This is a genomic window from Notoacmeibacter ruber (genome assembly GCF_003668555.1).
Classification (GTDB): domain Bacteria; phylum Pseudomonadota; class Alphaproteobacteria; order Rhizobiales; family Rhizobiaceae; genus Notoacmeibacter; species Notoacmeibacter ruber.
Window position 1 is genome coordinate 1,641,378 of the sequence record NZ_RCWN01000001.1, and the last position, 57,671, is coordinate 1,699,048.

Below are 57,671 nucleotides of genomic sequence, written 5' to 3' on the forward strand. Positions count from 1 at the left end.
TCCGGACGAGATTCAAGCTGCGCACATGAGCGCCGAACGTGCCGCGCCGATGGTGGTTCTTGCCATGCACATCATTGGCGATGGCACCGCCCAGCGTTACAAAACGAGTGCCCGGCGTGACCGGCAGAAACCAGCCATGCGGTCTGCAATGCATGATGATGGTTTGCAGGTCGACGCCTGCCTCGGCCTCCAGCAAGCCCGTTTGCAGATCGAATGAGAGTATACGGTCCGCTTCGGCCATATCGATGAGATGGCCTGAATCATTGTGACAGCTATCGCCATATGAAAGGCCTTTGCCGAAGGGCAGCAGGAAGCCCTCACCCGCACTCGATTCCAGACGGCGCAGGCCCTCATCGGGCGAGAGGGCCCGGCGAGAGACCGATCGTATGCGTCCGAAGCTCTGATAGGAAGCGTGCGCCATGGATTTCAGAAAAACAGCGCGCCGAGAACCAGCAGAACGCCGATTCCGACCACCCCCTGGCTGCGCCAGTCTCTCATGATGAAGACGATTGGATCGTCATGCACTTCCGACCGATAGGCCAGAATCCAGATGCGCATGCAGATGAACAGGATGGCCGGCGCCAGGGGCCAAAGGAGCCAGGGCGAGGAGTACTGGTCCGCCACCGCGTCGGACTGAATATAGAGCGCCAGCACCATTGCTGCCCCGAAACCGGACGCAACCCCGCTCATGCTGATGATCGGCTTGTCCTCCGCGCGATAGCCGCGCCCCTCGATCCTGCGCCCGGGCATCACTCCCCGCTCGTGCAATTCCACGAATCGTTTGACGAGAGCGAGTGACAGAAAGAAGAAGATTGAGAAAGCCAGCAGCCAGAACGAGACATCGACCTCGGTTGCCGCAGCGCCTCCGAGAATTCGAAGCGTGTAGAGTGAGGCGAGCGTAAAGACGTCGACCAGCAACATCCGCTTCAAGGCAAACGAATAGGCGGTGGTGACAAAGAGATAGGCCGCCAGAACGCCCGTAAACGCAAGCGGCAGCAAGAGGGATATGCCGAACGCCGCGACAAGCAGGCCAGCCGAACACGCCATTCCGAACGGAACGGAAAGTCTGCCGGACGCGAAGGGCCGGTTCTTCTTGGTGGGATGCGCCCGATCCAGCGCCATATCGAAGAAATCATTGATGATGTAGATCGCCGAGGCAGCGAAAGAGAAGGCGAAAAAGGCCCCGACGGCCTGCGCCACTGTCGACCAGCTGCCATATTCGTGCGCAAGCAGCAGAGGCACGACAACCAGAATGTTCTTCAGCCACTGGTGCAGGCGCACCATCTTTAGAATATCGCGCCAGCTTATGGGAGCATCGGCAAGGCTCGCGGCATTGTTTCTCGCGGCCCAGCGACGGGCCGCCTTGTCGGGTTGAACAACTGTGCTTTCGCGCGCGGCCTCGAAGACCGGAAGGTCGGCCCTGCTATTGCCGACATAGTCGAAACCCGCCTCCCCGTAGAGCGCGACAAGCGCCTCCGCCTTGTTGTGGCTGGTCATATTGCCACTGTCCTCGGTGGCGACCACATCATCGAACAATCCGAGGTGATCTTTGATCGAGTCTGCAACCGGACGCGGCGTGCCCGTCGCCAGAATCGTCTTGCGCCCCTCACAGCGCGCCTCTCGTAGCAACCGAAGGACGTCGTCGCGATAGGGCAATGAGGACGCGTCCCAATCGGCACGGTCTGCAATTTCATGCTTGAGCCGCGGGGCACCACCTTTGACGAGCCAGACCGGCACCAGAAACAGAACAAGAGGGTTGGAACGAAGGATCTTGAAGAACCCTTCCCAGAGGAGATCAGTCGAAACGAGAGTGCCGTCCAGATCGACGGCGAGTGGGATGGTCTTGATGTCGGCGCGGGCGTCCATGGCAGCAATCATGTTCTTCGTTTCGCTCATGAGAACTTGATGCCACCCACAAGTGACCATCCAATAAAGATTTAGAGTTCGGTGCCCGGACTTTCTCTTGAGACCTAATAAAGGGATAATGGCCTGCAGAGACCACGCTGCCCGGAGCCGACGAGCCCGGCCTTTTGCGCGGAGCATTCCCCCTGCGAAAAAGGGGTAGACATATGAATAAGCGACGCCTATATCGCCGCCACGGCTTGGGTGATTAGCTCAGTTGGTAGAGCAGCTGACTCTTAATCAGCGGGTCGTAGGTTCGATCCCTACATCACCCACCATTTTCCAATCGGCCGCTGATCCCTTGCGCGTCATGATGTAGATTTCATGCCGCATGCCCGCCACTTCCGTGCCGACCTTCTTGACAAATCATCGTCCCGCACGTGTTCGAGATGCTCGACGGCGATGCGCGGCACATCAATGAAATAATGGCGTGCGCACTGCGTCAGCGGCATGTTCTTAGCGTTAGAACAAAAAGGACCGGGCAGATTTCCGATCTGCCCGGTCCGTATGTTTGAACCATCCGACGTCAGCGGCTGGTCACGATCTCCGGTCCCATCAGCGCTGTCGGCACCGCCGTGGAAAGCCACGGGATGTAGGTGACGAGCAGCAGGAAGACGAAGAGAACGGCCACGAAGGGCGCGGCCGCCCGAACCACCTGCACCAGGCTCATTCCCGTAATGCCGCTGGTCACGAACAGGTTGAGACCGATGGGCGGCGTGATCATGCCGATCTCCATATTCACCACCATGATGACCCCGAGATGGATCGGATCAACGCCGAGCTCCATCGCGATCGGGAAGACGACCGGCGCGACGATCAGAAGTAGCCCGGACGGTTCCATGAACTGTCCGCCGATCAGAAGCAGCACATTGACCGCGATCAGGAAGGTGAACCAGTTGAAACCGTAATCCAGCATCATCGTGGCGATGGCATCCGGGATGCGCTCGGACGTCAGAACATGGGCGAACAGGAGCGCATTGACGATGATGAACATCAGCATCACCGTGGTCTTGCCGGCATCGACCAGAACCTTGCGGGTATCCTCGTGATACATCGCGCCGAAGAAGTGCCGTCCGATCTTTCCGAGATTGCGCCCCCAGATGGGGAAACCGGACCCGAGTGTGCCGGGTACCGCCGCGATCCCGCCTTCGCCCCTCCATAAGGGATAGGCGATAAGAATGACCGCAGACAGCACAAGTCCGATCGTTGCACGCTCGCCGAAACTTCCTTCGCCGGCTTCGGCGAAGGCGAAGAAGGAAAGCATCATCCAGACGAAGAAGAACGCAAGCGCATACACCAGGGCTTTGAAGCCGACCGTAGCGCGGTCGCCGTCGGTCTGTTCGATCCAGTCGATTTCCTTGAGCGGGCCCATGTCGCGATAGACGAAAAGCGCGACAAACGCGGCATAGACCGCGGCGACCGCAGCCGCCTCGGTGGGTGTGAACACACCACCATAGATACCACCAAGAATGATGATGATGAGAAAGAGGCCCCAGCCTGCTTCCTTGCCGCCGGCTATGACTTCGTGGAAGCCCTTCCACTCCTCGGCCGGCAGGTTCTTGCGCCGCGCCTGAATATAGATGGCGATCATCAGCATCAGCCCGGCAACGATACCCGGCACCACGCCGGCCAGGAACATGCGGCCGACGGAGACATTTGTCGCAGCGGCGTAGACGACCATGACGATCGATGGCGGGATCAGAATACCCAGCGTGCCCGCATTGGCGATGATGCCGGAGGCGAATTCCTTCGAGTAGCCAACCTGACGCATTCCGGCGATGGCGATCGTGCCGATGGCGACGACTGTTGCAGGAGAAGAACCCGACAGCGCTGCGAACATCATGCAGGCGAGGACGGAGGCCATCGCCAGGCCGCCGCGAAAATGGCCGATGCTCGCAATGGCGAAGTGAATGATGCGGCGGGCCACGCCTCCCGTCGACATGAAGGCGGAGGCCAGAATGAAGAACGGAATGGCGAGCAGCGTGTAGTTCTGCGAAGCGGTGAAAAGCTGCAGCGCGACCGAACTCATCGAATCCGATGAGAATAAGGCGATGGTCAGAACGGACGAAAGACCGAGCGAAATCGCGACCGGAACGCCGAGGAAGAGCAGGCCAAGCACCAATATAAAGAGAAAAGTGGTCTCCATGCCCTTATTCCTTCACCGCGTTCAGGTTTTGAGAGACGAGATCTTCGGCCTCATGACTGGCGACGATCAGTTCGCGGTGTCCGGTGGCGATCTGCACGACAGCCTGCAGCGAGCGGAAGGACAGAAGCGCCAGTCCGACCGGCAGCATCAGGTATGCCACCCAACGCTGAACCCGCTCCTGCAGCCCGAATGCGTCGGCGATCACTTCCGGATAACGTAGGTCATCAAGGCCCGTGCCCCGGTCGAACATGAAGGTCCAGTAGCCAATGGCGCCGCTCTGACGCCAATTGCCACCGACATCGGCGCCGAAGACGGCGAGAAATCCGCTATGAAGAAGAATGAGCCCATAGGCCAGCGTGCAGAGGGCTCCGAAAATCGCGACAGCCTTGAAAACAGGTTTCGGGAAGAGACGGATCAGCGCATCGACACCCAGATGCAAACCGGTGCGGACCCCGTAGCCCATCCCGAAAAGGATCAACCAGGCAAAAAGAATACGGGTAGCCTCAAGTGCACCGCCCCAGCCCGAGTTGAAGCCGTAGCGTGCGACGACCTGAAAGAACGAGATGAGAGTGATCAATGCCAGAAGTATGGCGATCACATTCTCTTCCAACTGCGCCACGCCGGCGGGCCAGCGGCGCTCGGCAAGAAACAGTACTGCAACCAGAATGACCAGCGCGAGGCTGGGCCATAGAAGTTCCATAGCAAAATCCCCCCTACCACCCCGCCAGGGCGGCTACAGAATGAAAGCGGCCGCCTTGGCAGGCGGCCGCTTTTTACTTTTTAGTTGGCCGAAGTATTCGCGGCGTTTTCAATCACGTCCGCGCCGATATCGCCTTCGAACTGCTGCCAGACCGGCTTCATGGTTGAAACCCAGGCTTCGCGCTGTTCGGGTGTCAGTTCGCGAATTGTGCCACCGGCATCCATGATGGACTGACGGCATTCGCCTTCCTTCTCCGCGACCTGATTGTTGGCTTCCGCCAGCGTTTCGTCGACGATCTTGAGGAACTGGCTGCGCGTTTCCTCATCAAGGCCTTCCAGGAATTCCTGGCTGGTGATCACACCATAAGCCAGCACCTGGTGGTTGGTCTCGGTGATGCCATCCTGAACCTCGAAGAATTTCTGGGTGTAGATGTTGCACCAGGAATTCTCCTGGCCGTCGACGACACCCGTCTGCAGCGCACCGTAGACTTCCTTGAAGGCCAGCTTCTGTGCCGAGGCATTGAGAGCCTCGATCATTGCGACCGCAACGTCCGAGGTCTGGACACGGAACTTCAGGCCAGCTGCATCTTCAGGCGTTTCCAGCGGCTTGTTGGCCGAGAACTGCTTCAGACCGGACATGATATAGCCGAGGCCGGTATAGCCTTCGCTTTCAAGTGCGGAGAGCAGATCCTTCGCTTCATCCGAACCGATATAGGCGTTGGCCGTATCGAGCGAGGAGAAGAGGAAAGGCAGATCGTAGAGACGAAGTTTCTTGGTGTAGGCTTCAAATTTGGAGAGCGACGGAGCGGCAAGCTGAACGTCGCCGAGCAGAAGGGCTTCCATCACCTTGTCGTCATCATAGAGCGTGGAGTTCGGATAGACCTCCATGCAAGCCGTGCCTTCCATCTGCTCGTTGATGCGATCAGCGAGAAGTTGGGCTGCGTCACCTTTCGGGTGACCGCTTGCCGCGACCACATGGCTGAATCGAATGACGGTCTCCTCGCCGTCACAGCCGGCCGGATCGGCCATGGCCTGACCAGCAACAACACACATAGCGAGCGCCGAGGCGGCGCCGAGCATCTTGGACATATAGAACCTCCCATGGTTCGCCTACCGATGATCCAGCGGACGAACTTTCAACCAATTATGTCAGGGATCGAACCCGACATTCTCTCTTAGCAAGCTGTATGCCACTTCAAGTTCGGATAAAAAACGCTACCGAAACAAGCGGTTGGACATGTGCCTTCATTTCCCTCCAGAAATGATGGGCAGTTGCACGCACACCCTAACGCACGCTGTGTGTCATTGGCTACACATATTGCGAGAACCGCAGAAGCGACTGAGTGACGCTCTAAAGGGGCCTAAGAGGCCTCAGCCTCCCCTTCCAGCTCGATGCCGAGACGGCGGATCTTGTCGTAAAGGCCCTTACGGGAAAGACCGAGCGCTTCATAAGTCGGCTTCATGCGCCCGCCATTTCTGGTGAGCTCGGCCTCGATGAGTCGTTTCTCGTAAGTCGCCAATTGTTCGGACAAGGCTTGCCCCTCGGAACCAGCGGCCTGCTCTGGCGCCGGTTCGGCGCGGCGGCCGGGCCAGAGGCCCAGGACCCAACGGTCGGCCACGTTTCGCAACTCGCGAACATTGCCGGGCCAGTCCGTATTCATCAGTTCCGCCTCGAGCGCGGGCGTCATTGGAGGCAGGTCGCGGCGATAGCGCGCCCGGGCTTCCCGCGCGAGATGGTGGAAGAGAAGCGGAATATCGTCGCGCCGCTCATTCAGGGTCGGGATCGTGAGGCTGATGACATTGAGCCGATAGTAAAGGTCGGCGCGGAAACGACCAGCCTGGCTCTCTTTCGCAAGATCGGCCTTGCTGGCAGCGATGAATCTGACATCAAGGGGTTTCAGCGTGTTCGAGCCGAGGCGCTCCACAACGCGCTGCTCGATCACGCGCAGCAGTTTCACCTGAAGATCAAGCGGCATACTCTCGATTTCGTCAAGAAAGACGGTGCCGCCATCGGCATGTTCGATCTTGCCGATGCGCGTATCCTTGGCACCGGTAAAGGCCCCCCTCTCATGACCGAACAATTCGCTTTCGATAATCTCCGCGGGCAAGGCGCCGCAATTGATCGCCACGAAATTGCCGGAGCGGCGGCTGCCGAAATCGTGAAGGGCTCGGGCAACCACCTCCTTGCCGGTACCGGTATCTCCGCGCACCAGAATGTCCGCATCGGTATCGGCAAGCGCGGCGATCTCGTCCCGCAGATGGCGCATGGCCGGCGTTCGGCCCACCAAACGCTCCTCCATTGGCGATACGCTCTCCAGATATTCGCGCAGCGACCGGTTTTCCAGAACCAGACGCCGCATGTGCAAGCCGCGCCGTACGACACCTGCCAACCGCTGCGTGGGAAAGGGTTTCTCGATAAAGTCATATGCCCCTTCGCGCATCGCCTCTACCGCAAGTGGAACGTCGCCATGGCCGGTAATGAGAATGACCGGCAGGGCCGCATCGATCGCCAGCACCTTTTTCAGCACCTGAAGGCCATCAAGCCCCGGCATGCGGATATCGGAGATAACAACACCTTCAAATCGGCGCGTTGCGCGTTCAAGTGCCTCATTGGGATCGGCGAAATCGAGCACATCGTAGCCTTCGAGTTCGAGACCCTGCGCCAGCGAGATCCGAAGATCCCCATCGTCATCGATCAGTATGATTTCTGTCATCCAAAAGTCCTCGAAGCCTAGGCGGTTTCGCTGTTCTTCTCCATCCGGTCGGCGGAATCCCGGGGCGCCAACGGCAACCGAATCTCAAAACAGGCGCCCCCAAGACCGGATGTACCAGTCGAGACGGTGCCGCCAAAGCCGGTGACGATACTGTCGACCACGGATAGTCCGACTCCAAGCCCTTCGCCCACTCCCTTCGTAGAGACGAAAGGTTCAAAGACGCTGTCGAGCTGCGAGACCGGCAAGCCAGGTCCGTTATCCTCCACACGGATAACGCACATGGCGCTCTCTTCCTCAGCGGAGATCGCAATGCGGCCCGCACCCGGCTTCGGCGTTAGACCCGGCTCGACACCCCGCCCCTGAAGAGCATCCGCAGAGTTATTGATGAGATTGACAAAGACTTGAGTGAGGCGGAGTCGGCCCCCCATCACTTTCAATGATGGCGCGATGCCGGTCCGGTCGAGCGTGATCCCATCCTTCCGCAGACGCGGCCCCGTCAGCATCAAGGCCTCATCCAGCGCAGCAGCAAGAACGGTCGGCGAAACATCCGACCCCGGCTTTCGCGCAAATCCGAGAAGCGATCTGGACAGCTCCGCCATTCGCTCGGTCAGCCGAATGATGTGGGAGAGCGCCCTGTCGGCCTTCTCCCCCTGCCCTCGCTCCAGAAAGGTTCGTGCATTGTCAGCCTGACTCCGGACAGCAGCGATGGGCTGATTGTATTCGTGGCTGAGTGTCGCGCTCATTTGCCCGAGAACAGCCAGCTTGGCGGTATGGATCAGCTCGGACTGGGTCTGTCGAAGTTGCCTTTCGGCCATCTGCCGAACCTCGACCTCACTGGCGAGTGACTGGTTGACCCGCAGCAGCTCTCCGGTTCGGTCTCTCACGCGCCTTTCCAATCGCAAGGCCTGCGCTCTTTCGTTCCGGAGCCTCAGGGCGGAAATCTCGGACCGTTTCAACAGAGTGAGCCCGGCCAGCCCCGCGAGAACAGCAGCAAGGACACCGATCGTCGTCGCCATATCGACGGCGCGAGACAGCGCTCCGGCGCCGACCATGGCGTGGAGACGCCATTCCAGAAGTGGCAGATAAAGGCTTGAAAGATAATGCGATCGGCTCGGCCCCAGCTCGCCATCCACCGAAAGCCGAACCAGACCGCCTTCGGCATCGGATGAGAGGATCAGCCCGCCCTCGCCCTCTTGTGAATGAAAGGGCTTTCCCTTCCAACTCGGCCGATTGCCGAACAGAACGCTGTCGTTCCATGTGACCAGAATGGGCTCGCGCGAAAGAGCCCAGACATTCTCCAGGCGCTCCAGCCCGACGAGAACGGCAATTGCGCCGAGAAGCCTGCCGTCCTGCCGAACGGCTGAAGCAAAGGCATAAAGCGGCTGTCCACCAGGCTCTCGCAGGGTCTGGCGTCCAAGGCGATTTTGCTTGGCCGCGCGAAGCAGATCCATGTCGCTGAAATCGTAACCATCGAAATCGCCATAGGCGGAGGCGAAGACCGAACCGTCCGGCCGCAGAAAAAGCACGTCCCGCGCACCCGCATAGCCAGCCGTGCGCTTCGCCTCGGCGATGCCGGTGCCGGCGCTATCTAAAACGAAGATATTCTGGACGCTTATGCGACCTGCCAGCAGGGGCGGTAGAAGTCGGAATTTCTCCAGATAATCCGTCAACGCCGAGCTTTGAAGGACGAGGGTTTCGTCGGCCTGGCGCCTGAGGTCGGCCATCGTCCGGTCTTCAGCCAGTTGCCGAAGCGCAAAGACGAGCAGGCAGCCGGATAGCGCAACGGTGATCAGAAGACACCAGGTCAGAAGACGAAACTTGCGCCGAACAGCGTAGCCTGAACGAACAGCCATGAAGATCTTTCAATCGTAGAGCCGGCAGGACACACCCCGTCTAGCAGCGTTGCGAGAGGGACGGCAAATGAAAGGCCGACGAAATAGAGAGGAAGTCCGTCAGGTGGCTGATCATTGCCCCCGATCCGCCACCCCAACCATTCATACAAATGGCTCCAGACCATTCGATCCGGAGCCATTCTTCTTTTCAATACAAGATATCAGACGGCGGCTGTACCTGCCGGTGTGGCGGCCTTCGTGTCGGGATCGCCACCATTGGCGAGAACGACGGCGCGCTTGGCCATCGCCACGATCAATGCAGCGCGATATTCGGGAGAAGCGTGAATGTCACCCATCAGATCCGACGATTCGACAGTCTTTCCCTGCAAGGCTTCCACGGAGAAATCGCCATTGAGCGCCTCTTCCAGACCGCTGGCACGAAACACGCCATCCTCGCCTGCGCCCGTGACCGCGACGCGAACGCCATCCGCCGTTTTCGCAACGAAAACGCCGGCCATGGCATAGCGTGATGCGGGATTGGGAAACTTGCCGTAGCCGCTCTTTTCCGGTGCCCTGAAAGCGACGGCCGTGACGATCTCGTCATCGTCCAGCGCCGTATCGAACAGGCCCGTGAAGAAATCCTCGGCGGCAAGCTCGCGCTTGTTCGTACGGATCACCGCATTCACGGCCATCATGGCGGAGGGATAGCAGGCTGCCGGGTCATTATTGGCGACGGAACCGCCAATCGTGCCCATATGGCGCACCATCGGGTCTCCGATATGGCTGGCCTGATACGCAAGGCCCGGCACTTTCGTTTGGAGCAGCTCGCTGGTGGCGATATCGTTGTGACAGGTCGCCCCGCCTATGACGATCATGTCGCCCTCTTCCGAAATGCCCTTCATGCTCTCCACATGGCGAAGGTCGATCAGGTCGGATGGTGCGGCGAGCCGCTGCTTCATGGTTGGCAACAAGGTCATGCCGCCGGACAGGTAACGCGGATCGTCAGCGCTCTGGGCCACATTGACGGCGTCGTCCACGCTCGTCGCGCGATGATAGGTGGTCTGATGCATGATGATGAACTCCGATGTTCTTAAGGCGTCGAGAGGCGGCATACCGAGTGGCACCCGCCCGTCGCGCTCTTATTCTGCTGCCTGCGCCATGGCCGCACCCTGGATGGCCTGCCACACCTTCATGGGTGTCGCCGGCATGGTCACGGTCTCCGTTCCGATGGCATCGGTGATCGCATTGATGACCGCAGGCGGCGAGCCGATCGCGCCGGCCTCGCCACACCCCTTGATGCCGAGCGGATTGCCGGGACACGGTGTAGTCTGGTGGCTGACCTCGAACATCGGCACATTGTCCGCACGCGGCATGCAATAATCCATATAGCTCGCCGTGATCAGCTGGCCGCTGTCGGCGTCGTAATGCACGCCCTCGAGAAGGGCCTGTCCGATACCTTGCGTCAGGCCGCCATGAACCTGACCTTCTACGATCATCGGGTTGATGATGTTGCCGAAATCGTCGGCCGCGACAAAACGCAACAGTTCGGTTTTGCCCGTCTCCGGATCGATCTCCACTTCGCAGATGTAACATCCGGCAGGGAAGGTGAAGTTGGTCGGATCGTAAAAGGCTGTTTCCTTAAGGCCCGGCTCCAGTCCTTCCGGCAAATTATGGGCGGTGTAGGCACCCAGCGCCATCTGGAACCACGGAAGCGTTTTGTCGGTGCCGGCGACCTTCAGTTCACCGTTCTCGATCTCGATATCGCCCTCATCGGCTTCGAGAAGATGGGCCGCGATCTTCTTGGCCTTCTCCTCGACCTTGTCGAGCGCCTTGACGATCGCGCTCATGCCGACAGCCCCGGAACGTGAACCATACGTGCCCATGCCCATCTGCACCACATCCGTATCGCCATGGACGATCTTCACCTGATCGAGCGGCAGCCCCAGACGCTCGTGCACGAGCTGGGCGAAGGTCGTTTCATGGCCCTGCCCATGGCTGTGGCTGCCGGTCAGGACTTCGATGGTTCCAGCGGCGTTGACGCGCACCTCTGCCGATTCCCATAGGCCGACACCAGCACCCAGCGACCCGACCGCCGCAGAGGGTGCGATACCGCACGCTTCGATATAGCAGCTCATACCGATCCCGCGCAGCTTGCCGCGACTGCGGCTTTCCTGACGGCGCGTCTCAAAGTTTTTGTAGTCGATTGCCTCCATCGCGGCGTCGAGCGATGCTTCAAAATCGCCCGTATCGTAATTCATGATGACGGGCGTTTGATGCGGAAACTCGCGAATGAAGTTCTTGCGCCGCAATTCGGCCGGTTCGACTCCAAGCTGACGGGCCGCCTGCGTCATGGTGCGTTCGACGAGATAGGTCGCTTCCGGGCGACCGGCCCCGCGATAGGCATCCACCGGCACGGTGTTGGTGTAGACCGTCTTCACATTGGCATGAATGTTCGGAATGTCGTACTGGCCCGACAGGAGCGTCGCATAGAGATAGGTCGGCGTCGCGCTGGAGAAGAGCGACATATAGGCGCCGAGATTGGCCACCGTCTCAACCTTGAAACCGACGATCCGGTGATCGGCATCGAAGCCGATCTTCGCCTTGCTGTGATGGTCGCGGCCATGCGCATCCGTCATGAAGGCTTCGGTACGGGTCGCGACCCACTTCACCGGCACGCCGGTGCGCTTTGAAGCCCAGAGGCAGACGATCTCTTCCGGGTAGATGTAGATCTTGGCGCCGAAACCGCCGCCGACATCGGGCGCGATCACGCGAAGCTTGTGCTCGGGCGCAACATTGTAGAACGCGCTCATCACAAGCCGGGCGACGTGCGGATTCTGGCTGGTCGTCCAGACCGTGTAATGGTCTTCCGCCTTGTTGTAATGTCCGAGCGCAGCCCGCGGCTCCATTGGATTCGGCGACAGGCGATTGTTTCGGATATCCACTTCGACGACATGCGCGGCGCCGGCAAGAGCGTCGTCCGTCGCCTGCTCTTCACCGATCTCCCAGTCGAAAATGAGGTTCCCCGGCGCTTCGGGGTGAAGCTGCGGCGCGCCCTCGCCCAGCGCATCAACCGCGTCGGTCACGGCAGGAAGCGGCTCGTAATCGACCATGACCATTTCGGCCGCATCGAGCGCGATATCGCGTGTCTCTGCAACCACGATTGCCACGGCATCGCCGACGTAACGGGCGCGGTCCGTCGCCAGCGGGCTCCACGCACCCATATTCATCGGCGATCCGTCCTTGCTGGAAACGGACCAGCCGCAGATCAGATTGCCGATGCCATCCGCTTTGAGTTCCGGTCCGGTGAGGACGTCGATGACGCCGTCCATTTCCAGCGCAGCGCTCTTGTCGACGCCGTTCACCTTCGCATGGGCGTGGGGCGAGCGGACGAAGGCCGCATGCATCATGCCCGGCACTTTCATGTCGTCCGTATAGCGGCCTAGGCCGGTAATGAAGCGTTTGTCTTCCTTGCGTGCCACGCGGGCACCAATGCCATGTCCTTCAGACATTCCTGTCTCCTCCTCGCAAGCCGGTTTCCCGCTCGCTATCCTCCTGATGATACGTCGGCGGAAACCGCCCTATTCCGCGGCCTCACTTAATTTTGCATCACCCTTCGCCATCTCGTCGGATGCGGCGAGGATCGCCTTCACGATGTTGTGATAGCCGGTGCAGCGGCAGATATTGCCCTCCAGATTCTGCCGGACCGTAGCTTCGTCCAGATTGCCGGGGCCGTAGCGGCGCACCATGTCGATTCCGGCCATGATCATGCCCGGCGTGCAGAAACCGCACTGCAGGCCATGATATTCCTTAAAGGCCTTCTGCATGGGGTGCAGCTCGTCATAGCCGGCATTGGCCGCTTCGATGGTCACGACCTCTGACCCGTCCGCCTGCGCCGCCAGAACGGTACAGCTTTTGACGGCCTTGCCATCCAGATGGACGACACACGCGCCGCATTGCGTTGTGTCGCAACCAACATGGGTGCCGGTCAGATCGAGCTCATCACGCAAGAAATGGACGAGCAGAGTGCGGTCCTCGACGGTACGCTTCACCTTGCGTCCGTTAACGACGAGCGTCACTTCAGCCATTGCATTGTTCCTCCCCGAACTTATTCGCCGATAAAGCGGCGGTTAGAGGATTAAATGACGAGGTGACGCGTTCGGTCAATGAATAAAGAGACGCGTTGGACTTTCCGCTGAGCCGATAAACGGCGGATTTGACACCGTTTATTCTTGATAGAAAGAGTCCTGTTTAGCGAAGGGACCTGTCTATTTTACGAGTCGCTCACTCGGCAGGACAGCCCGCGCCTGCATCAACCCAGGCCTCTGTCAGCGCGCCAAATATTTCCTGGCTTCCCGGAGCGGGCTCTCGACCTTGGCCCGGCTCCCACCCCCAGCCGACGAGACCGTCCTCGGCATTATGCTCCACGAGTTGCTTCAGGGTTCGACCGCCGTTGCGCTCCCGATCCTTGAGCTGCTCGCAAATGGCAGATAGCGGCAGTCCGATCCATCCCATCTCAGGCGGCGCAAGATGCCAGGGATCATGGCCGGGTATCGACCCCTCCCCGCTCACATAGACAACGTTTTCTGGACTATGGCAGGTATTGCAGCGCATACCGGCCACGCCGAAATCGGACTCCCCGCGAGAGACTTGCGGCTGATGCACGCGCATCTCATCGCCCTGGCGCGGCATATCGTCGACGGGATGGCAGTTCAGGCAACGCGGATGAGTGAGCACCTTCCCCATCTCTTCGAAGAGCGCCACCGACCGCGCCTTATCGTCAGCGATCGATGCAAAGGCCTCCGGGCCTCGCAGAGCCTCCTGTGCCAGCGCCTGAGAACACAGAAGCAGGCCGGCCATCGATATTGAGACGATCCCATATCCGCTGCGCAATGATCTCTTCCTCGCCCTCATGTGAAATCAATGATCCAGCTACACGAAGAGCTTGCCTTCCGCGATCTTCACCGCATGACCGCCAAGCCGTGCTTTCACCAGCTCACGTCCTTCGATTTCCAACTCAAGCCTCAAGGCGGAGGGACGCCCCATCTCGACGCCCTGCTCGATTAGTACGACATGCGATCCGTCGTGCGGCGTGTCGAACTGCATGATGACACCCGAGAATGCGGCCGCTGCGGAGCCGGTCGCGGGATCCTCGGGAATCCCCAAAGCAGGGGCAAACAATCGAACATGAAAGGCGGCGTCATGTCGGATAGTGTCACGCGTATAGACATAGACCTCGCCGAAACCGGTTCGTTTCGAAAAGGCATGCCAGCTTTCCGCGTCGACATTGGCTCTGCCGATGGCGTCGAGCCCGTGCACAGGCACGCAGAGGAAGGGAACCCCTGCTGAATAAACGGTCGGGACATGGTTTTCGAAACCGACCTCATGAGCAGACAGCCCAAGCGCCGCGGCAATCTCTTCCTTTTCCAGATCGAGATCCGCGGCTACAGGCATCTTCGGCAAGTCGAACTCGGCGAAGAGCGTACCGCGATCATCGTTCACCACACACCGCACGAGCCCGATCTGTTCTTCCAGCGTGACGATGCGTCCATCTCCGGCGAGGCCACCTCGCCTCTCCACCTGAGCGATCGCCGCGCCGACGGTAGGATGACCGGCGAAGGGCAATTCACCCTTGGGCGTAAATATCCGTGCTTGCGCGCTATGAGCTTCATTTTGCGGAGCGGAAAGAAAGATCGTCTCCGACAGGTTGAACTCCCTTGCCAGGCTGGCCATGGTTTCCAGGCTCAGTTCATCCGCATCGAACACCACGGCCAGCGGGTTACCTTCCAGCGGCGTAGCTGTGAAAACATCATAAATGGCGTAATCGCGGCTCACGATCGCACTCCCTTTTTCGTATCGCTTGCTGAAGACTGTCCGAAATGGAAGTCCAGAAACGGTCTCATATGGTCCGGCGCCGATGGCGGCAGATCGTTGACGGATCGTAGAACGATCGGTGATGCCAGCTCGGGATGCGCTTCTGCCGCGATGTGCCGCCGCACCGCCCGCTCCGCCTCGCCGGCATCTTGCGGAAGGTGAAAACGACGGAACAGACAGGATGCGCCATCCGCGCCACTCCAGAGCCAAAGGGCATCTTCGCGGTCGCAGGCTCTGATGTCCAACCCTGTCTCCTCCTCCACCTCACGATACATGTTCGCCTCCAGATCGATCTTGCCGTCAAAGACGTCGTCCGCATCGAAGGAGCCAGCAGCAAAATAGACCTGCCCGGCATTGAGCGTCGTCTCGCCCATCGCAACGGCAAGAAGGGCGCCATCGGCCAGGACGGGTACGGCATGAGCGAAGATATGCTCTAGGCCAGGTCCGCGATTGGCCCGCCAGTGGAGAAAGGTTGCGTAGCGGCCCAAATGAAAGGTGCCTCTCAAAACCCCGTCCGCAGACAGTTTCAGACTCTCCATCAGACAGAATTTCCCATCGAAGAGCGCCGGCTTTTCGGCTGTCATTGTCTGCCAGAGTGCTTCGATCTCGGCTTCGTGCTGGCGCTCATAGGGATGCGCGCCTTCCACCGCGACCAGATCGATCCCCTCAAGCGGCACGATGCGCTCGCGAGGCAGATCGAATTTCGCGCGATGGGAAGCCTCGTCAAAAGCGCTCATATGTCCAGCTCCAGAACGATCGGACAGTGATCGGAGGCTTTCGGGCGATCCCATCCGGTGCGAGGAAAGCGCTCCACAACCTGGCCAGGCGGAAAGATGGTCCGCCATGGCTGACCGCGCCTTTCGATCTCGGGCACGGCAGCGGGATTGGCCTCTGCGAGTTTCGGCGAAAGAAGAATGTAGTCGAGCTGGCAGAGGTGACGTCTCTCCGGCCCGCGGCTGTGAAAAAGTGTCCACCGCTGCATCGGGTCGAGCCGTTGCGCGGGATCAATGGCAAATCCGTCATCGAGCAGCACATCGAGGCTCGAACGGGATTCCGAAATCGGCTCGAACCGGTAATCCTCCTCGAACTCGCCATGAATGACGATCCGTTCGCGGTAATCGTTGAGATCCCCGCAAATCGCCCAGCGCATATCCCGCGCGCGACCATCGAATTTTTCTTCGAGAATACGCCGGGCGGCTGCCAGCTCCGCCCGACGGACAGGCATTGTCCAGTCACGGCCTGAGATATCCCGATCGCGTGAGGGTCCCATGCTTTTCAAATGGAGAACGACGACCGTGAAAGGTCGGCCGCCGACAGCCACGTCGACCACCATGCAGTCTCGCCGGAAGAGCCGCTGGGCGCCATCCACCCCCATCGCCTGAAGCTCTTTCGAATGCAGGTCGAGATCGGCAAAGGTGCGGACTGCATGGCTCTGAATATCCCGTATCTCGATCGGCTTGCCGTCACGGGTTTCGTTCCGGGCCAGGATGCCAAGGTCGATGCCCCGCCCGTCATTGCCGCGCGTGACATGGCGCTGCCGATAGCCTCGCCCGACCATCCGATGGAGATAATTGCGCTCGAACGCCTCCAGAGCATCGATATTGTCGACTTCTTGAAGGCAAATGATATCGGCCCGCACGGCGGTCATGGCGAGCGCCGAGAGCTGGCGGGTATCGTCGGTCGTCGCTACGGTTCTGGCAGCTTCCAGACGCTCATATTGCCGCCGGTCTTCGATCTGGTAGAGCGCCAATGCGCGATCCTGACGCGACGCATTGCGAAAGCCATGAAAATCGAACCTGTTCATCAGGTTCTCGATATTGAAGGTGGCGAGCCGCAATCCCATTCGGATCAATCTGGTCGATGCGTAGAGCGCGACAAGTCAGAACGCTACGGAAACACTGGCCGTCTGCCCAGAAGTAGGCAGACGATGAGCTGAACCAGCGCGTAGCGATCACATCGCGCCAGCAATCAGCCTTCCCAGTCTCGCCATGCCTTCTTCGATCATCTCGTCATCGGCGCACGAAAAGGACAGCCGGATCGTATTGGCTCCCGAGCCATCGGCAAAAAATGCCTGACCCGGGACGAATGCGACCTTTTCGGTCTCCAGCGACTTCGCAAGAAGATCAGCGCCGTCCAGATGTTTCGGCAAGGTGACCCAGACAAACATTCCGCCCTCGGGTTCCGTCCAGCTCACGCCCTCCGGCATATGTTTCTTCAGCTCAGCCAGAAGCTTGTCGCGACGGGCGGAATAGACCGAGCCGATCTTATCGACCTGCTCATCGAAAACCGTCCGCGCGATATGATCGATGACGATCTGATTGATCGTCGATGTGTGCAGATCGCCCGCCTGCTTGATGATGACGAGCCGGTCGAGGATCTGGCGCGCGCCGCAGACCCATCCAATGCGAAGGCCGGGCGCCAGCGTCTTGGAGAAGCTGCCGCAATAGATCGTCCGGCACGCTTCGATATCTCCACCGCGCTGCTCCTGCTCGATCGCGAGGATGGGCGGTATCGATTTCCCGTCGAAGCGAAGCGCCTGATAGGCTCCGTCTTCGATGATGGGCATGTCGAACTCATCCGCCATCTCAATGAGCTTCTCGCGCATTTCGCGGCTGTAGGTCTGACCGGTCGGATTGCTGAAATCCGCGGACAGATAAGCAAATTTCACCGCTCCGCCGGCTTCCTCCGCTTCCCTGACGATTTCGGCCGTGCTGCGGTTGCCCATGGGATCGAGCCGATCGAAACGCGGTTCATAGGCATTGAAGGCCTGCAAGGCCCCAAGATAGGTTGGCCAGGTGACGAGCGCGGTATCGTTCGGCGAGAGATACAGCTTGGCGATGAAATCCAGTGCCTGCTGGCTGCCTGAGGTGATCATGATGTTTTCGACGTCACATTGAACGCCGATGGTCGCCATGTAGTCGACGATCCATTCCCGCAGCGGCACGTAGCCATCCGACAGAGAATATTGCAGCGAAATTCCGCGCGTCTGTTCGTCGAGCGCCTTGGCGTAGCCTTCCTTTGCGGCTTCGGCCGGAAACAGCTTTTCATCGGGTATACCGCCCGCAAAGGAGATGATGTCGGGTCGCGCCAGAAGCTTCAGAAGTTCACGGATCTCGGACGCGCGCATGCGTTTCGCGCGACTGGCAAGGCGAGGCTGCAACATGATTTCACCTGTCGATCGGAATTTGGTGGCGCATGTTTCCGTCCCCCGCCGCTTTATGTCAACAGGACTGACCTATTTTTCGGATCACAGAAAAAAGGCCGCGTCCGAGGGCGCGGCCTTTCCGTTTTTCACTTTATTTCAGGCGCAGATCAGTTGCGATCCTTGTCCACCAGTGCGCCACTCTTGATCCAGGGCATCATGCCGCGCAGCTTTTCGCCGACCTGCTCGATCTGATGGGCGTCATTGACGCGGCGGGTGCCCTTGAAGCGAGCGGCGCCGGAGTGCCACTCCTGCATCCAGTCCGACGTGAACTTTCCGGTCTGGATGTCCTTGAGCACACGGCCCATTTCGGCCTTCGTCTCTTCGGTGATGATGCGCGGACCGGTGACATACTCGCCCCACTCGGCGGTGTTCGAGATCGAGTAGTTCATGTTCGCAATGCCGCCCTCATAGATCAGGTCGACGATCAGCTTCACCTCGTGCAGGCACTCGAAATAGGCCATCTCCGGGGCGTAGCCCGCTTCCACCAGCGTTTCGAAGCCGGCACGGATCAGTTCGACCAAGCCGCCGCACAGCACTGCCTGTTCGCCGAAGAGATCGGTCTCGCATTCTTCCTTGAAGGTCGTCTCGATAATGCCGGAACGACCGCCGCCGACACCTGCGGCATAGGACAGTGCAACATCGAGGGCATTTCCCGAAGCATCCTGATCGACCGCCACGAGGCAGGGCACGCCGCCGCCGCGCTCATACTCGCTACGGACCGTGTGGCCCGGGCCCTTCGGCGCGATCATGATGACGTCGATCGTTTTGCTGGGTTCGATCAGGCCGAAATGAACGTTGAGGCCGTGGGCGAAGGCGATAGCCGATCCATCGCGGATATTGGCGGCGATCTCGTCCTTCCAGATGTCGGCCTGCAATTCATCGGGCGTTGCCATCATGAGCAGGTCGCCCCAGGCCGCCGCTTCCGAAACGCTCATGCACTGAAGACCGTCCGCTTCGACCTTGGCGCGGGTCGAAGATCCCTCGCGCAGGGCGATTCGGATATCGTTCACGCCGCTATCCTTGAGGTTCATGGCATGGGCACGGCCCTGGCTACCGTAGCCGACAACGACGACCTTCTTGTTCTTGATGAGATTCAGATCGGCATCGGCATCGTAATAAACGCGCATTTGGTCTCTTCCCTATGATTTGATTGCGAGTTCGAGTTGACCGGAAGGTGGCGTCTGCACCGCTTTTCCGGGATGGATCTTTCCTCCCCCTTCATTGGCGAAGAGAGCGAGAAATTGTTCTGCCGCTCGCGCAGCTCTTGCCTTGTTCGCGGCACTGTCGGGCGCGGGGCCCTCGCCGAGCAAAAGGCGAATTTGCAGATCTCGGCCGACAAGGCCGAGAAATGTCCTGAAGGCGTCTTCGGTATCGACGATATTGAGCAAGCCGGATTTCTGCCCGGCCTGAAGCAGAGCCTTGAGCCGATCCGCCACCGCTTCGCGCCCATTGGCAAGAAGGATCTTTCCCAGGCGGCTCTTGCCGGAACCGGCATGACTCACCGCGACGCGATTAAGCGCAAGCGAGGTCGGAGACGAAATCACCGACAGCCAGTTGGCAGCAAAATCCTCCAACGCCGCTTGCAAGCGCACCATGTCAAGCGGCAGGCCGTCATACTCGCCGGCCGTCACCTGCGAGGCCTGCCACCTCACCGTCGCCGTCAGCAAGCCATCGCGATCGCCGAACCATTTGTAGAGGGTCTCTTTCGAGCAGCTTGCTTCACGCGCCACACGAGCCACGGAAAAACTGTCGCCCTCCCTGACGATGAGCTGAAGCACAGCATCCAACACCTCGCGCTGGCGGGGCGTAAAGTCTGTCTCGGGGTGGTTCGGCTCGGTCATCACGGCCATGTACCGTACCGTACGGTACGGCGTCAATAGCTCGGATGCAGCTACTCAGCGAGCCGAGAAGACGCTGACCTCGTCGGCATCCGTAAAGGTCAGTAGCGACCGCAGCGCTGCATCTGCTGATTGTAGGCGGATGCCATGTTGGTTGCCTTTTGCGCGGTCCGGGCAAGGCTGGCATCCCCGCGATAATTGCCCCGCCGATAGCCCGCGTGACCGAGATAGTAATTCAGGTAGAGATTGTATGTATCGTTGAGCGCCACGCCATTTTTTTCGTGAGAGAGCCGGTGATGCCAACCGACGAAATCGACGGCGTCATCGAAATTGCTGCGGCGCGCGCCCCGATTGCCCGTCTCCCGCTTGTAGCGATCCCACGTTCCGTCGAGCGCCTGGGCGTACCCCGTGGCACTCGAGGGTCGCTTCCAGGGGATAAAACCGAGAAGCTTCTTACGCGGCGGCTTCGCCTTGCCGTCGAAGCCCGACTCGACGCGGATCGTTGCCAACAGTACCGCCCGCGGCACGCCCCATCTGCGCTCGGCCTTCTCGGCAGATTTGGACCAATCGGTGAAGAAACTGTCCGTCTGGTCGAAGACGGCGCAGATATTGTTGATACGGCTCGGCGGCGTGGCGCAGCCTGCCAGAAGAAGAAAGGGGACAAGAAACAGAACAGGACGCATGACAAACCTCGTGCAGGTGCACGATTAAACCCGTAAAATGATAAGAATTCCTGCGCCCCGCCATTAACCATGACGCGTCAGGCGCGTTCTTCATCGCATCAATGAGCGGTGCGAATTCCGCGTTCGGATCAGATTGACGATGTCACGTCGTCAAGGCTCGGGGCCAGCGCGGGAACAGTTTCGATCTTAAGGCGCGGCTTGCGATCCGGTCTTCTCCCGCCGTCCGATTTTTCGCTCTTCTTTGCCACGCGCTTCGCACCTTGTCGGATGAGCGGTCGTCGGCTTTTGCTTTCTCTTCCCATGGGAGACAAACGCAATCCCGAGCGACTTTGGTTTCGCCACTTCCCCATTTCGCCGCATCATGGTTAATGAGCGGTTACGCTTGGACTCCCCTGCCCTCCAGAGCCGCGAGGAACCGCCTGACCGTCTCGCTCATGCCATGCTCCAACGCGTCGGCCGTCAAACCGTGACCGATGGAGACTTCATCCAGTTCTGGCAGGACAGCAACTAGAAGGAAGAGATTTTCGACGGTGAGATCATGGCCCGCATTGACGCCTAGGGCTCTTTCCTTTGCCGCTTTGGCCGTTTCGGCAAGCAAGCGGGCCTGTCGCTCCGCTTCGGCGCTGTCGTCGAAGGTGCCGCCATAGGGCCCGGTGTAGAGTTCGATGCGGTCGGCGCCGGTCTCGGCTGCGGCATCCAGCTGACCGCGTCCGGCGTCCGGGTTACAAAACAGGCTGACGCGAAAACCATTCTCTTTCAGTCGTTTGACCGAAGTTTTCAGAATCTTTTTGTGAGCAAGAAAATCCCAGCCGTGATCAGACGTCGGCTGCGCCGGATCGTCCGGAACGAGCGTCACCTGATCCGGACGGTTTTTCTCGCAGAGTTTAAAAAATTCGTCCGAAGGGTAGCCTTCCATATTGAATTCGCCCTGCGGAAATTCCTCATCGAGCAGACGCCGAAGGGGCGGTAAATCGTCAAAACGGATATGACGCTGATCGGGCCGCGGATGAACGGTGAGGCCGTGCGCGCCGGCAGCCATGGCGATCCGACCCAGCCCGGTCACGCTCGGCCAGGGCAGATCGCGCCTGTTTCGGAGCATCGCAATCGCATTCAGGTTCACGGAAAGTGCGGTCGGCATCGGTCTCTTTCGCTTCTTCTTTCCAGCACAGCATAGAGCCCCCGCTTGCCCCGACAATCGGCCACCATGTCATCAGGGCAATATGAGCGCTCGAAGATCGCTTCCCTCGTTCTCGCATGTCGCAAGCCTGAAATGCGGCCAGTAGCCTCGTGCGAAGCGATCAGGCAGTGACCAGAAGCACCATGCCCGCCAGTATGACACCAGACCAGGCCAGCCGCCGCCCCATCTCGGCCTCTCCCAGGAGCCAGCCTCCCGCCACGACCGCAAGCACGACACTTATCTCTCGTCCCGGCGCCACATAGACAACCGGAGTGAAGGTAAGCGCATAAAGAACAAGGATGTAGGCAAGCGGGCTGAAGATCGCGATCATCACGACAGCCATGCGATGCCGCTGCCAGATCGCCCGGACCTCGGCTCTGCGGCGATAGGCAAGCGGCGACAGAGCGCCCACACGCAGAACGCTCGTCGCAAAATCCAGGAGAAGAGGCGGCGTCATCAGCACCGAAACGGCATAAGCATCCCACACGGTGTAGCTGCCGATCAGGCCACCGACTCCCACTCCGAAAAGAAGCGATGTCACGGGTCGCGCAACGCCCCTTCCTCCCCCGCCACTGAGACACAAAACGCCGGCGATGATCAGGGCGCCGCCGATCGCAAGCTGTGGGGTCACAGCCTCGCCAAGAAACAGGACGGCGAACGCCGTGGAAAGAAACGGGCCTGTCGACCGCGCAACAGGATAGACTACCGAGAGATCGCCCTTCCGATAACCGGCTTGAAGGAAAAGGAAATACGCCAGGTGAAGAATCGCGCTACCGATGATGAAGCCGGCATCCGCAACATGCAGAACCGGGCGCTCCATGAAGACGAAGACCAGGACGACCGGCGTATAGAGGATGAGGCTGATCAGCGAGAAGAGCCAGATGAGCTCCGCCCCGGCCGAAATTCGTTTGACGAGAAAATTCCAGGTGGCATGGCAAAAAGCAGCGGAGAGTACGAGAAATAGTCCGAAAGCAGTCACGACAGAGTCCCTGATCTGGAATGAAGACGCGGATATCCGCGCCCTCTCCATCCCCTCTGGCGTTTTCGTCCTCGGGTGTCTGCCGTTCTCGGCTCATAACGACGCTTGGTCCGGCTTGCATCATTCGGCAACGGAACCCTAGCCGCACATGGATAGGCGGATTGACGTTAGCAGCGCGAATACAAACATGAAAGGGCAGTAGCGGGCGCGAGCTGCCCTGCCCTCATGCATCGGAGCACCTTCCATGGCTATCAGAATTGAAACACTTGCTCCGGGCGCATGTAGCCTCGCGGTTCAGGGCCGGATTGAGAAAACCGATGTCGAGATGGCCATGGCGGCGATCGAGACGGCAAAAAGCGAAAGCGAGAAGGTCAACCTGCTCGTCGACCTGACCGGCTTTGCAGGATTTGATATCGCCGCACTGATCCAGGATGTGCGTCGCGGCATCGGCGAATGGAAAGACATCTCCCGCTATGATCGCGTGGCCGTCATCACCGACCGGGCGTGGATGGACTGGATGACCAAGGTGGAAGGCAGCGCACTACCCAACGTCTCGATCCGGACATTCGGAACCGATGAGGTCGAAAATGCCAGGCGTTATGTCCTCGGCGAAGAGGTCGCGAAGAAATCGCCGCCCCCCGCCCTTCACCTTCTGGCTGCCGACCGGCCCGATGTGCTGGCATTTGCGGTCAGAGGTCGCCTCACCCAAACCGACATAAAAGCCTTCAATCAGTTGCTGGAAGAAAAAATGGCCGGTTTCCGCGAGGTGGACGTTCTCGTCCGGCTTGAAGGCAAGCTGCCGAGTTTCGATCCGGCGATCTTTTTCAGTGGCAATAGCTGGGCGACCAATTTCAGCGCCTGGAAACGACTGCGCCGCTATGGCCTCGTGGGAGCACCTCAGATGCTTGGCGGCGCGACGGATTTTCTCGGCGCGATGATGCCTTTCGATGTGAAGACCTTCCCTGCGGATCGCGAAGACGATGCCTGGCAGTGGATCGGCGCTCGGCCCACGGAAAACTATGGATCACACGACGCAACGGCTCCTTCGGAGACGCCTCGGCCTTGACCGGCAATTGACAGGAAGCGCTTTTGGGTGAAGTTGAGCGCAACTAGCAAAGGGCTACCAGCATGTTTTCGCGACTCCTCACATTGCTCCTGATTTTCGTTCTCGGCACGTTGTTCGGATGGCTCATCCTCCCGGGCCTTATTTCGGAAGATGACGCCGTGGTGACGCAGCAGGAGATGCGTGACGGGCAACGGACGGTCGAAAACCGACTGGAAGAACTGCAAACGAGCGTTCAGTCGCTCGCCGAGCGAATCGGCGATGGGGCGCGTGAGCTTGGCGGAGATGCGGCCGAAGCCATTCAGAACCTGCAGGGCGATGCCGAGGAAGCCGGCAGTGAGGCCCGGCAGACCTCTCAGGATGCGGCCGACGCGACCCGACGGGAACTGCAGGAATTCCGCAATGAGATCGACGAGCGCATCGAGGCCTTGGAACGCACGCTCAGCGACGATCCGGACGTCCCCGCCGACGAGCCGGATGTGCAGGAGACCGGGCCGCAAACCGCGACGCCTGCAGAAGCCGAAACACCGGCCTCACCTGCCGAGCCTGAAAACAACTAGGCTCTTCCTGCGCCAACCTCCGCAGCGCTGCGAGAAATTGCAGCCTGCGGCATGTGCCTCGTTGCAGACGTTACTTCACGATGGTGAGACGTTCGGCGGCGCGGGTGACGGCCGTATAAAGCCAGCGCTCGCGATTATCGCGAAATGCGAAGCTCTCATCGAAGAGGACGACATTGTTCCACTGGCTGCCCTGCGCTTTGTGGACAGTCAGCGCGTAGCCATAGTCGAAATCGTCGTAGCGGCGCTTCACCTGCCATGCCACTTCGGTTTCGGGATCTTCGAACGCCGCCTTCAGCAGCTTGATCTTGGCGAGACCGCGCTCGGCATCCTCTTCCTCGGGACTGACCAGCAGATTGATACCCGGCTTCACCGTTTCACGACTTGAAGAAACGACGGTCCATAGCGACCCGTTGAGGAGGCCCTTGGCTGGATCATTCCGAAGACAGACAAGCTTGTCGCCCGATTGCGGAGTGACGCTGTCGAAATCCTTCAATTGGCGAAGCCGCGCATTGTAGCGCCGCCGTGTGCGGTTGGTGCCGACCAAAACCTGATCGGCGGCCAGCACCATCTCCTGATCGACATCGTTCTTGGAGATCACCTGTGCGGCGCCATAATCGCCATGCATCAGCGCCTTGCCTTCACGCACGTCCATCGCAAGGCGGATGATCGGATTGTCCGCCGCCTGCCGGTGAATTTCCGTCAGCAGGAAGTCCGGCTCGGCGTCGGTGAAGAAGCCACCACCCGAAATCGGCGGCAACTGCCCTGGATCGCCGAGCACCAGAATGGGGGTGCCGAAGCTCATGAGATCGCGACCGAGCTGTTCGTCCACCATCGAGCATTCATCGATGACGATCAGCTTGGCTTTGGCGACCGGGCTTTGACGATTGAGAGAGAAGGAGGGCGAAATTGTCGTCTTGCCGGTCTCCTCGTCCTCGACGGTCTCTTCCCCGCGTGGCCGATAGATCAGCGAGTGGATGGTGCGGGCATTTTTTGCACCACGTTGCCGCAGGACCTGCGCCGCCTTTCCCGTGAAGGCGGCGAACTGCACATCGCCGTCAATTCCTTCGGCGAAATGGCGCGCCAGCGTCGTCTTTCCGGTCCCGGCATATCCGAACAGTCGAAAGACCGGGCCTCTGCCGGCTTTCAGCCATTCGGCGACGGCTTTCAGAGCGGCATCCTGTTGCGGCGAAAAATCCATGACCAATGCCGTGCCAGATCAGGTGATTCCCGGCAAGCCGCTCAACCGTGCCTGACCGCCTTGTCCCGGGGTAGCGGCACATTCGTCCCCTCGACAAGCCCGGCCAGCGTCTCACCGGCGAGCGTATCGAGAAAGGAGGATCGCGCCTCGGCGAGCAAGGATTTCAATCGGCACTGGGGCAGAAAGCAGCAGCCGGGCTTATGAAAGCACTCCACAATCGCGAAGTCCGGCTCGACGGCACGCACCACCTCGGAAATCACAATGTCTGTTGCAGGCCGTGCCAGACCGATGCCGCCACCGCGCCCCCTGACGGCAACCGCGAAGCCATGCCGGATCAGACTTTGCGCTGTCTTCATCAAATGATTTCCGGACACATCAAAGCGCTCCGCCATCGCACTGACGGACAGATGCTCCGGATGAGAGGCGGCCAACACCATGAGGATACGCAACGCATAATCGGTTTGAACGGTGAGGCGCATGAACTCGCTCTTCGGCTCCCGCTACAAAGTGGTATTTCAGATATTGCTTTTCTGAATATCATGATACAGGTATTTAATATACCACTTTTAAGGCCGCGCATCATGCATCATATCGTCAAGCTGTTTCTGCTACCGGGAGATCTGGTACGGCGAAGACTCGGCATCTCGATCGAAGAGGATGGCGGCATCATCCGCTCCTTCGTGAATATGTGCGTCTGGGGTGTCCTGCTGACCGTTCTCGTGCTCAATCTGCAGGACTGGTTCTAGGAGAATGATGTGAGCAATTCATCCGACGACACGCTCGACCTGACGGTGCGCTCGGCCAGCCGGCCCCCGGTGCCGCTTGTGGATGGGATCAAGGCCGCCGATATCTCGGTGACGGTCGATCGGTTCTACGACGCCGTGCGGCAGGACGAGCGTCTCGGGCCGCTCTTTGATGGAATCATCGGGGATCGGTGGCCCGTACATCTGGATAAGATGAAAGCGTTCTGGCGATCCGTCCTGCTACGAACCGGCGAATACCATGGACGCCCCGTGCCGGCTCATAATGGCATTGTCGATCTGCAATCCAGCGATTTCGAACGATGGATCGCGCTGTTCGATGCGACAACCGAAGAGCTCTTCGATCCGCAGGGTGCCACCGCCATACAGGCCGTTGCCAGGCGCGTCGGTTCGAGCCTCTGGCTTGCCCGCTTCGGCTCACCGTTCAATTCTCCGCCCGACGCTCTGAGAAGCGCTCGGCCGAACTCCACCTGAACGGACGCCTCTCTTTATTCGCCCTCACCCCGGCTGCGAAGCTCGGGCAGTTCGGCATAAGACGAAACCTTGCTTCGCAAGCTCTCCGTATCGAGAACCTCGAGGTTGTCCTGGGATTTGAGCCAACCACCAATAGCGTGCGGGAGGCTCATTTCCTCTTCAGCTTCGGCGAAGGCCTCGTCGAGTTCCTGAAGCACCTCGACACCGGCACCCGCCTCTGGATCGCTGGCAAGCGCCTCAGACAGTTCAGCGTCCTGCGCCAGCAGAGCCTGAAGCGCCTCGACGACACGCAGATGATTTTCCGCCTCGACCGCCTCGAGCCCGGCAATCACCGCGTACCAGATTTCCTCGCGATCAGTCGCATGATGCGCGAACCGCGCCAGACCGCCTTCTGTTGTGTTGCGCCACAGGAAATCGACGCTCCAGCCCATAAAGGCCTGTTTGGAAAGTTCTTCCGGCATCGCCAGGGCATCGAACAGGAGAAAGTCGCAGATCTGCGCGTTCAGCTCGTGCGCAGCGGTGTCGTCGTCCTGCTCCATGACTTCATCGCTCAGCATTAGAGGAATGGCGATGTGCGATCCTTCCTCATCCATCTCCGCGGCAGGAGCGTCGTTGTCGTCCGGATGGCCGGGTTCCATATCGCCGGAGATAGCTTCCATCTGGTCGCGGGCAGTCGTCTCGTCAGGCGTGGCGGATTGAGAGGCATCGTCGTCTTCACTGGCCAGACCGTCATCATCGTTATTGTCGAACCCAAGCGTGACCATCTCCTCCAGCCGGCGAAGTCGCTCGTGATGTTCTTCCGGTGTCATGGAGGCGATCTGATCCCCCATGTGACCGGGATCCTTATAGGCGGCCTTTGGCTTCTCCTCGGTGACGGAACCGGCATCCTCGTAAGAAGGCTCAGCAGCATTTTCATCCGCGATGTCGGATACATCCGGCGCCATAGAAGGCGCCTCGATCATCCGATGAGGCTCCGCATCAGCCGCCGGCTCCTCATCCGTTTCGCCCGCGACAATGTCGTCGGCATCGACACCAGACCGGGTCTCGTGAGGACTTTCGATCAAGCCTCCCTCTGACACATCATCAGTCTCCGCGATGGACGCCGCCTCGGAGATACTCGCCGTTTCCTCTTCAACCTTACCTTGCTCCGCCTCGGATGAAAGAGCACTCCCCTCTGCGGTAGGCATGGGCTGATCGACGGCCTCAGTCATCGGCAGAGTTTCCTCCGCCACCGCCGCTTCGGCTGATGCTTCTGGTCGTTGGTCCCCTTCGTCCGAGCTTTCCTCGGATACAGCATTTGTCTCCTTCAACGGCGAAAGAGGATGGGCGCTCAGAAAATCCTGAATATCGGCATTGGCGTTTCTCAGGGTCGCGAGATGCGCCTGGATATCGCGGCCTATGTCGCGGAAGTTAGGTCCAGAATCGGCCCGTCTCGGCCTCGCCCGTTTTACTGGTGCTGCGATGGCCTGCACCTCGGCATCGGCCTTTTCGACCCGCGCGAGATCGTCGCTTTCGTCGGTATCCTGCACTTCGCCTTCGTCGAGAGCAGCGGCCGCAGCAGAGGCAGCTCGGCGCTTCAGAGCCGTATCCTTTTCGTCGGCCAGCGCCGGTTCGGACGTGCTGTCCTTGAAGATACCCTTCAGACGAGATCCCACCTCGTCACGCGAAAGCTGCGCTTTTTCAGGCTCTTCTGTCTTTTTTTTCTTCTTAAGCAAACCACTCAGCATGACAGCCCCTGACGCAGAAACTCAACTGCGCCAGAGTCTGGGAGGCTATGGTCAACATCCCGCTAACGGGACCGATCCGATTTCGGCTGAACGGTATCGTGGTAAAAAATCGGTAAAGGCAGCCTTATTCCAGCATGCCTTCCGCACCGCGAGAGAGAGCGACGACGCCGGTGCGGCACACTTCCACAAGACCGAGCGGCGCCATGATCGCGATGAACTGTTCGATCTTCGAGACCCGACCCGTGATCTCGAAGATGAAATGATCCGTATTGGCGTCGATAACCGTGCCGCGAAACGCTTCGCACAGACGAAGCGCTTCAACACGTTTTTCGCCGGTGCCGGCAACCTTGACCAGCGCCAGCTCGCGCTCGATCGGCTTGTCATGGCCTTTTTCCTTGGCTGTCATGCTCAAATCGACGACGCGATGCACCGGTACGATGCGCTCAAGTTGATGCCGGATCTGCTCCACCACATGCGGCGGGCCGCTCGTGACCACCGTGATGCGTGAGAGATGCTTTTCATGCTCGGTCTCGGAGACCGTCAGGCTTTCAATATTGTATCCGCGGCCCGAGAAAAGACCGATGACCCGGGCAAGAACACCCGGCTCGTTGTCGACGAGGACCGAGAGGGTTCGGCGCTCGGCGGTCTCGGTCTCCTTAGTGATGAAATAGGCCGAGGCGGGCGGCTGTAGCTTCACATTCATGGTTTTCTCCCTCTCAGACGAGCTGCGCGCCTTCGCGATCGATCGCGGTGGCCACTGCCTCATCGCTCGCCTCATCCGGCAAGAGCATTTCGTTATGAGCCTTGCCCGACGGAATCATCGGGAAGCAATTGGCCAGATTGGCCACTTCACAATCGAAGATAACCGGACCGGGAGTATCGATCATTTGCTGGATGGCCTCGTCCAGATCATCCGGCTTCGCACAATGGATCCCGGTTGCGCCGAAGGCTTCTGCCATCTTGACGAAATCCGGCAGGGCCTCCGAATAGGAATGCGACAGCCGGTTGCCATGCAGCAATTGCTGCCATTGGCGCACCATGCCCATATAGTGATTGTTCATGATAAAGATCTTGACCGGCAGATTGTACTGAACGGCCGTGGAGATTTCCTGCATCGTCATCTGAACGGAAGCGTCTCCTGCAATATCGATCACCAGCGCATCCGGATGGGCAGCCGCAACGCCCACCGCGGCAGGCAAGCCATAGCCCATCGTCCCGAGGCCACCAGACGTCATCCAGCGGTTCGGTTCCTCAAAGCCATAGAATTGGGCTGCCCACATCTGGTGTTGGCCCACTTCCGTCGTGATGTAGGTCTTGCGGTCCTTGGTCAGCTCATACAGCCGCTGGATCGCGTATTGCGGCATGATGATCTCGTCATTGGGTGAATAGGCCAGGCAGTTGCGCGCCTTCCAGCTCTCGATCTGCTCGTGCCAGGGCTTGAGCTTCTGCCGGTCCGGCTGCGCACCGGCCCGCAAGATCCGGACCATATCTTCCAGAACGTGCCCGCAATCGCCGATGATCGGCACATCGACCGGAACGATCTTGTTGATCGAAGACGGATCGATATCAATGTGGATCTTCCGGCTATGGGGAGCGAACGCATCCAGACGGCCGGTGATACGGTCGTCGAAACGAGCACCGACGCAGAGCATGACGTCACAATCATGCATCGCCATATTGGCTTCGTAGGTGCCATGCATGCCGAGCATCCCCAGCCAGCGCTCGCCGGAGGCCGGGTAAGCGCCGAGCCCCATCAGGGTCGACGTGATCGGAATGCCGGTCAGCTCGACCAGTTCACGCAGCATGTGCGACGCTTCCGGACCGGAATTGATGACCCCGCCGCCCGAATAGATGACGGGTTTCTTCGCGCTCCGCAGCAGTTCGACCGCTTCGCGAACCCTGTCCGCACGGCTACGCAGCGCCGGCTGATAGCTGCTGCGACGTTTTGCGGAGCTCGGCGGAACATAAGTGCCGGTGGCAAACTGGACGTCCTTTGGAATATCGACCAGAACCGGACCGGGACGGCCTGTGCTCGCTACACGGAAGGCCTCATGCATGATCTCCGACAGTTCATCGACATTGCGGACCAGCCAGTTGTGCTTGGTGCACGGGCGCGTCACGCCAACCGTATCGCACTCCTGAAAGGCATCCGAGCCGATGACCGAGGTGGGCACCTGGCCGGAGATGCAGACCAGCGGAATGGAATCCATCAGAGCGTCCTGCAACGGCGTCACGGCATTGGTCGCCCCCGGCCCTGATGTGACGAGCATCACACCGCATTTGCCTGTCGAGCGCGCATAGCCTTCGGCCATGTGGCCGGCGCCCTGCTCGTGCCGCACGAGAATATGCCGGACGGTCTCCTGCTGGAAAATCTCGTCGTAAATGGGAAGAACGGCACCGCCCGGATAGCCGAAGATGTCCTCGACGCCATTATCAATGAGCGCCTGCACGACCATCTCCGCTCCGGTCATCTGTCGTGAGCCAGTTTCTCGTCTTCCATTCCCATCGGCCATTGTTCGTTCTTCCTGTCTGTCCGCCAGAGCCGGCGATTTGTCTCATTTTCCGTGATCAAGGCAATAAAAAAGGCCCTTTCGGGCCCTGTTTTCCGCGCATGGGTGGCAAATGCCGGGCGGCTACGCCACCCTGCCCATGCGCGATCCTACGAGTACGAGACGAATACAAATCATGCGCCGCATGAAGCATGCCGGGACCGGCTCGTCAAGATCGGGCAATAATCCCGCAGATTTCTCTTGCGAAATTGCCGTTAACAGCTTCTTGGCAAGCTGAACCCTAAACTGCGAACCATGCAGGACCTATGCCTATCTATTGGATGAGAAATGGGAAATCCGCCGAAACCATCGCCGGCCAGCAACTCCGACCGCCTGAGCGTGGCCGGCCGCCGCGACGACGGTTTTCTCGACAACACGGGGGAATTCGTCAAACGCAATCGCGCTGAAGGCCATGTCATTCAGTGCGACGGCGAGAACGCGATCATTCTGGCCCAGGGCGGCGCCGACGCTGCCGGTTCGGACGACTACTGGGCGGTCGGCCAGATGATATCTGTTCGCGTCAACGAAAACCGCATTGTCGGCTTCGTCTACAAGGTCGATACGATCGAGACCTCATGGAAACCCAAAGCGGTCAACCCGCTTCGGATCATGATCGAGATTGTCGGCGAAGTAAGGCCTAGCAGCAACGGCACAGCGACATTCTCACGCGGCGTCACCACTTATCCCTATATGGGCGCGATCGCCCACCGTATCCGCGCCGTCGATCTGGAAGCCATGTACGCGACGGAAAGCGACGGGGTAACGATCGGCACACTGTCGCAGGACGATCGCGTCGCCGCGAAGATCGACGTTCATAAACTGCTCTCGCGACATTTTGCCGTAGTGGGCTCCACGGGTGTCGGGAAATCGACGGCCATTGCTCTGCTCCTTCGCAAGATCATGGAAAGCAGAGACAATTTGCGGGCGCTGGTCCTGGACCCCCATAACGAGTTTGCCGCCGCTTTCGGCGATAAGGCGTTGACGATCGATGCCAACCAGCTGGACCTTCCCTATTGGATGTTCCGCTTCGAGGAATTCATGGAGGTGGTCTATCGCGGCCACCCGGCCCCGACTGATGAAAAGGATGCGCTTCAGGATCTGATCCCACTGGCGAAGCAAAGGTATCAGAGCGGCGGTCGCCCCGAGGCCAGCCTCCTCATGCGGAATCAGCCTGAAATTTCCAATTTCACGGCCGATACGCCTGTTCCTTACCGGATGCAGGATTTGCTGGCATTGGTCGACGAGCGCCTTGGCCAATTGGAAGGCAAGGAGGATCGCCCTCATCTCCGCGCCATCCGCAACCGGCTGAGAACGCTTCTCTACGACAAGCGGTTTCATTTCATGTTCGGTCGCAACGCCGTCAGCGATTGCATGCAGGCTACCATCGCCAAAGTCTTCCGGCTGCCGATCAACGACAAGCCGATCTGCGTCTTCGAGATGAGCAATCTGCCGAGCGAGGTGGTCAATGCCGTCGTCTCGGTACTCTGCCGGATTGCCTTTGATCTGGCAGTTTCCTCAGAAGGCACGATTGAGACCCTGGTTCTTTGCGAAGAAGCGCATCGCTACATCCCTGCCGATCAATCGGCTGGCTTTCTGCCCACCCGCCTGGCGATCTCGCGGATCGCCAAGGAAGGCCGCAAATACGGCGTCCACCTTGGCATCGTGACCCAGCGGCCAGGCGAACTGGACCAGACGATTCTCTCGCAGTGCTCGACCATTTTCGCCATGCGGCTGGCCAACGAATTCGACCAGGAGATCATCCGGCGCGCCTCCGTCGGGGCGGCGAGATCCACGCTTTCCTTTCTTTCGTCGATCGCGAACCGCGAGTGCATCGCTTTCGGGGAAGCCTTTCATACCCCCATGCGAATGCAATTCGAGACGCTATCGGAAGATTACCTGCCCGGCGCTCGCATCTACGAACAGCAGAACGCGATGACAGCGGGCAAGAAAACGCCCAATCTCACGCGCGTCATTGCGCGCATGCGCCAGGAAAACAGCACCAACGATGAAGACAATTCCGCCAGTTGGTCTCCTAATGAGACCGGGGGCAGCGCGGGTAGCGGTACCAACGCAGCGCCAGATGAGGCGCAAGAGCAGGAAGCCTTGATGGAAAAACTGCGCGCCCGGGTGCTCAGCGACGAGGATCAGGATAGCGAGGGCGACCGGCCGCTTCAGACGGCTACAAGTGCTTCCCCCTCACCGAAGCGCCAGGAGACTCGTGAGACCGAAGGGCAGCGCGGCAACGCCGAAAGCAGCACGAAACGCCCTTCGGCCAGCCGCTTCGCGGTACCGGACCAGTCGGCGCGCCTGCGTCCATCGAACAGCGATCTTTTGAAGCAATTTCGGCCGAAGCGCTGATCGTTTGAGCTTCAGCGCCTGTTCCTGCCCTGCCCTTAGGCGCAGATACGGTTACGCCCCTGACGCTTGGCCTCATAGAGCATCCGGTCAGCGCGGCGATAGAGTTCTTCGGCGGTTTCACCGCCCGACCAAACGGCTAGCCCGATAGACGCCGTGACCCGCAGATGGATGTTATCGGTCCTGATATCGACGCCGGCCACCGCACGGCGCAGCCGATCCGCGAAGGCCGGCAGTGTATTGTGATCCATATTCGGAGCGACGACGGCGAACTCCTCCCCGCCGAGACGCGCAACAACATCGTGATAGCGCGTGAAATCCTTGAGGACTTCCGCAACACCCCGCAAAACCTGGTCACCGACATCGTGTCCATGGGTGTCATTGACGCTCTTGAAATGATCGAGATCCAGGATCATCAGCCCTAATGGCCGTTCGATCCGCGCGAACTCTTCCATATATTCACGCAGCGCATCATCGAAATAGCGCCGGTTCTGCATACCAGTCAGGCCGTCGGTCAGCGCGACGTGCTCAAGCGTCTCACTGCGCTCTGAGAGATTCTCCGTCATCATGCGCAACTTGTGCTCTTCGCGCGCATGCGAGCGAAGAAGCGGATAGATGTAGAGTGTTCCGAAAAGAAGAGCGGCGCCCTGAACGGCCAGCGCGCCGTGAGTCATCGCGCGAAGTCCGCTGTTCGATGAAAGTTCGTCCGATCCATACAGAGCCGTGACGAGCAACGCCCCCGCGATCAGAAGGGCGAACGTAAACGCAAAATAAGCCAATTCGGATTTATGGAAGCGCATACGTTCGGCGGCCCTCATTTCCAGGCAAACCTAAGCGGCCCGCCCCTAAACTTTAGTTAAGCAGAGCTCATTTACCCAAGGTAATGCAATCTGCGATTGCGTCCTTTAAACAAGCTCTTCGAGTGTGTCAAAGCGCTGCCAATTATCACCCAGCTGCGTCCGAAACCAGGTCTGTTGCCGCTTGGCATATTGCCGTGTTGCGTGGATCGACTGTTCCACGGCCTCTTCTTGAGAAAGCTCGTTTTTCAGCAGTGCGGCAATCGGTCTCACGCCGATCGCTTTCATCGCCGGCAGCGAAGCATCCAGGTCAAGAGAAAGCAGATGTCGGACCTCTTCAATTGCACCCTCGCTTATCATGATCCGGAAACGATCGGCGATCCGCTGACGAAGCCACTCCCGTTCCGGTAGCATAACAATCCGCCGGGTCCTGGCGGGTTCCAGAAGCGACGGCCCTTTTTTCTTTTGATGCTCGCTGAGCGGCACTCCGGTCGCCTCGAAAATTTCGAGGGCACGCACAATACGCTGACCATCGCGAGCGCCGATCGCAGCAGCCGCCAGGGGGTCGATCTCATCCAGTTGCGAATGGAGAGTTTCGGGCCCCTCCTCTTTCAGCCGCACGCGCCAGCTTTCTCGGATCGCATCCGGCACAGCCGGCATTTCCGAAAGCCCGCCTTCGAGCGCTCTGAAATAAAGACCCGTTCCGCCCACGAAGATGACCGGACGGTTAGCCAGAGGGCCCGATAGCAGGTCCTGTACGTCACGCAGCCATTGTCCGGTCGAATAAGTCTGGGAGGGAGGCACATGACCGAACAGATGATGGGGCGCCGCCGCAAGCTCGTCGTCATTCGGGCGTGCAGTGAGGCGGTAGAGAACATCATAGACCTGCATCGAATCGGCGTTGACGATGGCGGCACCCGATTCCCTCGCGAGAGCGACTGCCAGCGCCGTCTTGCCGCTCGCGGTAGGCCCCGCTATCAGGGTCGTGTCGCCATGCACACCACCGTCACTTCTCATCGAGTCCATTTTATCCATGCCGCTTGTCGCAACGCTTATCGCCGCCCCCGCTTCGAACATTCTCAGCTCCGAGCGCGCAGCCAGCCTCGCCTCTGAACTTTCCGCCGAACCTATATGCCTCTCTGAGGGCGAAGCGTACGATTTTGTTATTACCGGCGAAACCGGTGGGGATGCGGCTGAGGGAACGATCCGGTCATTGCTCGGCGATTTGCCGGTCGATGTGGTGGTGCAGGATCAGGAGGAGCGGCGCAAGAGCGTACTGATCGCCGATATGGATTCCACTATGATCCAGCAGGAGTGCATCGACGAACTTGCCGATATGGTTGACATGAAAGAGCACGTCGCCGCCATCACCGCGCGTGCGATGAATGGCGAGATTGCTTTCGAGCCGGCCTTGCGGGAGCGTGTCGCTCTCCTGCGTGATCTGGATGTCGGCGTCATCGAGCAGGTCATCGAGCAGCGCATCACGCTGATGCCCGGCGGTCGCGAACTGATCGCGACGATGCGTGCCCATGGCGGCTACTGCGCCTTGGTGTCCGGCGGCTTCACCGCTTTTACGAGCCGCATCGCCAGTATGCTCGGTTTTGACGAACATCGTGCCAATGAATTGCTTGAAAAGGACGGCAAGCTCAGCGGTGAAGTCGCCGAGCCGATCCTTGGACGAGACGCAAAGGTCAGGGCACTCAGGGAAGTGACGAGCGCCCGCGGGCTTACACCTGACGATGCGATCGCCGTCGGTGATGGAGCGAACGATCTCGGAATGATCCAACTTGCGGGAACCGGCATTGCGCTTCACGCAAAACCGTCGGTCGCCGCCGAGGCACGCTTCCGCATCGACCATGGAAATCTGACGGCCATCCTCTTCCTGCAAGGCTACCGAAGAGACGAGTTCGTTTACTGAATTCGTCTCTTCTGTCACCGAACCGGACGCGGTTCGAAGCGCCTATTCGATTGGAAGCGTCTCTATAAACGTCTCACCATCCGGCCGCGCCAACAGAAGAAAAGCGTTCTGTCGGCCGTTCTCGCGTAGGGTTTCCAGACGCTGCATCGCCTCCTCAACCGTCGAGACCAGCTCCTGCGAAATTGCGACGATCACCGTCCCCGCTTCGATCCCCCGTTCCTCTGCATCTGAACCACGCACAACGGAGGAGACGAGGACGCCACTCACATCCTCCCCGATCGCATATTGCGAGCGGGCCAACGCGTCGATTTCGCCAAGCTCGATCCCGGCAAGGGCGGCAGGGCCTGCCTCCTCGGCATCATCCGCCGTCTCACCGGTTCCGCCCTCAGCCTCATCATCCGAGGCGGAAGCCCTCTCGGAATCTTCAAGCCGGCCGAGTGTTACCTCGACCGTCCTCTCTTCTCCCTCGCGGATAATGGCGACATCGACCGTCTTGCCGACCTCTGTATCGGCGACGATACGCGGCAGATCGCGGGACTGGGTCACAGGGCGGCCGTCGAATTTCAGGATGATGTCGCCTGCGAGTATCTCGCCCCCATCGACCGGCCCCGGCGTGATGATGGCCGCAACGAGCGCGCCTTCTGTCTTTTCAAGATCGAGGCTTTCCGCGATATCAGGCGTGACGGGCTCGATCCGGACGCCCAACCATCCGCGCCGTGTCTCGCCATATTCGATCAGCTGATTGACGACGCCGCGAGCCAGATCCGACGGAACGGAAAAACCGATCCCGATCGATCCGCCCGAAGGCGAGATGATGGCCGTATTGATGCCGATGACCTCGCCATACATGTTGAACAACGGGCCACCCGAATTGCCACGGTTGATGGCGGCGTCGGTCTGAATGAAATCATCATAGGGCCCCGCTTCGATATCGCGGTTGACCGCAGAAACGATTCCAACGGTCAGCGTCGCGCCAAGGCCGAACGGATTGCCGATCGCCATAACCCAGTCGCCGATACGCATCTCCTGTGAGGGACCGAATTTGACGTCCGTCAGCCTATGGTCGCTTTCGTCGAGTTGAAGCACGGCGAGATCGGTTTTCTCATCGGTACCGCGCAGCGTCGCACCAATCCGGGTGCCATCGGGAAAAACGGCCGTGATCTCGCCGCCACCTTCGATCACATGATTGTTCGTGACCACATAGCGATTGTCCGCATCGATGACGAAGCCCGAGCCAAGTGAACTGGTAGGCCCTTCGGGCGCATCCCGCTCCTGATTGTTGAAGAAGTCTTCGAAATACTCCTTGAAGGGCGAATCGTCCGGCAGGTCGGGTGGCGCAATCTCTCCACCACTGCTTTCCGGCGGTGGTTGGTTCAGCGAGATATTGACCACGGCCGGCAAAAGTTTCTCGGCAAGATCAGCGACCGATTCTGGTCCGCTGGCGAGTCTGCGATCGCCATCAGCGCTCAGATTGGCGTTATCTTCCGTCTCGGGAACAGGCACGAGATCGAGTTGTGGCGGTTTCGCCGGCAGATCGACCTGGGGAGATGGCTGGACCGGTGCCGTAGGGTCGTCCTGCGGGCCAGGTGTCAGTTGGTCGGGCATTGGCTGAGGCGGGGCCTCCTGCGCCAGTACCGCTGGAGCGAACGCAATCATCGCTCCGAAAAGTGTAACAGCGGCAACACGACCGAGTGGCAAGCGACGAAGCAACATCCAGAACTCCAAAAAGACGCGCAAACGTCTGCGCAAGGACGATGATAATTCGGCGTCATGCCCTTAGCGAGGCACCTTTCCACCTTTTAATGGAAAGAAGGCGCGGAACGGGTCCCGCGCCTTCTTTCATCATGACGGAAGAAGAAACTAGTTCCCGGCCGCGGGAGCCGTTTCACTTTCAGCGGCGTCTGACGATGACTCCGTCTCGACCGCACCTTCCGGCTCGTCCTGAGTGTCATCAGCTTCGACCGAAGGAGCCTCGCCCTGATCGGGAGACGGCGCTCCCCCAGCGGGCCCTTCAGGCGTCGCAGCATCGCCCTGCGTGCCGCCATCCGGTGACACCGGAGCCTGCTCCTGAACTTCGCCACCCTCGTCGCCGCTTGTCAGTTCCGGGCCCTGCCGCGTGACGGGAGCCACCGAAGAGAGCGAGCCGCCCCCAGCCTGAGTGAAATAGCGGAAGAACTCCGAGTCAGGCGAGAGGACCAGCGTCGAGCCGGTATCTTGCAGCGATTGCGCGTAGGCCTGCATGGAGCGGTAGAAGTCGAAGAACTCCGGATCCTCGCCATAACTATCGGCAAAAATTCGGTTCCGTTCCGCGTCACCTTCACCACGCAGGATCTCCGACTGACGCTGCGCATCGGCGCGGATTTCGACCACTTCGCGGTCGGAGCGCGCGCGAATGCGCTGGGCGGCCTCACGGCCACGCGCCCGCAAACGCTCGGCTTCGGCCAGACGCTCGGCGGTCATGCGGTCATAGGTCTGCTGGCTGACCTCGGCGGTCAGGTCTGTCCGGCGAATACGCACGTCCTCGATTTCCAGACCAAGCTGCTCGGCGGCAGGCCGAAGCTGCGAAGCGACTTCACGCATCATTTCCGTGCGCTCGTCCGACAGTGCGGCTTCGAAACCGCGCAGGCCGTAAACACGGCGCAAGGCAGCATCCATACGAGTGCGCAAACGCTGTTCTGCCAACGGTACGGAGCCCGAAACGGCTTGTCGGAACCTGCGAGGATCGTTGATCCGATACGCGACAAACGCGTCCACCACGTAGAACTTACCGCCCGACACCTGAACGCGGATATCGTCGAGGTTGAAGCGGAGGATACGGTCGTCGATCAGCTGAACGCTGTCGAGGATCGGAAGTTTGAAATAAAGGCCGGGCTGTTCCTCGACATCGACGATCTCGCCGAAGCGAAGAACGATGGCCTGCTGGCGTTCATTGACCACGAAGATCGATGAAAGGGCGATCACCACGATCACCGCCAGCGCTATGAGAAGGGCTGTAAAGCGGTTCATTGCTGGCTCTCCCTCGAACGGACGGACTGTCCCGACGTCTGGCCGGAAGAGGACGACGACGTATTGGCGTTTCCTGTGGTCGACGAACGCTGATCGCCCGGCCGCTGAAGCTGGTCGAGCGGAAGATAAGGCACCACGCCGTTCGAGCCTGAGGCACCCTGCTCCAGGATCACCTTGTTCGAGTTTCGCAGGACATTTTCCATCGTTTCAAGGAAAAGGCGCTTGCGCGTCACCTCGGGAGCCTTGGCATATTCTTCATAAATCGAAGAGAAGCGCTGCGCCTCACCGGTTGCTTCCTGCACGACGCGGTTCTTGTAGGCTGCCGCGCCTTCCAGTATCTGCGCCGCCTCACCGCGAGCCTGACCCAGAACCTGGTTGGAGTAGCGATTGCTCTCCTCGACGAAACGATCTTCGTCCTGCTCTGCGCGCTGCACCTCGTCAAAGGCATCGGCGACCTGCGAAGGCGGCGCCGCATCCTCGATCGAGATCGCGTTCAAACCGAGTCCGGCCTCATAGTCGTCCAGCGTCGCCTGCACGATCGAGCGAACCTGCTCGGCAATGCCTGCACGGTCATCGCGGAAAATATCTTCCGCAGGCCGGCGGCCGACAACTTCACGCATCGCGCTTTCGGCAACCTGACGCAGCATGTCGTCCGGGTTCGATACAGCGAAGAGGTATTTGGCAGGGTCAACCACCTGGTAAGCGACGGAAAACACGACATCGACGATGTTCTGGTCGCCCGACAGCATCAGGCCGGACGTATCGCGAGTCGTCCCGCCCGAGCCGATCGTCACCAGCTTCTCGGCTGTCGTGACCTTGTCGACCGTTTCGATCGGCCATGCGTGGAAGTGCAGTCCAGGCTCCGAAAATTCCTGCTTCGGCTTACCGAAGAGGAGTTCGACGCCGACTTCATCGGGCTGCACGGTATAGAAGGACTGGAAGGCGACGAAACCAATGACGCCGAGAGCAACGAGCCCCGCAATCATGCCAGCGCCAAGTCCGCCATTTCCACCACCGCCCCCACCGCGAGAACCACCGCCCATGCGGCGGATACGATCCTGGCCGCGGCGAATGATATCTTCGAGATCAGGCGTATTGTTCTGCGGACCCCGTGGGCGTTGGGGACCATTCCCCCACGGTCCGTTATTGCGTCCTCCGCCACGGTCGCCGCCGCCCCATGGGCCACCACCGCCGCCGCCTTGATTACTCCAGGGCATTGCGCCTCCAACTTTAATGCGCGTCCTCCCGCACCCGCGCGAAGACAAGAAGAATTGAACTCTTAATAGGAAGCGCGCCCTGTCAATTCAACGCGGGGGAAGCGCTTTTAGCCTTTATGGTGATCGCATGCCGGCTTTTTAGGCGGGATAAGCCTTCTGATCGCGCCGCTGCCAGACTTCATAACGTGTGGGGTGAGTGTCCTTTGGGCCCGCGGGAACGTCTTCGGCATGCACACGCTCGAACTCTTCCTCCGCTATGTCTGGAAAGAACGTATCGCCCTCGATTTTGGCCAGAACCCTTGTGATGTGGATGATATCGCTCAGCCCCATGGCCTGTTCATAGATCTGCCCACCGCCGATCACACAGATGTCGAGCTCGGGATCCTGCTCGCCATCCTCACGCGCCTGCCGCTCAGCGCTCTCGATATGCGCGTTGGCCAGATCCAGCGCAGCGTCCAGAGAGCCGGCACGCAGCACGCCCTCCGCTTCCCAGTCATAGTCTCGGGTCACCACGATATTGAGCCGGCCGGGTAGCGGCTTGCCCACGGCTTCGAACGTCTTGCGGCCCATAATGACGGGGCAGCCCATCGTGATGGTCTTGAAGCGCTTCAGATCCGTCGAAAGATGCCACGGCATTTCGCCGTCACGGCCGATGGTTCCGTTCTCGGCAGCGGCGACGACCAGAGCTATGGGCGCAATATCAGACACGTTCACCTCGTCGAATTAATTGCCACATCAAACGGCGATCGGCGCACGGATGGTGGGTTGAGCGACGTAATCGTCGATCCTGATATCGTCGAAAGTGAAATCCTCCACCTCGGTCACGGCCGGATTGAGCCATAAGGATGGCGGCGGCCCCGGCTCTCGCTTGAGCTGCTCTCGCGCCTGATCGAAATGATTGTGGTACAGGTGCGCATCGCCAAGCGTGTGAACGAATTCACCCCGCTCCAACCCGGCAACCTGCGCCACCATTGCAGTCAGCAAAGCGTAGGAGGCGATATTGAACGGCACACCCAGGAAGATATCGGCGCTGCGCTGATAGAGCTGGCAGGACAGCTTCCCATGGGCAACGTAGAACTGGAACAGACAGTGGCACGGGGGCAGCGCCATCTCGTCGACCTGGGCGGGATTCCATGCCGAGACAATGAGTCGCCGTGAATTGGGATTGGTCCGGATCTGCTCGATCACACGCGCGATCTGGTCGATCGTTTCGCCATCGCCATCGGGCCAGGATCGCCATTGGGCCCCATAAACAGGACCGAGGTCGCCGTTCTCATCGGCCCACTCATCCCAGATCGTTACGCCATTCTGTTTCAGATAGCCGATATTGGTCTCGCCCCTGAGGAACCAGAGCAATTCATGGATGATCGAGCGCAGATGCAGTTTCTTGGTCGTCAGGAGCGGAAAGCTCTGCGAGAGGTCGAATCGCATCTGACGGCCAAAGACACCGCGCGTCCCCGTTCCTGTCCGGTCGCCGCGATCGACGCCGTTGGCCAGAACGTCATCCAGAAGATCGAGATATTGCCGCATTCATCTTCCCCTTTGGCGTTATCCGCCAAAGCTATCCGAGTCGTTTCGATGGGAACACCACGCTATGGCCTGGCGCGTCTTTACATGTCGCGTATGGCGTCCAGCTTGTCGAGTTTCTTGGCCACCAGATAATAGAAGACCGCACGATTTTTAGCGCGGTTGCCCTTCATCATCGCGCACATCGCCTCGACGGCTTTCAGCCCCTCTTCATAGGAAACGCCGAGCTTTTCCTGTGCCCAGTTTTTGGCGACGGTTTCGCGCTCGGATTTCTGGCTGCACGCAACGGTCCGGGTCTCGCGCCGGGCCAGTACCGAGGCATAGCGTTTTTCGATGGCCTCGAGGACAGCCATATCGGCATCCTTGTCGTACTTTTTGAGATGCTCGGCATATTTGGCCATGAGGCCCCCCTTTTCCGGCTGCAATGACGACATGCAGTCCAGCCGAAAAGCCTCCCATCTGCAAGGCAGCAGACTCCTTCATCCAAACCTCTTCCATCCGCAGCCAGCCCACCCTATATTGTTCTTGCCGGCTTTCGGGTCGGCTATGGCAATAAACGGGCGATGAAATAAGCCTATCGGACCCGGGTGCGATTCCCGGCGCCTCCACCACGAACCGTTGAAAATTCGGATTTGGCAACGGCTGGTGATGGGGGCGAAATAGGATCGACGAGGGTGTAAAGATCGACTTTTTGCCCGGCATGATACCACCGTTATCGGGTCGAACCTTATAGTTGCCAACGACAACTATGCTGAGGCACGTCTCGCTGCGTAAGCAGCGCGATAGTCTCGAATTGAAGTCCTGAGAAGCTAGCACTTTTCAGGCGGGGCCCGGAGGCGCCTGGCAACAGAAGCCTCCACTTTTTTCCTCATTTCGCCCTTCTTCGACGTTCTATTAACGCTTCGTCGTTCAAGGATGAGTGACGCGGCCCTTGTGCTGCGCTATACCCGTTTTCAAAGGCCGGAGCCGAATGCCGATAGGACCGAACACGGAAATGACGCAGGATCAAATTCGTTACGACATTCTGGCGCAGGAAGCGCTTCGCGGCGTCATGCGCAAGGTACTGACGGAAGTCACCAAGGCTGGCCTACCCGGTAACCACCATTTCTTCATTACCTTCCTTACCAATTTTCCCGGCGTTCGCGTTTCCTCGCGTTTGCGGGAAAAATATCCGGAACAGATGACCATCGTTCTGCAGTACCAGTATTGGGACCTGACGGTCACCGATACGGGCTTCTCGGTGGGCCTGTCCTTTTCCGACATTCCGGAAAAGCTGGAAGTTCCCTTTGCCGCTGTGCGCGGCTTCTATGATCCGAGTGTCAATTTCGAGCTGGAATTCGATGTCCGGCTGGACGAAGCGGCCGTTCACGATGCCGAAGTGACCTCCCTTCCAGCACCAGCTGCGGTCCCTTCCGGAGACGAAGGTGCGGAAGCAAAGCCGGCAAAGGTGGGTCGCGCCGACAAGAAAAAGGCTGAAACCGCCAAGGATGGCGCACAAGACAGCGACAACGAGCAGACGGAGACGGAAAAGAAGCCGGCCGCCGATGTCGTTTCGCTCGACGCCTTTCGCAAGAACAAGTGATTATGGCGGAGATCGTCAACCTCCGCCGCGAGCGCAAACGCAAGCAGCGTGAGGAACGCGAAGTTCAGGCGGACGAAAACCGCCGCCTCCACGGTCGGACGCTGTCGGAAAAATCCGAAACGCTGAACGAACGCTTGCGAAAAGTGCGGAATCTCGACGGACATCGGCTCGACAAATCCTAGCCGGCCCCCGCCCGATGACGATCCGCAAGCAATCCATCTCCATCGCGGGACACCGGACATCGTTTTCCCTGGAGGAGCCGTTCCTTCAGGCGCTGAAATTGCTGGCCGAACGGCGGGGCATGACGCTGGCGGCACTCGTCAGGTCCGTCGATACGACACGCCCCCAGACAACCAATCTTTCCAGTGCGCTCCGGCTTGTCGTGCTCGCCGATCTTCAACAGCGTTGCGGCGAGCGGCTTGGAGCGCCGACGGAGTCGGACATTCAGCCGTCAGGGACGAGGTCCGGCACCAGCTCTTCGAGTTGAAGCCGCTCGGCCGGATCGAGGCCGGACGATCCCGTTTGTCCCGAATTACCGTCTGGCGTTGAAATTTCGCTCCCAGGACGCTCGGCTTCGTTTGATTGGGCCTCTTGCTCGCGTCGCCGCGCTTCTTCCTCGGCGGCACGTCGAGCTTCTTCCTGAGCGGCACGCCGGGCCTCTTCCTCAGCCTGACGCCGCTCCTCTTCAGCTCTGCGGCGCGCTTCCTCTTCCTGCTGACGGCGTCGCTCTTCCGCTTCTGCCCGGCGTCTGGCAGCTTCTTCGGCGATCCGCTTTTCAAGCTCTTCGAGACGCGCCTGCTCCCGCTCGACCGCACGCAACGTCAGATACTGTTCCAGTATCGTCGTATCGATCGTGGCCGAGACCGCGTTGGGTGGACCAGCAAGCTTGATCCCGATAGCGGGCTGAAGCGAAGCCATGGCCGTCTCGCCGATTGGATCGAGCACAAGGCGCAGATCGCCGTTGATATCATTGCTCGGTATCGCATAAGCCATGGTTCCCGTCAGCGAACCGCCCGGCACCTGCCACTCAAGGCGCGGACTTCTTGCGACGCCGCTCGCGACCGTCCAGGTGGATGGCTGCAATGCCAGTTCGACCGCTTCGCCATTGGCGAGCGCCGAGCGCGCCAGTTCGACCGCGGGGCCAATCGACTCGGTGGGATCGATCGGCGCATTTGTCTGCGATCTTTCTGTCTCCAGGCGATCGGCGCGCGCCAGTGTCTGGCCCAGAATGTCTGTCGCCAACCCGCGAACCGCCACCACATCCCCGGAGGGCGTCACCGTCACCGAGCCGCTGAGCGACCGGACGAGGCGAGCCGGATCTGTTCCGCCGCCGGTCAATTGGGAGGAAAAGCTGACGGAGCCGTCAAGATAGCCGTCACTGATATCGGCGAGGCGGACATCGGCAACCCCGATTTCCAGATCGGCAAGAAGCGAGGGACCACTTCGGGTTAAGGTTGCGGCCCCACTGACCGCCGATCCGTTCCGTGTCGCCGAGAATTCACGTAGCGCAAGGCGCTCGCTCGCAGCTTCGATCACAAGACTGGCGTTCTCGGCCGATATTTGGCCGAGACTGATCTCACCGCTTTGGAGCGCCAGTGTGCCGTGGAAGGGGAGGCTTTGAGGCGCGGCAAACGCGTTATCGGCACGCCCATCGATAGAACCCTCGCTCCCCTCGTCCAATGCCTCGGTACCCTCGCCCTCAGACGAGAGGGGCAGCGCGATCGAAGGCAACTCCTCGCCAACGAGACGGGAGACGAGATCGCCGAGATCAAAACGATCGGTCCACACCTCTCCATCGACCTCCGGCACGGCTTCACCGGCTGAAATCCGCATGGCACCGCTGTAGGCATTATCCCCGACAGCGCCGCTCATCTCGCTCAGTTGAACGGTATCACCCGATTGCCGCGCTTCGGCAGAGAGGCTGAACGGCAGGGAAAGTGCATCGGTCGGCGCTGCCCATCCAAGAAGCTGGGTGATCGGCAGGATATCGTTCGCCTGAATCGAGAAGGAACCGCCGGCTCCGCCATCCTCCAGCAGGCGGAGTTCCGCCTGGGCCGCCATGTCATCGCCCTGCAACTGGCCCGAGAGCGCTCCCTCCTCATCGAGCGAGGCGTCCAGCGCGTAACGTCCGTCGGCCTCCAGCGGGAGGACCTCGAAGCCAAGAGCAGCAAGGACAGGCCTTAATCCACTTGTCCTAAGGGAAAGGGATCCGGACCGAACGGGTCGCCCCTCCTCGCCGGTTCGGAGATCCCCGTTTCCAGAAATTTCCGCAACAGCGCTTTCGCCTTCGAAGGTCACGTCAAGGGCATCGCCGGAAGCACCCAGAACGCTCAGGTCCAGCCGCACATCGCGACCCAGCGAAGGGGCGTTTTCGAGCCGTTTATCGCCCAGCCGCGCAAGTCTTGAGAGGGATGGAACGCCCCGTAACGCAGCCGTCAGGTCGGAAAGGTCGTCGGAAAGAATGGTCAGATCGAGGTCGAAACGGGGCTGGGAATCCGTCTCGCCGGCGATGACGCTCCCGGTTCCCGCGATCTGGCTGCCGGCAAGATTGTCCAGGCGCAGTTCGTCGATCTCGACCGCATCTTGCCCGGAGCGAAGTCTGATCGTGCCTCGATCTGCCGTAAGTCCTGAATAGACGAGCGGCCCGCCCGTCAGATTGAGCGTGAGCGACGATACGTCCTGGCCCGCACCAAGCCGTTCTCCGAGTAGCCCGGCGATTAGATCGATCGCACTTTCGCCCAGACCATCGGTTTGTAGTTCGGCGACGAGAGCGCCTCCATCCTCCGATCGCTCGATCGAGCCGGTCAACCGCGACGGGCCGACAACCAGCTCAAGATCGGAAAACCTTGTGAGTTGCCTGTCGAGAGACAGATCGGCCTCGAATCCAGCCGCGGATAGTGTGGCAAGCGTCTCGAACCGGCGAACGCCGAACCAGTCCAGAAAATTGGCCGGCTGTCGAATGGCCAGCACCACACGTCCATCAAAGCCGGGGTTTTCTCCGGTCCTGAGCAGGCCGGTCGCTTCAAGCCTCGTACGTCCGGGAAGATCGGCGGCGAGTTGGTTGACCTGCCATTGACCGTCCGTCGCCTCGGCAGCCAGTTCCAGATCACGAATGGTCGTGGCGCCGTCGATCACGGCGGGCAATCGAAGATCCAAACGGCCATCGATCGTCGGAGCAGGCAGCGTGGCAAAGAAGCTGAGGATCTGCTCGCGAATTTCGGTGAGCGAAACAGGACTCGAGCGGCCGAAGCGCGCCTCTTCATCCTCGATCGTGCCGCGCAACTCACCCGCAGGATCATCGCCGGAAAGCGAGCCCCCCAAAGTGTCACCTTCGAGACGGATGGCGAAAACCGGTTCGCCCGACAGATCCAACCGGCCGGATCCGGTCGCCGCATAGGGCGCATCGGTCGGGCCCGTCTCGAAACGCAACTCCTCGCTGATGAGGCTGTTTGGCGTTGCCTGGAGCGTTCCGTTCACGCGGATGGCCGCAGCAGTATCGCTGTCGTCCTCGTCCGGCTCGGACAGTCTTAGCCGAAAGTTTCCATCCAGCCGCGGAAAGCCGTTTTCGGACGTCAGCCCGCCTTCGACAACGAGTGAAGCCGGATAATTTTCGGGCCTTACCCGTGCCGAAATCCCGACCGAACCGTCGGGGCGTTGCGTCCCTGTCGACAGGCCGACATCCACCGTGCCAATTCCGGCGACCAACGCGCTCCCGTCCGCTCGCCACGGCCCCGCGAGCGATCGGGCAGAAAGTTCCGCATCGACGTTGTCGACCCTGATTTCGGAGCGCCCCTCTCCCCGATTGATGAAGAGCGCGCCATCGGAAATGGCCAGTCGCTCCACGGTGATTTGCTGTAATCCTTCGGGAATACGCATGTGAAAGGGCCAGTCGACCCGTCCGTCGGGCTGAGCCTGAAGCAGCAGAAGAGGCGCGTCCATCCGCATGTCGAAGATGCGAAACTCGCCTGAGAGAAGCGGGCCCAGTTCTGCATCCAGAGAAAAGGTCTCCGAGACGAGGATCGGCTCTCCCTCCTCATCCGTCACCGTTACGTCGTGAAAGGTGATGGAGGGAAAAGGCAGCAGTCGCACGGAGGTCTGGCCGTCCACGGAAACAGGACGTCCCAACAATTGAGACGATTGTTGCTCAAAGCGCCCGCGATAATCGGTCCAGTCGATAAAGGGCGGCAAGATTGCCGCCGCCGCCAGAACGACGACCAGTATTCCTCCGATGAAGACCAGTAAACGGGCCAGAGCGATTCTCCTCGACAGTTCGCGCCGTCAATCGCCACACAAACCGCGAATTGCCTTGCGGTTCAAGCCCGCCACCACCCTATGCAGAGCAATTGCTGGGCAAACGCGGCTTCAAAGCCAAAACTTCCCGCTTGGAAGACGGAATAGAGAGTATTCGCCACAACTTGCACAAGTGCGATGACTCTGAAATTTAATGTTGGAGGGAGGCCCGAAAAACGATGACCGATAGCGAGAGCCGAAACACAGCGCCGCGGTTCGCTGAAGACGGCTGGTTTCTCTCACGCCCCATCAGGGTGTTATCCGAGTGGATCGATTATAACGGTCATATGAACATGGCCTACTATAATCGGGTCTGCGATCTCGGCGTCGACGACCTTTTCGGCCATCTCGGAATCGGCGCCGATTACCGCGAAAGCCGTAATCTCTCCATATACACCGCCGAATTTCACACTCGCTTCATCAGGGAAGTGAAGGAAGGCGAAACGCTGATCGTCGCGACGCAGATGATCGATCATGATGAAAAGCGGGTTCATCTCTTTCAGGAAGTCCGCCACGCGTCTGAAGGCTGGCTCGCCGCGACAGGCGAAGGGCTCAATCTTCACGTCGATATGACCGGGCCGAAAGTCGCCCCCTTTCCGGACGATATCCGCGCCGCCCTCGATCAGCTTGCATCCCGGCAATCCGCCTTGCCGCAGCCGGCCGCTGCGGGAGGCGCGATCCGGGTGAAGCGGGCCGCGCGATGAGCGCCGCCGAGAAGGGATGGCTGCGGACGCATGGCGGCCGGTTTCTCGATCGCATCCTTGGCTGGGTCGGGCCGAACTGGAATGACTTCACGGCGAGCCGCCAACCCCTGATCTGGCTGATGGCGCTGGTTTGTGGACTGGCTGCGGGTGTTGTAGCCATCGCCTTTCGAGAGGCTATCTTTCTGATCCAGTATCTTTGGGTCGGCATTCGAACCGAATCTCTCGTTCCCTGGATCTATGCAAAGTCGGGTTGGCTCATTTTTCTCGGCCCTCCCTGCGCCGGCTTGCTCGTCGGCCTCATCATCGAACGCATATCCGTCCGCCGTCCGTTCGGCGTGGCGGACGTCATCGAAGTACGGGCCAGCGCGCGACCGCGCCTTTCCAAGGCGGATGGCGCCTGGAGCGCACTCGCCACGGTGATTTCGCTGGGGGGCGGTGCCAGCGCAGGACGTGAAGGCCCCGTCGTTCATCTCGGCGCAACGCTAGCAACCGCGCTCGTCTCCAAACTCCAACTGCCCTTGTGGTCGCGGCGCACAATCCTCGCCGCCGGGGCAGCCAGCGCAATTTCGGCTTCGTTCAATGCGCCCATCGCCGGCGTTCTCTTCGCCCACGAGGTCATTCTCAACCATTATTCGAGGCGCGCCTTTGTGCCGATCGTCATCGCTTCCGCCGCCGGCTCCATCCTCTCGCGGCTATGGAGCGGCGATGCACCCGCCTTCAACGTGCCGCCGCTTTCCGTTGCGACCTATTGGGAGTTTCCGGCTTTCGCGCTTCTCGGCATCGTGTGCGCACTCGTGGCGATTTCCTTTCAGTTCAGCCTGTTCGCAGCGGATTATATCGCGCGCGGTATCCCGATGCCCCTCTGGCTCCGGCCCGTTCTGGGCGGGCTGGTGGTCGGCACGATCGGCGTCGCCTATCCCGAAATTCTCGGCGTCGGCTACGGTACCACCGACCAGGCGCTGCATGGCGAAATACCGCTCCTGACGATCCTCACCCTTCTGGTGCTCAAGATCGTGGCGACCTCCGTCACGCTGGCCTCGCGATTTGGAGGCGGCGTGTTTTCGCCGGCACTCTATCTGGGCGCCATGGCCGGCGCTGCCTTCGGCCAGATCGCGGCATCGATCGTTTCTGTCGACTCGTCGGCGACCGGACTCTACGCGGCGCTGGGCATGGGCGCGGTTGCCGGCGCGGTGCTCGGCGCGCCTGTCTCGACGGCCCTGATCGTCTTCGAACTGACCGGCGGCTATGCGCTCTCCATCGCGCTTCTGCTCACCGTGGCGGTTGCCCACGGGGTCAATCACGCGTTTCACGGGCGGTCGTGGTTTCAGTGGCAGCTCGAGGGGCGCGGCCTCAATCTGCGCGCCGGCCCACATCGCGATCTCGCCATGCGGACCAAGGTCATGGACATCATGACCATGCCCGAAGAGGACGCCGAGCCGGAAACGTTGACCGAAGAACAGCAGGAGACGGCGCTGCGCCCCAATGACACGCTGGAAGCCGCTCTGAGGCGCTTCGACAATAGCGGCCGGTCGCGCCTGCCGGTGGTCGACCCGCAGAACAGCGAAACGGTGATCGCCCATCTGACGCAGATCAAGGCCCTGTCCCACTATAACCGCGCCCTTATCTCGGTCTCGGAAGAAGAACACCGATAGACGGATACGCTTTCCATCACTTTTCGCATCCCCGTTCCCGTTTTGTATGGTAACGGCGGGCCGAATCGCTACATCTGGTGGCATGATCGATCTTCCTGACGACTGGCCCCTGCCCGGCGAAGGCCAGAATTCACAGACGCGTTCCGGCGGCATCGCCGCACGCGCCATGGCAGCCCGTGGCCAACAGCGTGCCCCGGATTTCGTAGCCGGTCTGAATGCGGAACAGCGCCTTGCCGTCGAGACCACTGAAGGGCCCGTGTTGGTCCTTGCCGGCGCGGGCACGGGCAAGACCCGCGTTCTGACCACCCGCATCGCCCACATTCTGTCGAGCGGCAAGGCGTGGCCGAGCCAGATTCTCGCCGTGACCTTCACCAACAAGGCCGCACGCGAGATGAAGGAGCGCATCGGTCTGCTCGTCGGCGAACAGATCGAGGGGATGCCCTGGCTCGGCACCTTCCACTCGATCGGCGTGAAGATGCTGCGCAAGCATGCCGAACTGGTCGGGCTGAAAAACACCTTCACCATTCTGGACACGGACGACCAGATCCGCCTGCTGAAACAGGTGATCCAGGCCGAAGGGCTCGATGACAAGCGCTGGACGGCCAAGACGCTCGCCGGTCTCATTGATGGCTGGAAGAACAAGGCACTTGGCCCCGACGCCATACCCGAGGGCGATGCACGCAGCTTTGGCAATGGCAAGGGCCGCGAGCTCTACCGCGCCTACCAGCGCCGCTTGATTGAACTGAATGCCACGGATTTCGGTGATCTGCTGCTGCATCCGATCGCGATCTTCCGCAACCATGCCGATGTGCTGGCGGAATATCACCGCCGCTTCCGCTACATTCTCGTCGACGAATATCAGGATACCAACGTCGCCCAGTATTTGTGGCTGCGCCTGCTGGCGCAGCGTCCGGATGGCAGCGACGTCAATCTGTGTTGCGTCGGCGATGACGACCAGTCGATCTATGGCTGGCGCGGGGCGGAAGTCGACAACATCCTGCGGTTCGAGAAGGATTTTCCGGGCGCGACCGTCATCCGGCTCGAACGCAATTATCGTTCGACGGAACATATCCTCGCGGCGGCTTCATCCCTGATCGCCAATAATGAAAGCCGCCTCGGCAAGACGCTTTTCACGGATATTGCGGACCCCGACGCCGAACGGGTCAAGGTTCATGCCTCTTGGGACAGCGAGGAGGAAGCGCGCGCCATTGGCGAGGAAATCGAAGCCCTGCAGACCAAAGGCGAGAAACTGAACGACATCGCGATTCTCGTCCGCGCCTCTTTCCAGATGCGCGAATTCGAAGAACGCTTCGTCACTCTCGGCCTGCCCTACCGGGTCATCGGTGGTCCCCGCTTCTACGAGCGCAAGGAAATTCGCGACGCCATGGCGTATTTCCGTGTCGTCGCGCAACCGGCCGATGATCTGGCATTCGAGCGTATCGTCAATGTGCCGAAACGCGGCATTGGGGATACCAGCGTCCGGCTGATCCATGACACAGCGCGCGCACGCCAGTGCCCCATGTTGCAGGCTGCTGCCGATCTGGTTGGAACCGATGAGGTCAAGGGCAAGACCAGAAGCTCCTTGCGCGAGGTCGTCGAGAACTTCAGGCGATGGAGCCAAGCCCTTGAATCGACTCCGCATGTCGAGCTGGCTGAATCGATACTTGAGGAGAGCGGCTATATCGACATGTGGAAGGCGGATAAGTCCGCCGAAGCCGCCGGCCGCCTCGATAACCTCAAGGAACTGATTGAGGCGATGGGCGAATATGAGAGCCTGCGCGCCTTCCTCGAACATGTTGCGCTCGTGATGGACAATAGCGACGACGCCGAGATCGACGCGGTCTCCGTTATGACACTGCACAGCGCAAAGGGCCTCGAATTCGATACCGTCTTCCTGCCAGGCATGGAGGAAGGACTTTTCCCTCACCAGCGCAGCATGGACGAAGGCGGCCGTGCCGGCTTGGAGGAAGAGCGCCGCCTCGCCTATGTCGGCGTCACCCGCGCCCGGCGCAATCTGCACATCTGGTTCGCCTCCAATCGCCGTATTCACGGCCTTTGGCAGAGCACCATCCCCAGCCGTTTCGTCGACGAACTGCCGGAAGCCCATGTCGAGGTGATGGAAGCGTCAAACAGTTATGGCGGTTACGGCGCCGGTGGTTTTGGCGAACGTGGCGGATATGGTGCCTCGCGCTTCGACCGGATGGAGCCTTTCGGTTCTTCTTACGGATCGCCGGGTTGGCAACGCGCCCAGCGGAACAAAAACGACGCCACCCGCGAAAACTGGGGCGGGCGTTCGGGTATGGGCGTCTCTTCGCGTGTGGAGCGGATCGGCTATGGTGAGCCGGAGGGCGGCCGCCGCGGGCGTCACATCGAGGGCGAACTGGTCGCCAAAAGCGTCACCGACACACCGAATCGATTCTCGAACGGCGACCGTGTGTTCCATCTGAAATTCGGCAACGGCACGGTGGCGGCGGTCGATGGCAACAAGCTGACGGTCGATTTCGACAAGGCCGGCCAGAAGCGCGTTCTTGAAAGCTTCCTCAACCCGCCTGGCTGAGCTCGGGTGGCTTGCGTCACCCATCCAGGCCCAGGACCTATTCATTTCGTTTGAGATGCAATCCTCGGTTTCCGATAAGGAGGCAGTGATGCGTGATTTATTTATTTACTGAGCGAGCGCCAGATGGCGCGAATATCGCCGAATTTGCATGTGCGGGCGTTGACGACGGAAGCAGCGGCAGGTCAGCGCTATATCGCATCTGGACCAGTACTCTGGATGGCTGAAATCGTCGAAACCATCCGGCGCGAATGTCCATCTTCGGCAAGACGGGTTCCCCGGCGAAGGCTGCCCGACTGGCTCGTGCGGCTGTCCGCCTTCTTCGTCCCGGTGACCCGATCCTGCCTGTTCGAACTCGGCAAGTATCGTTCTGTCTCGGGTACCAAAGCGTTCCGGGATTTCGGATGGGAGCCGAGGCCAGCGGCAACGACAATCCGGGACACGGTGGCAAGTCTGGAAAGATCAAAGTAAGGCGTGACCGGCACGATTGAATTGGTGAGCAGGCTGATACGGCGGGGCGTGGCTCAGTCTGCCAATCGCGCCGCCAAGTCGCTCAAAAGCCAGCGACCGGCCGGGCCAGGCACGCGGTCGGCGAGATGTGCCGCGTAAATCGTCAACGGATCTGCATTCCCTCTGATTTCTTCATCAAGCATGAGCCTGACCAGTCTTCCGGCATCCAGGTGCGCCTTCACAAGATGCTCGGGCATCCGGCACCAGCCGAAACCCGCGAGCAGAAAGTCCATTCGCCTTCCAAGGTCGACGAACCGCCATGGAGCTGAGCCGGTCAGCCCATAGTTCGGCCCATCCCGGCCCGCCGCGTCGGACAGAACAAGCTGGACATGGGTCTCCAGATCGACACGCGTCGCCGGACGGCCGAGCGTCGCCAGCGGATGATCTGTTGCGGCCACGGGCACCAGGTTGATCCGGATGAGGGGCATCGCCTTCACATCCTCCGGCACGTCGGGCAACAGCAGGCAGAGGGCAAGCGACACGTCGCCTGCGCGCAAACGGCGGAGCGCGCCTCCAAGCCCTTCGGTCGAAAAGCTGATCTGCAAATGCGGATGGGTCTCATGCAGTGCGCGAAGACTTCCGATCAGGGGCGCGGTGGGAACCAGCGGATCGATGGCAAGCGCCAGTTCCGCCTCCATCCCTTGACGTGATCCTGCGGCCACGGCTTCGAAACGGGCAGCGCTCGCCAGCACCATTCGTGCCTGCTGCACCAGGATCCGGCCCGTGTCCGTCAGCTGCGGGCGGTGACCGCTCCGGTCGAAGAGCATGACTCCCTGGCTCGCTTCAAGTGTGGCGACGGTCTGGCTGATGGCGGATTGCACCCGTGTCAGTCTGCGACCGGCGGCGGAAAAACTGCCAGTATCAGCAATCGCGACCAGCACCCGCAGCTGATCAAGGCTCAGCGATGAAATCAAAGCTATCACCTGATGTGATGGAAATCATCGGATTTATATCACTCCTGCTGCATAGCTGAAAGCCCTATCCTCTTTGTCATGCTCCCATCAGGAAAAGGAATGTGGCATGACCAGACTTCTCGTTGTTGAAACCAGTCCCCGCGGCAACGCCTCGGTCTCGCGCAACATGACGCAACGCTACCTTGCGGAATGGCAGGCGCTGAACCCGAACGGAAAGATCATCACCCGGGATCTTGCCGATGAAGCGCTTCCGCACGTCACGATGCCGTGGCTTGCGGCCTATTTTACACCGCCCGACGCACAGACGGCGGAGATGAAGGCACAGTTGGCGCTCTCCGATACACTTGTTCGGGAACTTCTGGACTGCGACGAACTTGTGATCGCCACGCCGGTCTACAACTACAACATTCCCGCCGCGCTCAAGGCGTGGGTCGATCATATCGTGCGCAAAGGCTTGACGCTCGGGTTCGATGGCAGCGGCCTGGTCACCGGGAAGAAGGCCACGTTGCTGATCGCCTCGGGCGGCGAATATGGTGAGAGTTCCCTGATCAGGGACCGCGACATCGCCACTCAATATCTCAGGATGATCCTGAGGGTACTCGGAATCGAAAATACCACGGTCGTCGCCGGCGGCGGTGCCAAGAATGTGGATCTCGGACAAATCAACATGGAAGACTTCGTGGGTGGACTCGATATGCGGCTTAGAAAGAAGGTTTTGGCTTGAACTAGGCCCCCGATCGTCGGCAGCGATCTGCCGAACTGATGATAAATGTCATCGTCGGCAGGTCGGGCGCATAATCCTGCAGAAAGGGGCTTTCGTCGCCGCGAATGAAGGAGCCTCTCTCCTCCAGAGCGTTCGCCCTGCAGTCATTCCGCGCAAGGAAGTTGATGGCGCCGTACCATCGGCAAATTCAAACGCCAGACATGAAAAAGGCCGGCGAATGGCCGGCCCCCTTCCCGGGTCAAGTCGGCGATGCCAGTTCATCCGTGGTCATCGCGCCAAAACCCGTCGCCAACACCCGCGAACGAATCGCGGGGTGGCGTATCTCAGTCGATTACGCTGCGGACAGGTTCGCTGCAGCGCTCTTGCCGGTCTTGCGGTCGGCAACGACTTCGTAGTTCAGCTTGTCGCCTTCGGCCGGAGCAGCCATGCCGCTACGCTCGAGAGCGGAGATATGAACGAAAACGTCCTTGCCGCCATCGTCCGGCTCAATGAAGCCGAAGCCTTTGGTGGTGTTGAAAAATTTTACGGTACCGGTCGCCATCTGCGAAGTTCCTTTCGAAAATCGGTACAAAGATACGCCCCCGTGGGACGCGGTGAGTATCGATATTTCAGAGAGTTCACAGTGCGCGCCGCTGACGCGAGGATGGGAAACGTCCATCAAGATCGATGCCTGCCATGTAATCTCCGGCACGCTAAATTGCAAGGACCAGAAAGGGATATCTCAGGCCGCGTCAAATGATACTCTCGACGATCCCTCCTTCAACCCGCAGCGCGGCGCCGGTGGTGGCACTCGCCTGTTCCGAGGCGACATAGACGACCATATTGGCGACTTCCTCCGGTGTCGCGGCACGCCGTATGATCGTGCTGGGCCGGTCGCGCCGCGCCATTTCCGCCGCCGCTTCCTCGAAGCTGGTATTCTCGTCGATCTCGTCCGCCAGCATGGTCCTGACGCCTTCCGTAAGCGTCGGTCCCGGCAGTACGGAATTCACCGTCACACCGGTGCCCGCCATCACCTTGGCAAGACCGCGGCTCGTTGCGAGATTGGCAGCCTTCGTGACACCGTAGTGAACCATCTCTCCGGGAATGTTCACAGCGCTCTCCGACGAGAGGAAAACGACCCTTCCCCAGCCCTTGTCTTTCATGGCCGGCAGGTAGGCGCGCGACAAACGGACGCCGCTCATCACATTGACTTCAAGAAACGTCTCCCAGGTCGCGTCTTCGACCTCGAAGAAATCCTCGGGGCCGAAAATTCCGACATTGTTGACAAGGATATCGACCGAACCCGTCTTCTCGACCAGATCCTTGCAACCTTCCGCCGTTCCGACGTCAGCGGCCACCGGCAGCAAGACGCCTGCGCCATCGACCGATTGGGAAAGCTGCTCCGCCGCGTCGCTCGTCTTCTCTTCATCCCGGCCATTGACGAAGACCTTGGCGCCGGCTTGGGCAAGACCTTTCGCGATGGCGTAGCCGATGCCCTGCGTCGAGCCTGTGACGAGAGCCGTTTTTCCCGAAAGTGAGATATGCATGATGGGCTCCTCGAATGTCCTGATTGACGCCCCACATGGCGCAGATGGCAGCAGCGGCAACATGGCGCGCCGCAAGGCTGCGATGCGGTCAGCGCATCTGAGCGCCACCCGCCGCCTTGGCTCGATCAGCAGGCAGATTATTTTGGACGGTTTTGTGTCTGACCGCCTGAGAGGGCTTAGCCCGGCAGCGTAACGATAACGGGCTGCCGCTCGGTCGCGATCACCGTATGCTCATACTGAACGCAAGGCATCTCGGGCTCGCTGTAGAGCGTCCAGCCATCGTCCCCGCCTCCGGCAAGGTGGCCCCCCATAGAAAGGAACGGTTCGACCGTGAGCACCAAACCCTTGTGGATGCGGCGCTTGTCATGGCGCGTCGGCCATGTGGCAATCTCGTCAGGATATTCATGTAACGACCGGCCAACGCCGTGACTGGCAAGGTTGCGGATAAGCGTATAGCCCCTTTTGGACGCGAAGCGCCCGATAGCATTGCCGATATCCGACAAAGGTCTGCCGTCTGAAACCTGAGCGATACCGATCTGTCGGGCGCGCTTGCCATCGCGACAGAGCCGGTCGAGCGCAGGCCTCACCGTGCCGACGCGAAATGTCGCGCCCGTATCGGCGAAATAGCCGTCTTTGGACGCAGAGACATCGATATTGACCAGATCGCCCGCGGCGATGACCCGGTCGCCGGGAATGCCATGAGCGATCTCTTCATTGACGCTGATGCAAGTTGCACCCGGGAAATCATACATGGACTGAGGAGCAGAAATCGCGCCTTCCCGCTCGAGAAGGACACGGCCGATCTCGTCCAGTTCGCCCGTCGTCATTCCAGGTTGAACCGCACGCCCCATCGCCTGCAGAATATTGGCGACGATGCGGCCGATGAGTTTGATACCCTGCAGCTCGTCTTCATTCGTGATCGTCATCGCCGAGCCTCTCTTTTTCTGAAGACTTAACCAGCACTCCGGAAAGTGCCAAGGCCATGGCCAATCGCCAGCCGAACGGCACCGAACGACG

Annotated in this window: 50 protein-coding genes, 1 tRNA gene, 1 other RNA gene and 1 pseudogene (1 of these 53 only partly in view); 15 read left to right on the forward strand and 38 right to left on the reverse strand. The window is 60.0% G+C overall.

Annotated features, from left to right (window positions below; translation table 11 throughout):
* Positions 1-421 carry the start of an FAD-binding oxidoreductase gene (locus tag D8780_RS07810; protein WP_121645088.1) on the reverse strand. The gene continues 917 nt to the left of window position 1, outside the view, so only the first 421 of its 1,338 coding nucleotides appear in the window; its start codon is at positions 419-421; the stop codon falls past the left edge of the window.
* A 5-nt stretch (positions 422-426) separates the two neighbouring features.
* A complete protein-coding gene (locus D8780_RS07815) occupies positions 427-1,866 on the reverse strand; it encodes a UbiA family prenyltransferase (RefSeq protein ID WP_121646449.1) in 1,440 nt (479 codons plus the stop codon).
* Positions 1,867-2,104: 238 nt separating this feature from the next.
* Here D8780_RS07815 and D8780_RS07820 point away from each other — a divergent pair.
* Positions 2,105-2,180 (forward strand) — tRNA-Lys (locus tag D8780_RS07820).
* A gap of 248 nt (positions 2,181-2,428) precedes the next feature.
* Here the strand turns inward: D8780_RS07820 and D8780_RS07825 are convergent.
* From D8780_RS07825 to D8780_RS07910, 18 genes are all read right to left on the reverse strand, one after another.
* Positions 2,429-4,048 carry a TRAP transporter large permease gene (locus D8780_RS07825; RefSeq protein WP_121645089.1) on the reverse strand — a complete coding sequence of 540 codons (1,620 nt, stop codon included), beginning with the start codon at positions 4,046-4,048 and terminating at the stop codon, positions 2,429-2,431.
* A gap of 4 nt (positions 4,049-4,052) precedes the next feature.
* Positions 4,053-4,748: a TRAP transporter small permease gene (locus D8780_RS07830; RefSeq protein ID WP_121645090.1), complete on the reverse strand. Its 696-nt coding sequence runs from the start codon at positions 4,746-4,748 to the stop codon at positions 4,053-4,055.
* Between the two features lie 80 nt (positions 4,749-4,828).
* A complete protein-coding gene (locus tag D8780_RS07835; RefSeq protein WP_121645091.1) occupies positions 4,829-5,836 on the reverse strand; it encodes a DctP family TRAP transporter solute-binding subunit in 1,008 nt (335 codons plus the stop codon).
* Positions 5,837-6,108: 272 nt separating this feature from the next.
* Complete coding sequence (locus tag D8780_RS07840; protein ID WP_121645092.1) at positions 6,109-7,461, reverse strand: sigma-54-dependent transcriptional regulator; 1,353 nt, start codon at positions 7,459-7,461, stop codon at positions 6,109-6,111.
* Positions 7,462-7,478: 17 nt separating this feature from the next.
* On the reverse strand, positions 7,479-9,314 hold the full coding sequence (locus tag D8780_RS07845; protein ID WP_121645093.1) for a sensor histidine kinase: 1,836 nt from the start codon (positions 9,312-9,314) through the stop codon (positions 7,479-7,481).
* Between the two features lie 200 nt (positions 9,315-9,514).
* The gene (locus tag D8780_RS07850) at positions 9,515-10,363 is read right to left on the reverse strand and encodes an FAD binding domain-containing protein (RefSeq protein ID WP_121646450.1); all 849 of its coding nucleotides are present in this window, start codon (positions 10,361-10,363) and stop codon (positions 9,515-9,517) included.
* 69 nt (positions 10,364-10,432) lie between these two features.
* Entirely contained in the window at positions 10,433-12,802 is a 2,370-nt protein-coding gene (locus D8780_RS07855; protein ID WP_121645094.1) for a xanthine dehydrogenase family protein molybdopterin-binding subunit, read from the reverse strand.
* Between the two features lie 69 nt (positions 12,803-12,871).
* The gene (locus D8780_RS07860) at positions 12,872-13,378 is read right to left on the reverse strand and encodes a (2Fe-2S)-binding protein (protein WP_121645095.1); all 507 of its coding nucleotides are present in this window, start codon (positions 13,376-13,378) and stop codon (positions 12,872-12,874) included.
* Positions 13,379-13,574: 196 nt separating this feature from the next.
* Positions 13,575-14,150, reverse strand: coding sequence for an Isoquinoline 1-oxidoreductase subunit (locus tag D8780_RS07865; RefSeq protein WP_121646451.1), 576 nt, complete (start codon positions 14,148-14,150; stop codon positions 13,575-13,577).
* A gap of 72 nt (positions 14,151-14,222) precedes the next feature.
* A complete protein-coding gene (locus tag D8780_RS07870; protein ID WP_342633428.1) occupies positions 14,223-15,125 on the reverse strand; it encodes a PhzF family phenazine biosynthesis protein in 903 nt (300 codons plus the stop codon).
* Entirely contained in the window at positions 15,122-15,901 is a 780-nt protein-coding gene (locus D8780_RS15735; RefSeq protein WP_158598464.1) for a hypothetical protein, read from the reverse strand. The genes D8780_RS07870 and D8780_RS15735 overlap by 4 nt, the downstream gene beginning before the upstream one ends.
* The gene (locus tag D8780_RS07880; RefSeq protein WP_121645097.1) at positions 15,898-17,007 is read right to left on the reverse strand and encodes an endonuclease/exonuclease/phosphatase family protein; all 1,110 of its coding nucleotides are present in this window, start codon (positions 17,005-17,007) and stop codon (positions 15,898-15,900) included. The genes D8780_RS15735 and D8780_RS07880 overlap by 4 nt, the downstream gene beginning before the upstream one ends.
* Before the next feature lie 108 nt (positions 17,008-17,115).
* A complete protein-coding gene (locus tag D8780_RS07885) occupies positions 17,116-18,327 on the reverse strand; it encodes an aminotransferase-like domain-containing protein (RefSeq protein ID WP_121645098.1) in 1,212 nt (403 codons plus the stop codon).
* Between the two features lie 149 nt (positions 18,328-18,476).
* Entirely contained in the window at positions 18,477-19,496 is a 1,020-nt protein-coding gene (gene ilvC, locus D8780_RS07890) for a ketol-acid reductoisomerase (RefSeq protein ID WP_121645099.1), read from the reverse strand.
* Between the two features lie 12 nt (positions 19,497-19,508).
* Positions 19,509-20,219, reverse strand: coding sequence for a TetR/AcrR family transcriptional regulator C-terminal domain-containing protein (locus tag D8780_RS07895; protein WP_425373624.1), 711 nt, complete (start codon positions 20,217-20,219; stop codon positions 19,509-19,511).
* An 89-nt stretch (positions 20,220-20,308) separates the two neighbouring features.
* Positions 20,309-20,890, reverse strand: a complete 582-nt coding sequence (locus D8780_RS07900; RefSeq protein ID WP_121645100.1) for a transglycosylase SLT domain-containing protein — start codon at positions 20,888-20,890, stop codon at positions 20,309-20,311.
* Positions 20,891-21,266: 376 nt separating this feature from the next.
* Positions 21,267-22,028 carry a pyridoxine 5'-phosphate synthase gene (locus tag D8780_RS07905; RefSeq protein WP_121645101.1) on the reverse strand — a complete coding sequence of 254 codons (762 nt, stop codon included), beginning with the start codon at positions 22,026-22,028 and terminating at the stop codon, positions 21,267-21,269.
* Between the two features lie 160 nt (positions 22,029-22,188).
* Positions 22,189-23,046, reverse strand: coding sequence for a DMT family transporter (locus D8780_RS07910; RefSeq protein WP_121646454.1), 858 nt, complete (start codon positions 23,044-23,046; stop codon positions 22,189-22,191).
* Between the two features lie 244 nt (positions 23,047-23,290).
* Between D8780_RS07910 and D8780_RS07915 the strand changes: the two genes are divergently transcribed.
* Entirely contained in the window at positions 23,291-24,112 is an 822-nt protein-coding gene (locus D8780_RS07915) for a SpoIIAA family protein (protein ID WP_121645102.1), read from the forward strand.
* A gap of 62 nt (positions 24,113-24,174) precedes the next feature.
* A complete protein-coding gene (locus D8780_RS07920) occupies positions 24,175-24,669 on the forward strand; it encodes a hypothetical protein (RefSeq protein ID WP_121645103.1) in 495 nt (164 codons plus the stop codon).
* A gap of 70 nt (positions 24,670-24,739) precedes the next feature.
* On the opposite strand, the gene D8780_RS07925 is transcribed toward D8780_RS07920, so the two are convergent.
* Together D8780_RS07925 and D8780_RS07930 are read right to left on the reverse strand one after the other, a co-directional pair.
* Positions 24,740-25,867 carry an ATP-dependent DNA helicase gene (locus tag D8780_RS07925; protein WP_121645104.1) on the reverse strand — a complete coding sequence of 376 codons (1,128 nt, stop codon included), beginning with the start codon at positions 25,865-25,867 and terminating at the stop codon, positions 24,740-24,742.
* A 41-nt stretch (positions 25,868-25,908) separates the two neighbouring features.
* Entirely contained in the window at positions 25,909-26,346 is a 438-nt protein-coding gene (locus D8780_RS07930) for an RrF2 family transcriptional regulator (protein ID WP_121645105.1), read from the reverse strand.
* Positions 26,347-26,448: 102 nt separating this feature from the next.
* Between D8780_RS07930 and D8780_RS07935 the strand changes: the two genes are divergently transcribed.
* The gene (locus D8780_RS07935) at positions 26,449-26,613 is read left to right on the forward strand and encodes a hypothetical protein (RefSeq protein ID WP_245412297.1); all 165 of its coding nucleotides are present in this window, start codon (positions 26,449-26,451) and stop codon (positions 26,611-26,613) included.
* A 9-nt stretch (positions 26,614-26,622) separates the two neighbouring features.
* Entirely contained in the window at positions 26,623-27,102 is a 480-nt protein-coding gene (locus tag D8780_RS07940; RefSeq protein WP_199699568.1) for a group III truncated hemoglobin, read from the forward strand.
* A gap of 14 nt (positions 27,103-27,116) precedes the next feature.
* Here D8780_RS07940 and D8780_RS07945 read toward each other — a convergent pair whose 3' ends face one another.
* The 3 genes from D8780_RS07945 to D8780_RS07955 form a co-directional block, all read right to left on the reverse strand.
* The gene (locus tag D8780_RS07945; protein ID WP_121645106.1) at positions 27,117-28,829 is read right to left on the reverse strand and encodes a DMP19 family protein; all 1,713 of its coding nucleotides are present in this window, start codon (positions 28,827-28,829) and stop codon (positions 27,117-27,119) included.
* Between the two features lie 124 nt (positions 28,830-28,953).
* Positions 28,954-29,532, reverse strand: coding sequence for an acetolactate synthase small subunit (ilvN, locus tag D8780_RS07950; protein WP_121645107.1), 579 nt, complete (start codon positions 29,530-29,532; stop codon positions 28,954-28,956).
* A gap of 13 nt (positions 29,533-29,545) precedes the next feature.
* Positions 29,546-31,342: an acetolactate synthase 3 large subunit gene (locus D8780_RS07955; protein WP_121645108.1), complete on the reverse strand. Its 1,797-nt coding sequence runs from the start codon at positions 31,340-31,342 to the stop codon at positions 29,546-29,548.
* A 324-nt stretch (positions 31,343-31,666) separates the two neighbouring features.
* Here D8780_RS07955 and D8780_RS07960 point away from each other — a divergent pair, with 324 nt between their 5' ends.
* Entirely contained in the window at positions 31,667-33,736 is a 2,070-nt protein-coding gene (locus D8780_RS07960; protein ID WP_121645109.1) for an ATP-binding protein, read from the forward strand.
* Between the two features lie 35 nt (positions 33,737-33,771).
* Here D8780_RS07960 and D8780_RS07965 read toward each other — a convergent pair whose 3' ends face one another.
* Positions 33,772-34,533 carry a GGDEF domain-containing protein gene (locus D8780_RS07965; protein WP_121645110.1) on the reverse strand — a complete coding sequence of 254 codons (762 nt, stop codon included), beginning with the start codon at positions 34,531-34,533 and terminating at the stop codon, positions 33,772-33,774.
* A gap of 105 nt (positions 34,534-34,638) precedes the next feature.
* Positions 34,639-35,547, reverse strand: a complete 909-nt coding sequence (miaA, locus tag D8780_RS07970) for a tRNA (adenosine(37)-N6)-dimethylallyltransferase MiaA (protein WP_425373625.1) — start codon at positions 35,545-35,547, stop codon at positions 34,639-34,641.
* Positions 35,548-35,563: 16 nt separating this feature from the next.
* Between miaA and serB the strand changes: the two genes are divergently transcribed.
* Positions 35,564-36,448, forward strand: a complete 885-nt coding sequence (gene serB, locus D8780_RS07975) for a phosphoserine phosphatase SerB (protein ID WP_121645111.1) — start codon at positions 35,564-35,566, stop codon at positions 36,446-36,448.
* Between the two features lie 42 nt (positions 36,449-36,490).
* Here the strand turns inward: serB and D8780_RS07980 are convergent, their stop codons facing one another.
* From D8780_RS07980 to D8780_RS08005, 6 genes and pseudogenes are all read right to left on the reverse strand, one after another.
* Positions 36,491-38,161 carry a Do family serine endopeptidase gene (locus D8780_RS07980; protein ID WP_245412298.1) on the reverse strand — a complete coding sequence of 557 codons (1,671 nt, stop codon included), beginning with the start codon at positions 38,159-38,161 and terminating at the stop codon, positions 36,491-36,493.
* A 408-nt stretch (positions 38,162-38,569) separates the two neighbouring features.
* Positions 38,570-39,454, reverse strand: a pseudogene (gene hflC / locus D8780_RS07985) (protease modulator HflC); the annotation flags it as partial.
* Entirely contained in the window at positions 39,451-40,671 is a 1,221-nt protein-coding gene (gene hflK, locus D8780_RS07990) for an FtsH protease activity modulator HflK (protein WP_121645114.1), read from the reverse strand. The gene hflK and the pseudogene hflC, both read right to left, overlap by 4 nt.
* Positions 40,672-40,809: 138 nt before the next feature.
* Positions 40,810-41,307, reverse strand: coding sequence for a dihydrofolate reductase (locus tag D8780_RS07995; protein ID WP_245412388.1), 498 nt, complete (start codon positions 41,305-41,307; stop codon positions 40,810-40,812).
* Between the two features lie 99 nt (positions 41,308-41,406).
* Entirely contained in the window at positions 41,407-42,201 is a 795-nt protein-coding gene (locus tag D8780_RS08000) for a thymidylate synthase (RefSeq protein WP_121645116.1), read from the reverse strand.
* 80 nt (positions 42,202-42,281) lie between these two features.
* Positions 42,282-42,599, reverse strand: a complete 318-nt coding sequence (locus tag D8780_RS08005) for a DUF2853 family protein (protein ID WP_158598465.1) — start codon at positions 42,597-42,599, stop codon at positions 42,282-42,284.
* An 87-nt stretch (positions 42,600-42,686) separates the two neighbouring features.
* Between D8780_RS08005 and ssrA the strand changes: the two genes are divergently transcribed.
* The 4 genes from ssrA to D8780_RS08025 all read left to right on the forward strand — a co-directional run bounded on the left by ssrA (position 42,687) and on the right by D8780_RS08025 (position 44,267).
* Positions 42,687-43,059, forward strand: a transfer-messenger RNA (tmRNA) gene (gene ssrA / locus D8780_RS08010).
* A 133-nt stretch (positions 43,060-43,192) separates the two neighbouring features.
* Positions 43,193-43,780, forward strand: coding sequence for an SspB family protein (locus D8780_RS08015; protein WP_121645118.1), 588 nt, complete (start codon positions 43,193-43,195; stop codon positions 43,778-43,780).
* A 2-nt stretch (positions 43,781-43,782) separates the two neighbouring features.
* Positions 43,783-43,962, forward strand: a complete 180-nt coding sequence (locus D8780_RS08020) for a DUF4169 family protein (protein ID WP_121645119.1) — start codon at positions 43,783-43,785, stop codon at positions 43,960-43,962.
* 14 nt (positions 43,963-43,976) lie between these two features.
* Positions 43,977-44,267, forward strand: a complete 291-nt coding sequence (locus tag D8780_RS08025) for a ribbon-helix-helix domain-containing protein (RefSeq protein WP_121645120.1) — start codon at positions 43,977-43,979, stop codon at positions 44,265-44,267.
* Here the strand turns inward: D8780_RS08025 and D8780_RS08030 are convergent.
* A complete protein-coding gene (locus tag D8780_RS08030; RefSeq protein ID WP_121645121.1) occupies positions 44,225-48,049 on the reverse strand; it encodes an AsmA family protein in 3,825 nt (1,274 codons plus the stop codon). The genes D8780_RS08025 and D8780_RS08030 overlap by 43 nt on opposite strands.
* Positions 48,050-48,249: 200 nt before the next feature.
* Between D8780_RS08030 and D8780_RS08035 the strand changes: the two genes are divergently transcribed.
* The 3 genes from D8780_RS08035 (at position 48,250) to D8780_RS08045 (ending at position 52,983) form a co-directional block, all read left to right on the forward strand.
* Positions 48,250-48,774, forward strand: coding sequence for a thioesterase family protein (locus tag D8780_RS08035; RefSeq protein WP_121645122.1), 525 nt, complete (start codon positions 48,250-48,252; stop codon positions 48,772-48,774).
* Positions 48,771-50,426: a chloride channel protein gene (locus D8780_RS08040; protein ID WP_121645123.1), complete on the forward strand. Its 1,656-nt coding sequence runs from the start codon at positions 48,771-48,773 to the stop codon at positions 50,424-50,426. The genes D8780_RS08035 and D8780_RS08040 overlap by 4 nt, the downstream gene beginning before the upstream one ends.
* Positions 50,427-50,508: 82 nt before the next feature.
* Positions 50,509-52,983: an ATP-dependent helicase gene (locus tag D8780_RS08045; RefSeq protein ID WP_121645124.1), complete on the forward strand. Its 2,475-nt coding sequence runs from the start codon at positions 50,509-50,511 to the stop codon at positions 52,981-52,983.
* 521 nt (positions 52,984-53,504) lie between these two features.
* Here the strand turns inward: D8780_RS08045 and D8780_RS08055 are convergent.
* Positions 53,505-54,404: a LysR family transcriptional regulator gene (locus tag D8780_RS08055; RefSeq protein WP_121645126.1), complete on the reverse strand. Its 900-nt coding sequence runs from the start codon at positions 54,402-54,404 to the stop codon at positions 53,505-53,507.
* 106 nt (positions 54,405-54,510) lie between these two features.
* Between D8780_RS08055 and D8780_RS08060 the strand changes: the two genes are divergently transcribed.
* Positions 54,511-55,128 carry an FMN-dependent NADH-azoreductase gene (locus tag D8780_RS08060; RefSeq protein ID WP_121645127.1) on the forward strand — a complete coding sequence of 206 codons (618 nt, stop codon included), beginning with the start codon at positions 54,511-54,513 and terminating at the stop codon, positions 55,126-55,128.
* 331 nt (positions 55,129-55,459) lie between these two features.
* Here D8780_RS08060 and D8780_RS08065 read toward each other — a convergent pair whose 3' ends face one another.
* From D8780_RS08065 to map, 3 genes are all read right to left on the reverse strand, one after another.
* Complete coding sequence (locus D8780_RS08065) at positions 55,460-55,669, reverse strand: cold-shock protein (protein WP_121645128.1); 210 nt, start codon at positions 55,667-55,669, stop codon at positions 55,460-55,462.
* A gap of 190 nt (positions 55,670-55,859) precedes the next feature.
* Positions 55,860-56,654 (reverse strand): SDR family NAD(P)-dependent oxidoreductase, encoded by a 795-nt coding sequence (locus D8780_RS08070; RefSeq protein ID WP_121645129.1) that lies wholly within the window; start codon positions 56,652-56,654, stop codon positions 55,860-55,862.
* A 176-nt stretch (positions 56,655-56,830) separates the two neighbouring features.
* Positions 56,831-57,580, reverse strand: coding sequence for a type I methionyl aminopeptidase (gene map / locus D8780_RS08080; RefSeq protein ID WP_121645131.1), 750 nt, complete (start codon positions 57,578-57,580; stop codon positions 56,831-56,833).
* Positions 57,581-57,671 lie beyond the last annotated feature (91 nt).

Excerpts from the sequence above, each read along its gene's own strand:
- D8780_RS07840 (WP_121645092.1), bottom strand. The coding sequence starts at position 7,461 with ATGACAGAAATCATACTGATCGATGACGATGGGGATCTTCGGATCTCG.
- serB (WP_121645111.1), top strand. The coding sequence starts at position 35,564 with ATGCCGCTTGTCGCAACGCTTATCGCCGCCCCCGCTTCGAACATTCTC.
- D8780_RS07945 (WP_121645106.1), bottom strand. The coding sequence starts at position 28,829 with ATGCTGAGTGGTTTGCTTAAGAAGAAAAAAAAGACAGAAGAGCCTGAA.
- D8780_RS08065 (WP_121645128.1), bottom strand. The coding sequence starts at position 55,669 with ATGGCGACCGGTACCGTAAAATTTTTCAACACCACCAAAGGCTTCGGC.
- D8780_RS07955 (WP_121645108.1), bottom strand. The coding sequence starts at position 31,342 with ATGGCCGATGGGAATGGAAGACGAGAAACTGGCTCACGACAGATGACC.
- ilvN (WP_121645107.1), bottom strand. The coding sequence starts at position 29,532 with ATGAATGTGAAGCTACAGCCGCCCGCCTCGGCCTATTTCATCACTAAG.
- D8780_RS07905 (WP_121645101.1), bottom strand. The coding sequence starts at position 22,028 with ATGCCGACCGCACTTTCCGTGAACCTGAATGCGATTGCGATGCTCCGA.
- D8780_RS07925 (WP_121645104.1), bottom strand. The coding sequence starts at position 25,867 with ATGGATTTTTCGCCGCAACAGGATGCCGCTCTGAAAGCCGTCGCCGAA.
- D8780_RS08040 (WP_121645123.1), top strand. The coding sequence starts at position 48,771 with ATGAGCGCCGCCGAGAAGGGATGGCTGCGGACGCATGGCGGCCGGTTT.
- D8780_RS07915 (WP_121645102.1), top strand. The coding sequence starts at position 23,291 with ATGGCTATCAGAATTGAAACACTTGCTCCGGGCGCATGTAGCCTCGCG.
- D8780_RS07830 (WP_121645090.1), bottom strand. The coding sequence starts at position 4,748 with ATGGAACTTCTATGGCCCAGCCTCGCGCTGGTCATTCTGGTTGCAGTA.
- D8780_RS07960 (WP_121645109.1), top strand. The coding sequence starts at position 31,667 with ATGGGAAATCCGCCGAAACCATCGCCGGCCAGCAACTCCGACCGCCTG.
- D8780_RS07930 (WP_121645105.1), bottom strand. The coding sequence starts at position 26,346 with ATGCGCCTCACCGTTCAAACCGATTATGCGTTGCGTATCCTCATGGTG.
- D8780_RS08070 (WP_121645129.1), bottom strand. The coding sequence starts at position 56,654 with ATGCATATCTCACTTTCGGGAAAAACGGCTCTCGTCACAGGCTCGACG.
- D8780_RS07835 (WP_121645091.1), bottom strand. The coding sequence starts at position 5,836 with ATGTCCAAGATGCTCGGCGCCGCCTCGGCGCTCGCTATGTGTGTTGTT.
- D8780_RS08035 (WP_121645122.1), top strand. The coding sequence starts at position 48,250 with ATGACCGATAGCGAGAGCCGAAACACAGCGCCGCGGTTCGCTGAAGAC.
- D8780_RS08020 (WP_121645119.1), top strand. The coding sequence starts at position 43,783 with ATGGCGGAGATCGTCAACCTCCGCCGCGAGCGCAAACGCAAGCAGCGT.
- D8780_RS07935 (WP_245412297.1), top strand. The coding sequence starts at position 26,449 with ATGCATCATATCGTCAAGCTGTTTCTGCTACCGGGAGATCTGGTACGG.
- D8780_RS07855 (WP_121645094.1), bottom strand. The coding sequence starts at position 12,802 with ATGTCTGAAGGACATGGCATTGGTGCCCGCGTGGCACGCAAGGAAGAC.
- D8780_RS08015 (WP_121645118.1), top strand. The coding sequence starts at position 43,193 with ATGACGCAGGATCAAATTCGTTACGACATTCTGGCGCAGGAAGCGCTT.
- D8780_RS08045 (WP_121645124.1), top strand. The coding sequence starts at position 50,509 with ATGATCGATCTTCCTGACGACTGGCCCCTGCCCGGCGAAGGCCAGAAT.
- D8780_RS15735 (WP_158598464.1), bottom strand. The coding sequence starts at position 15,901 with ATGAGCGCTTTTGACGAGGCTTCCCATCGCGCGAAATTCGATCTGCCT.
- D8780_RS07815 (WP_121646449.1), bottom strand. The coding sequence starts at position 1,866 with ATGGACGCCCGCGCCGACATCAAGACCATCCCACTCGCCGTCGATCTG.
- ilvC (WP_121645099.1), bottom strand. The coding sequence starts at position 19,496 with ATGCGCGTTTATTACGATGCCGATGCCGATCTGAATCTCATCAAGAAC.
- D8780_RS07845 (WP_121645093.1), bottom strand. The coding sequence starts at position 9,314 with ATGGCTGTTCGTTCAGGCTACGCTGTTCGGCGCAAGTTTCGTCTTCTG.
- hflK (WP_121645114.1), bottom strand. The coding sequence starts at position 40,671 with ATGCCCTGGAGTAATCAAGGCGGCGGCGGTGGTGGCCCATGGGGCGGC.
- D8780_RS08005 (WP_158598465.1), bottom strand. The coding sequence starts at position 42,599 with ATGGCCAAATATGCCGAGCATCTCAAAAAGTACGACAAGGATGCCGAT.
- D8780_RS07850 (WP_121646450.1), bottom strand. The coding sequence starts at position 10,363 with ATGCATCAGACCACCTATCATCGCGCGACGAGCGTGGACGACGCCGTC.
- D8780_RS07995 (WP_245412388.1), bottom strand. The coding sequence starts at position 41,307 with ATGCCGTGGCATCTTTCGACGGATCTGAAGCGCTTCAAGACCATCACG.
- D8780_RS07965 (WP_121645110.1), bottom strand. The coding sequence starts at position 34,533 with ATGCGCTTCCATAAATCCGAATTGGCTTATTTTGCGTTTACGTTCGCC.
- D8780_RS08060 (WP_121645127.1), top strand. The coding sequence starts at position 54,511 with ATGACCAGACTTCTCGTTGTTGAAACCAGTCCCCGCGGCAACGCCTCG.
- map (WP_121645131.1), bottom strand. The coding sequence starts at position 57,580 with ATGACGATCACGAATGAAGACGAGCTGCAGGGTATCAAACTCATCGGC.
- D8780_RS07885 (WP_121645098.1), bottom strand. The coding sequence starts at position 18,327 with ATGTTGCAGCCTCGCCTTGCCAGTCGCGCGAAACGCATGCGCGCGTCC.
- D8780_RS07880 (WP_121645097.1), bottom strand. The coding sequence starts at position 17,007 with ATGGGATTGCGGCTCGCCACCTTCAATATCGAGAACCTGATGAACAGG.
- D8780_RS07860 (WP_121645095.1), bottom strand. The coding sequence starts at position 13,378 with ATGGCTGAAGTGACGCTCGTCGTTAACGGACGCAAGGTGAAGCGTACC.
- D8780_RS07865 (WP_121646451.1), bottom strand. The coding sequence starts at position 14,150 with ATGGCCGGCCTGCTTCTGTGTTCTCAGGCGCTGGCACAGGAGGCTCTG.
- D8780_RS08025 (WP_121645120.1), top strand. The coding sequence starts at position 43,977 with ATGACGATCCGCAAGCAATCCATCTCCATCGCGGGACACCGGACATCG.
- D8780_RS07895 (WP_425373624.1), bottom strand. The coding sequence starts at position 20,219 with ATGGCCGTGATGACCGAGCCGAACCACCCCGAGACAGACTTTACGCCC.
- miaA (WP_425373625.1), bottom strand. The coding sequence starts at position 35,547 with ATGAGAAGTGACGGTGGTGTGCATGGCGACACGACCCTGATAGCGGGG.
- D8780_RS07920 (WP_121645103.1), top strand. The coding sequence starts at position 24,175 with ATGTTTTCGCGACTCCTCACATTGCTCCTGATTTTCGTTCTCGGCACG.
- D8780_RS08000 (WP_121645116.1), bottom strand. The coding sequence starts at position 42,201 with ATGCGGCAATATCTCGATCTTCTGGATGACGTTCTGGCCAACGGCGTC.
- D8780_RS07980 (WP_245412298.1), bottom strand. The coding sequence starts at position 38,161 with ATGTTGCTTCGTCGCTTGCCACTCGGTCGTGTTGCCGCTGTTACACTT.
- D8780_RS07825 (WP_121645089.1), bottom strand. The coding sequence starts at position 4,048 with ATGGAGACCACTTTTCTCTTTATATTGGTGCTTGGCCTGCTCTTCCTC.
- D8780_RS07900 (WP_121645100.1), bottom strand. The coding sequence starts at position 20,890 with ATGCGTCCTGTTCTGTTTCTTGTCCCCTTTCTTCTTCTGGCAGGCTGC.